This window comes from Streptomyces aculeolatus (assembly GCF_020400605.1).
In the GTDB taxonomy this organism is placed as follows: Bacteria; Actinomycetota; Actinomycetes; order Streptomycetales; family Streptomycetaceae; genus Streptomyces; species Streptomyces aculeolatus.
The window spans coordinates 337,861-393,435 of the sequence record NZ_JAINRD010000005.1; the positions used below are offsets into that span (position 1 = coordinate 337,861).

Sequence of the window (55,575 nt, forward strand, 5' to 3'; positions counted from 1 at the left end):
TGGATGAGCAGTCCCAGCAGGGACATCTCGACGCGCTGGTCATGCGCCGGTCGTATGTGGTCATCGGCACCGGCGACGAGGACGACATTCCGCTGATCACGGTGGAGTCCGCGTTGGACATGTTCGCCGAGCACGACCCGCGGACGCGTCGGCTGGCGGCGGCGGTGAAGCGGTGGCGCGAGGAGCAGCCGGATGGCTCTCCGGTGGACTTCGCGACGCTGTACCGGCCGGATGCCACGTCGTGGTGGGTGAAGGGCTCGGACGGGGTATGGGCCGAGTACGAGCGGGATGAGCACGATCTCGGCGAGGTCCCGGTGGTGGTGCTCGCGAACCGGACCCGGCTGAAGCGCCTGGGCGGCGTCAGCGAGTTCAAGGCGGTCATTCCGCTGTCCGATGCCGCATGCAAGATCGCCACGGACATGATGGTCAGCGCCGAGTATCACGCGACTCCGCGGCGGGTGGCGTTCGGGTTCGGCGAGGAAGACTTCGTCGACGAGCAGGGCCGCAAGGTCTCGGCGTTCAGCCGGATCATCGGCCGCATGTGGGCGACGGAGAAGAACCGCAAGGAAGACGGCGCGGACGTCGTCCAGTTCCCCGAGGCGTCGCTCAGCAACTTCCACGACACGATCAACCAACTCGCGAGGCTCGTCGCGTCGCTCGCCGGCCTGCCGCCGCACTTCCTCGGCTACGCCACGGAAAACCCCACGTCGGCGGACGCGATCCGCTCCTCCGAGGCCCGGCTCGTGAAGCGCGCCGAGCGTAAGCAGCGGGCATGGGGCGAGGCGTGGGAGCAGGTGATGAGGATCGCGATCCGCGTCCGCGATAGGGCGTGGAACCCGGAGGCGCGGGCGCTGGAGACGATCTGGCGCGACGCATCCACCCCGACGGTCGGCATGAAGGCCGATGCCGCGGTCAAGCTCCACACCGCGAAGATCGTGCCGCTGCGGCAGACCCGCGAGGACATGGGCTACACGCAGGTGCAGATCGCCCGTATGGAGGAGCAGGACGAGCAGGCCGCACAGGACGCTCTGACGCGCATCGCCGGTGGCGACGTGGCCGCCATGTTCGGGCCCAAGTCGGCCGACGATCCTGACGGCGACGCCGAGCGGGAGCCGGAGGCGGCCGGTGCCGCCGCGGGATGAAGCGGATGCCGTCGCGGTTGCCCGCTACCGGCAGATCCAGGCGGTGTCCAGGCAGGTTGTCACCGAGGTGCAGGGCATCTGGGCAGGCCTTCCGGCGCACCGCATCGAAGCGGAACTCGCCGGGGAGGCTGGCGCGCGGATCGTCGCCGCGGTGGTCGCAGGACAGTTGAGCGTGGCGCAGGGCGCGCAGGCGTTCCTGGCCGCGATCCTCGCCGCTCAGGGCGTGGCCGCAGCGCCGGTCGGCGCGGTGGCTGCCGCCGCGTTCGCGGGCGTCGCCTCCGACGGTCGCCCGCTGGAGACGCTGCTGTTCCTACCGGCGCTGGCGGTGACGCAGGCGCTGGCCGCGGGCCTGTCGCCAGCGGATGCGATGCTGCGGGGCCTCGCAACGTTGGCCCGCTACGCGGGTACGCAGATCGCCGACGCGGGCCGCGGCGCGGATCAGGTGGCGATGGTCGCCGAGCGCCGCGTGGTGATGTACACGCGCGTCGTGCAACTCCCGGCCTGCGCCCGCTGCATCATCCTCGCGGGCCAGACGTACAGCTACTCGAAGGGCTTCCGCCGGCATCCGATGTGCGACTGCACGATCAGGCCACTCACCGAGCGCGAGTACGACGCCGCCGCGTCGCCGCGGGAACTCTTCCAGCAGATGAGCGCGGCGGAGCAGCGCCGCCGCTTCGGCGAGGCGGGGGCCCGGGCGATCCGCGAGGGCGCCGACATGGGGCAGATCGTCAACGCCCGCCGCGGCATGAGCACCGCAGGTGCCACCACTTCGGAGGGCACCACTCGCCGCGGCTGGTACGCCCACACCGCCCGCCGCGCCGGCTCCGAGTTTGACCGGTCGCCCGGCACGCGCTTCGGGCAAGCCACCTCGACCCGCTACGGCCGCACGACGACACCGCGGCTGATGCCCGAGGAGATCTACCGCCAAGCCGGCGGCGACCGCGACGCCGCACTGCGGCTGCTGCGCCGCAACGGCTACCTCGACCAGTAACTCAACCCTGGCCGCGCGCAAGGCGTGGCCGGCCGACGTCCCGCAACGGGAGACACGATGCACCTGACCGCCTGCCGGACGACTGCCGCCCACGGCGCAGCCTGGTTCCGGCTCAACCGCCACGACGACCCCGAACCGGCTGACCCGCCCGAGGCCGACCCTGGGCCCGACGAGCCCGAGCCGGCCGACCCGGAGCCCGAATCCGACCCGGAGGGCGCCGACGCGCTCGGTGACGCCGGGAAGAAGGCCCTGGACCGGATGAAGGCCGAGCGGGCGGCAGCCCGGCGGGAGGCCGCTGCCGCGAAGAAGGCCGCCGCGGAGGCCCAGCGCAAAGTCGACGAGTACGAGAACCTCAACAAGACGGAGCTGGAGAAGGCCACCAGCCGCGCCGAGGCGGCCGAGAAGCGCGCCACGGCCGCGGTGCAGCAGGCAGTGAAGGCCGAAGTGAAGGCCCTCGCCGCCAGGGAGTTCGCGGACCCCACCGACGCCGACCTCCTGGGCGACCTGTCGCGCTACGTCGGCGACGACGGCAACGTCGACACCGAGCAGATCGCCGCGGACCTTGACGGCCTGCTGGAACGCAAGCCGCACCTGCGCAAGCAGGCACCCGCCCCGGAGAAGCCGAAGGCGCCCCGACCGGACCCGTCGCAGGGGGCCCGGCCCGAGACGCCGCCGACCGACTACAGCAACGCCCCCCGCGACGAGCTGGCGAAGAAGCTCGGCGAGTACGGCGTGCGCCTCCGCGCGTGATCCACGTCCGGGCCCGACTGGGCGCCGGGCGAACCTCAATCGAGGTGACCGGTCACGAGGAGCACACCGAGCAGGGGCGGGTCTGCGCCGCGGTGTCGGCCATCACCCAAACCGCGCTGCTGGGCCTGGAGCAGGTCGCGCAGCATCACCCGGACCTCGTGTCCATCGAGATCACTCAGGAGTAGAGATGACCGTACAGACGGCTGCCAAGCCGTGGTTCCGGCTCGACCGCCACGATGTGCGGTCCACCCTGCCGGCGTCGATCCGCGCCATCATGCAGAACGGGCTGCTCGACGGCATGTTCCGCCAGTCCCTCGCGCCGGAGCTGCTGTTCCCGCAGGTCGCCGACGTCGAGCCGTGGCAGGGCGCCAAGGGCGACACGAAGATCATGACCCGGAACGGGCTCATGACGCCCGACCCGACGCCGACCACCGGCTCCGACGCGAGCACCGGCACGTACTCCATCGAGCAGTGGACCGTGACGATGGACCAGTACGGCAAGTCCATTGACACCGACCTGCTGGTGTCCTCGATGACGCAGGCGTCGAAGTACCTCAACGACGTCAGCCGGCTGGCGATCCAGGCCGGGCAGACCCTCAACCTGCTCGCCCGCAACAAGCTGTACGCGGCCTACGCGGGCGGCCGGACGTGGGCTTCGTCCGCGGGCACCTCGGACACGTCGCTTGAGGTCGCCTCCGTGGACGGCTTCACGCACGTCCTGGTCAACGGCGTGCCGACGGCAGTGTCCGCGTCGACCCCGCTGAACGTCACCGTCGACGGCGTCGCCAACACGGTCACCGGCGTGAACACCTCCACGCGGGTGCTCACCCTGGGCACGGCGCGCGTCGATGTCGCCGGCGACGCCGTGGTCTCCAGCCAGGCGCCGTATGCGGTGCGGGCGGGCTCGTCGAACGACACGGCGTTCGACCTCGGCGCCGGCGACCTGATCAAGTTCTCCCACTTCCGGGCCGCGGTCGCCCGGCTGCGGCGCATGCACGTGCCGCCGGCGGAGGGCTCCAACTACATCGCCCACATCGACTCCGTCACCGAGAGCCAGCTCTTCGAGGACACCGAGTTCCAGAACCTCTACCGCGGGCGCGCGGAGTCGGAGACCTACCGCAACCTGGCGCTCGGCGTGTTCGGCGGCATCGTGTGGGTCCGCAATGAGGTCGTGCCGTACCTCACCTCGGCGGCCACCGGGTACGAGGATCTGACGGCGACGGTGCACCGGCCGCTGGTGATGGGCGCGGGCGCCCTGATCGCGGCGCCGTTCGAGAACCCGGCCGGCCTGCTGTCGGAGACCGGAGTGCAGGACGTCCCCGACATCTCAATGATCAACGTGGCGCCGGGTGTGGACGTCGCGCGGATCGTCCGCCCGCCGCAGGACCGCTACCAGCAGAACGTCGCCACGACCTGGTCGTGGGTCGGCGACTACGGCGTGCCGTCCGACTCGCTCGCGAACGGCGACCCGGCGCAGTTCAAGCGCGCCGTGGTGCTGGAGCACTCGGCGAACTGACCCGCACTCCAGCCCGGCCCGCTCATGGGCCGGGCTGGGCAGCGAGAAGGAGGACTCGTGCGCGTCGTCGCCAACGAGAAGATGAAGGTGTTCCACGATCACGTCGCAATCACCCTCGAAGCCGGACAGGAGGTGTCCGGCAGCCTTGCCGCGATGCTCCTGCAGCGTGCCCACGGGAAGGTCACCCGCCTCGACGGCGACCGCGACCGAAGGGGCGAGGACGGGGGACAGGAGGATGCCCCCACGTCCCTCGAAGCGGCCGAAACCGCCGCCGCGGTGCTCGCGTGGGTCGGCGATGACCCGGCTCGCGCCGCCGAGGCGCTGGATGCGGAGGAGGCGCGGGACAAGCCGCGCTCGACCCTGATCAAGCAGCTCTCCAAGCTCATCGAGGACTGAGGGGGCGGTCGCCGTGGCTCTACCCCTGCTGGCGACCGTGCCTGACCTTGAGGCCGCGATGCAGTCGCCGGCGCCGCTCAACGAGGCGTCGGCCACGCTGGCTCTGCGCCGCGCGTCGGCCCGGGTGCGCGCCTACACCGGACAGACGCTCTCCTTCGTGTCCGGAGAGACCGTGGAGCTGGGCGGCGGGGAGCGGGTGCTGGCCCTTCCGCAACGGCCCCTCGTGGTGGACGACGCCAACCCGCTGACGGTGGTCGAGCTCCAGGTGTTCGGAACTACCGAGGTGCCGTTGACTGAGGGCACCGACTTCAGCCGGCTCGGCAACGAGCTGACCCGCGGCCAGCCGTGGTACCAGCCGACCCGGTACATGGGCTGGCCGTGGCAGGCCCGGCTCGGAGTGTGGGCGCCTAAGGTGCGCGTCACCTACTCCCACGGCGACGAAGAGATCCCGGACGACGTCGTCGATGTGGTGCTTGACCTGGCGGCCACGAACCTGACGAACCCGCAGGGGTTGCGGTCTTTGACGGTGGGCGGCGAGTCGGCGACCTACGCGGTGGAGACCGTCGGGAACGCGAAGCTCACCCGGGAACACCGTGCGGACTTGAGGCGGTACCGGCGGCCCGCATTCACGGTGGTCCCGTCGTGAGCCTGTTCTTCGCCCAGACCGTGAGCCGGCTGCGGGCCCCGCTGGTCACGGACCGGTACAACAACCGGGTCCCCGACTGGCCGAACGCGGCCCGCACGGACGTCGCAGGCGTGAACCTGCAGCCCGCATCGTCGCCTTCGGATTCCGACGAGGACACCGTCGACCGGCAGGTCGCGGTCACCGGCTGGCGGCTGTACACGCCGCCGGGCATGGATCTGGACCTGCTGGCGACGGACCGGATCGAGTACGGCGGCCGGGTCCTCGAGGTGGTGGGCGAGGTGGGCCGCTGGGAGGTCGCCGGCCGGGTGCATCACGTGGAGGTCTACCTCCGGGAGGTGACCTGAGTGGCGACGTTCCGGTGGCAGCCGAACCCGAGCGTGTTCCGCGAGATCGCCCGCAGCTCTGAGATGCGGGACTTGCTGAAGGACCGCGCGGACACCGGCGCCAACGTGGCCCGCGCCACCGCCCCGACGTACACGGGCCCGACGTGGGACCCCGCGGTCCAGCGTCACGGTGAGTACAAGGCCAGCATCTACTCGGCGGCCACCCTGCGGCCGAACGGCTGGCGCGCGGAGTTCGGCGCCACTGCCGCGATCACGCTGCAGGTGGAGTTCGGTACCGGGCAGGGGCAGCCGCGTCCGCAGTACGGCGATTCCCCGAAGCACCGCGTCCTGGGCCGGTCCCTGGACGCTCTGAGAGCAGGGAGCACCTGATGGCGCACATCCGTCTGGCGTCCTTCTACGCCGGCCATTCTCCGGGCGATGTGATCGAGGTGGCGGACGACATGGTGCGCCCGCTCTGGCGGGACGGCCGCGTCGCTGCGGTCGTGGACGCACCGGCGTCGGAGCCGGCTCCTGAGCCCGAGCCCTCGCCGTCCGACGAGCCGGAGCCGGACGTGGCCATCACCTCGAAGCGCCGCCGGCGGGCCGAGGAGTGAGCCCGCTGCCGGTCGTCGCCTTCCCTGATGTGGAGGCGGCGCTCGCCGGCTATCTCGACGGCGTGCTGGACGCTGGCGTCGGGTCGGAGTGGCCGAGTCCGCTGGAGGCCGGCCTGCCGTTCGTGGCTGTGTCCCGCGGCGGCGGCGCGGTGGTGACGCGGTTCGTCCTTGAGGACGTGACGGTCGACTTCGACGTTCTGGCCGCCTCGAAAGCCGAGGCGCACGACCTGGCGCAGCTCGTCCGGGCGCATGTGTTCGCCGCGGAGGGCACGGCGCAGGGCGGCGCCCGTATCTACCGCGTGGACGACGTCAGCCTGATCTGGCTGCCGTATGCGCCCGCTGAGGGTGTGGCTCCGTTCGCCCGCTACGTGCTGGTGATGACCCTGCGCGTCCGCCCCGCCTGATCAAGACCTAACCCGCTGCTTCCTGTTCACTCTCGCCCGCTCGGCCGTGCCGACGCGGGTCCTCAGCATGCCTGGAGGCATCCCGTGGCGAACGACGCCGACAACGTAAGGGCAGGACTCGACGGCGGCATCTACGTGGCCCCCATCGGGTCGACCGTCCCGACCGACGTGACGACCGCGTGGGACGCGGCGTGGACCGAGCTGGGCTTCATGTCCGAGGACGGCGTGGAGCTGAACTACAGCACCGACGTCGAGGACATCAACGCGTGGCAGGCCCTGTCGCCCGTCCGCCGCATCCTCACCGGCGTCGACATGACGCTGGGCTTCACCGCGATCGAGCTGAAGGCCGACAGCATCTCGCTGTACTTCCCGGACTCGACGCTGACGACGACGTCCGGTGTCACCAAGCTCGACATCCCGTCCAGCCCAGCCCCGGCGGAGATGGCGTTCGGCCTGGAGTGGCGCGACGGCACCATCACCAACCGCCTCATCCTCCCCCGCGGCGAGGTGACGGAGCGCGGCGCGATCTCCCTGCAGCGCGGCGCGGCGGTGGGCCTGGAGATGACCGTCTCCGCTTACGCCTCGTCCGCGCCGGAGATCGCGACGTGGCTGACGAACGACCCGTCCTGGGTGACGTCCTGATACCCCCGGCGGGCGCGCTCAGCGGGTCGCGCCTGCCGGGTCCAACCCGCTGACCCGCAAGGAGAACCGCATGACCACGAGCAAGACCGCAGCGAAGAACGGCGGGCGCAAGGTCGTCTCCCTCGACTCGCTCGCGAAGCAGAAGCGCGACGCCCTGCCGGACCCGGTCACCTACGAACTGTCGGGTGTCGAGTTCACCCTGCCGCCGATGCGGGCGCTGCCGTTCGAACTCCAGGAGCGCGTCGGCGACCTGAACAACATCGTGGGCGTCCTCAAGGACGTCCTCGGCGACGACACGGTCAAGGCCATGTACGCCGCCGGGTACACCTTCAGCGACCTGGAGCTGATCGGCGAGGAGTGGCAGAAGAACTCCGGACTGGAGCCGGGGGAATCGGTGGCCTCCTCCAGCTCCTGAGGGAGCACGGGGAGGCCATCGAGTTCGACGTGGCCCGTTACTGGCCGGGCCGGTCCCTCCTGGAGTTGTACCGCGGGGAGATGTCGTGGCGGGAGCTGAGCGTCTTCATCCGCTACCTGCCGCCGGACTCGGCGACCGCGCGGGCGCTGCACCGCCGGTCGCCCGAGGAGGAGTTCTGGACGCCTGAGCGGCACCTCGCCGCGGCGACGGTGGACGGCGTGAACTTCGGCAACGCGCTCGCCGCGTACATCGCCTCAGATCCGAAGAAGCGCGGGCGGTTCAAGGCGCCGCCGCCGATCGAGCGTCCGGGCGTGAAGCGCAGCAAGGGCAAGTCGATCCGCTTCGGCGGGCGCCACGGATCCGGAGCCCGGGAGCTTTCGCAGGTCTTCGGAGGCGCAGCCGCACACCAGTGAGCCGGGGGGTGCGCGGTGGCCGGTCCCGGTGGTGTCCTCGTCGGACGCGGATACGTCAGCATCCGTCCGGAGTTTCAGGGCGACTGGTCGCGGCAGGCGTCCTCACGGGCATCGTCCGCCGGCCGCAACGCTGGCGCCGGGTTCACGAAGGCGTTCTCGGTCGGCCTGAAAGGGATCGGCGCGCTGGCCGGGGTGGCGGTTGGAGCCAACCTGTCCAGCGCCGCGGGCGCCGCCGCCGCCCTGGCCCCGGCGCTGGCGACCGCGGGCACCGCCGCGGGCGCCCTGAAGATTGGCCTCAGCGGGGTGGGCGAGGCGTTCAAGGCCGCGTTCGCCGACTCCTCCGCGGACGCGCAGGCCGCCGCGAGCGCGACCCGCGCGGTGGAGTCGGCGCAGCGGTCCCTCGCCGACGCTCAGCGCGGTGTCGCGGACGCGCGAGTGCAGGCCGCAGAGCGCATCAAGGACGCGCAGCGCGCCGTCGCCGACGCCGAGCGGAGCCTCACCCGCACCATCGAGGACGCCGCCCGGCGGCAGAAGGACGCGCAGCAGCAGGTACGGGACGCCGTCCGCGACCTCCGTGACGCCCAGACCGACGCCCGCGACGCACAGAAGGACCTGACAGAGGCGCGACGCGACGCCACCCGCGCGCTGCAGGACATGAACCAGCGGCTCGGCGAGTCGCGGCTCGACGAGCGCGAGGCCGTCCTCCGGCTGAAAGAGGCCGAGGAGGAACTGAAGAAGGCCCAGGCCAAGCCGGGCACCGACCCGGACGCCCTGGAGCGCCTTCAGATCGCCCACGAGCGGGCGAAGCTCAACCTCGCAGAGCAGCGCCGGGAGACGAACAGGCTGGAGAAGGACACGGCCCGCGCCAACAAGGCGGGGGTGTCCGGCTCGGAGCAGGTGGCCCGCGCGCAGGAGCGCATCTCCGACGCGCAGCGCGGTGTCGCGGACCGGGAGCGGGCGGTCGCCGAGGCGCGGGATGACGCCCGCCGTGCGGCCGTCGACGGTGCCCGGGACGTCGCCGACGCGCAGCGGTCTCTCGCGGACGCCGAGCGTGGTGTGGCGCAGGCCCGCGCGGACGGGCAGCGGCAGGTCGAGGACGCCCAGCGGGCGGTCGCCGACGCGGCCCGCGCGCTCGCGGACGCGCAGGCCGCTGCTGCGGCGCAGACGTCGGCGCTCGGCGAGGCGATGAGCAAGCTCGCGCCCAACGCGAAGGCGTTCGTGGGCGCCGTCGTCGGGCTGAAGCCCGCGTGGGACGGCCTGAGGCTGCCGGTGCAGAACCGCCTGTTCGCCGGGCTCGACACGACGGTCACGTCCCTGGCTCGCACCACCCTCCCGATCCTCGGGCAGCGGCTCACCGACACCGCGGGCATCTGGAACTCGATCGCGAAGTCCGCGGCCGACGCCATCACCGAGATGGCCAAGTCCGGGGCGCTGGACCGCGTACTCGCCGGCGCGAACCGCGGCTTCGCGCGGCTGGAGTCGGTCCCCGCCGACCTGATCAGTGCGTTCGCGACGCTGGCGCAGGCCGCGCAGCCCGCCTTCAACAAGCTGCTCGGGCAGTTCGCTGGCGCCGTGTCGTCGTTCACCGACGGGCTCGCGAAAGGCTTCGCGTCCGGTGGTCTACAGGACGCGATCAACGCCGCCTTCGCCGTCATCTCCCAGCTCGGCACGCTCGTCGCGAACGTCGCCGGGGCGTTCGGCCAGTTGTTCAAGGCCGCGGCAGATGCGGGCGGCGAGATCGTCGGCGTGCTCGGCAGCGTCTTCGGCGAGCTGAAGAAGATCCTGTCCGCGCCCGAAATCCAGGCGCAGCTACGGACCTTGTTCGGGGCGGTCGCGCAGATCGTCGGCGCGATCCTCCCCGTCGTCGGCGCCGTGGTCCGCGCGATCGTGCCGCTGCTCGCGGCCATCGCCCCGGCCATCGCGTCGATCGCGAAGGCCCTGGGTCCGGTGCTGTCGCAGCTCGCGACCGCCCTGGGCGCGGCTCTGCTGCCGATCGTCCGCGCGCTGATGCCGGTGGTCGAGCAGGTCGGCCTCGCCCTGGTGCAGGTCGTCGCTGCGATCACCCCGCTGTTGCAGCCGATCGCGCAGTTGATCACCGCGATCATCCGTGCCCTGGCGCCGGCTATCCGGCCGCTGCTCGACGTCATCGTCTCGATCGTCGGGGCGCTCGTCGGCCCGCTGACGACGGTCATCCGTGCGCTGATCCCCGCCGTCCGGCTCATCGGCCGCATCATCGCCCAGGTCTTCACCGCGCTGGAGCCTGTGCTGCGCCCGCTCGTGCGCCTCCTCGGCACGGTCGCCGGGCTGCTGGCGAACGCCTTCGCCGCCGGGGTGCGCGCGGTGCTGTCCGTGATCCGCCCGCTGATCCCCGTCGGGGTCGAGCTGGTGCGCACGGTCATCGCAGCGCTGGCGCCGATCCTGCCGCTCGTCGCCAACGCGATCACCACCATGGCGCGCGGCCTGGCCGGGCTGCTGCCGACGATCGTCGGGGTCGTTAAGGAGTTGGTCGGCGAGTTCGTGCCGATCCTCAACGACCTGATGCCGATCCTCGTGGACATCGCGAGGACGATCATCCGCGGCCTGGTCAAGGTGCTGCCCGCACTGGTCGACTCCTTCCTGCTGCTCGTGCGCCTCGCGCTGCGCCCGCTGCTGCCGCTGATCGGGCAGATCGCCCAGATCATGGTGAAGTTCAGCGGCGACCTGTGGCGCGCGCTGCTGCCCGCGCTCGGGGAACTGGTGAAGGCGGTCATCGACCTCCTGGTGGCCCTGCTGCCGATCCTGCCGCCGCTGATCAAGCTCATCGCCCTCGGGCTGCGGCTCGGGGTCGCCATCACGTCGAAGATCCTGCCGCCGCTCCTGAGGCTCGCGACGTTCATGATCACGTTCGCGGTGAAGGTCGTCGCGAAGGTCATCACGTGGCTGTCGCGGCTGACGGTGTGGCTGCGCAAGCATGTCGGCGGCGCCTTCAAGTGGCTGTACGAGAAGGTAGTGCGGCCGGTGTGGCGCGGCATCCGCAGCGCCATCAGTACCGCATGGGACGCGATCCGCAAGGTGTTCAGCGCCATGCAGGACCGCATCCGCGGTCCGTTCGCCGGCGCCTGGCGGTGGCTGCGCGACAAGGTCATCGGGCCGGTGTGGAACTGGATCAGTTCGAAGATCAGCCGCGTCTGGCGCGACGGCATCCGGCCCGCGTTCGACTCGATCAGGCGGGCCGTGGGCCGGGTTGGCGACGCCTTCCGCGACGCGAAGGACGCGATCGGCAAGGCCTGGGACAAGATCCGCGGGCTGACGAAGAAGCCCATCAACTGGGTCTTGAGGGTGGTCTGGAACGACGGCATCGTCAAAGTCTGGAAGAAGATCGCCGGGTGGATCCCGGGGGTGCCGGACCTGAAGAAGTTGCCGCTGCTCGCGAAGGGCGGGACGGTCCCGGCGGGGCCCGGCATCTTCAACAGACCCACGGCGATCGTCGGCGAGGGCAACCCGCGGCACCCGGAATTCGTCATTCCGACCGATCCGAAGTACCGGTCGCGGGCGCTGAATCTGTGGAACGCCGCGGGCGGTCAGCTCATGGAATCTGGCGGCATCATCGGCGACCTGGGCCGCCTCGTCGGCATCGGAACCAGCGGAACGTCGCGCGCCGCGAAGTTCATGTCGGACCCCGTCGGCAACTTGGGCAAGCTGCTCGACCCGCTCCTCAGGCCGCTCCGAAAGATGGACGACACGGCGTGGGGCGCGATGGTCGCGGGCCTTCCGCGGATGATCGTCGAAGGGCTGAAGGGCATAGTCGCCGGGGCCGGCGGCGGTGAGCGAGTCAGCGCGGCGCTGCGGTTCGCGCGGGCGCAGGTCGGCAAGCCGTACCTGTGGGGCGGCGTCGGCCCCAGCGGCTTCGACTGCACCGGCATCCTCTCGGCGATCCAGAACGTGATCCAGGGCCGCAACCCGTATCAGCGGGTCTTCTCGACGCACTCCTTCGCGGGCGGCAACGCCCCCGACGGGTGGGTTCGCGGCCTCCGGGCCCCGTACATGATCGGCATCACGCATGCCGGTGTCGGGCACGCGGGCGGCACGCTCAACGGCGTCAACGTCGAGTCCGCAGGCGGTGTGGGCGTGCGCATGGGCAAGAGCGCGCGCGGCGCGTTCAACCCGATGTTCTCCTCCTGGTACGGCTTCCGCCCGTCCATCGCTGCGAGCGCCACCGGGAAGTCCCCGGCTGCGGCGAAGGCTGCCGCGCGGGAGATGCTGGGCCGGTGGGGCTGGGGACAGAACCAATGGCCCTCCCTGGAACGGCTGTGGACCCGCGAATCCGGATGGCGCTGGAACGCCGACAACCCCACGTCCGACGCCTACGGCATCCCGCAGGCGCTCCCCGGCTCGAAGATGGCCAGCGCCGGCAAGGACTGGCGCACCAACCCCGTCACCCAGATCAGGTGGGGCCTCGGGTACATCAAGGGCCGCTACGGCAGCCCGGCCGGCGCCATGTCGTTCTGGAACCGGCACAACTGGTACGACAGCGGCGGTTACCTCGAGCCGGGTCTGACTATGGCGTACAACGGCACCGGCTCCCCGGAGGCGGTGCTTACCCCGCGGCAGACCGCCGCCCTGGAGGACGGCGTGCTCGCCGCGATGGGCGACCGGCCGAACGTCACCTACCAGATCAACGCCCGCACCGCGGACTTCAAGGTGCGGGACCTGGACCGGGTGACGCGGCAGAAGGAGACGGAGCTGCGCGTGGGGAGGGCAGGCTAGGTGCCGATCATCGTCGGCGGCGTTATCGAGCCGCCCCCCGCGGAGCCGCCGCCGCCAGTCGACCTGCCGGGCGTCGGGAAGGCGTCGGCGATCTACTACGACCCGACCGGGACGGCGTGGCCGCTCACGGACTACGACCGCGGGTGGCACACGCTGCCGCAGGTGGGCGGCCTCGGCGCGGTCGTGTACGAGCACACCATCGACCCGCAGCCCCGCGGCGGCGGCCGGCTGCGGCACTCCCAGCCGCAGGTGCGTGACGTGATCTGGCCGCTGCACGTCCGGGGTTCCGACCACATGGAGTTCGTCGACCGGTGGCGGGTACTCGCGCGGGCATTCACCCGCACACTCCGCGGCGAGGGCCCGGGGGTCCTGGAGATCGCGCGGCCGGACGGCACTCGCCGGCGGCTGCGGGTCACCTACCGGGAGGGCTGGGAAGGGCAAGCCGACCAGGGCTACGGCCGGCTCGCCGACAACGCCGTGCTGACGCTCATGGCAGAGGATCCGTACTGGTACGACCCCGAGCCGATCAGCGTCCACCGCGAGCACGCGACCGGCACCCCGTTCCTCAACCCGTTCCCCACGATCAGCTCGGGCCAGGTGCTCGGCGCGACGACGGTCACGAACCCGGGCGACGTAGTTGTCTGGCCGACCTGGGTCATCACCGGCCCGGCGTCGGGCGTGACGTTCACCAACACAGGGACGGGCGAGTCTTTCACCCTCGACCCCGACGCCGCCCCGATCAGCCACGGCAACCTCCTCGCGGGCGAGCAGGTGACGGTCAGGACCGACCCCATACAGGTCCGTTACCAGGACGGCACCAACTGGACGCCCACCCTGAACTGGCCGGACGCGCAGTTGTGGGGCCTGCAGCCCGGGGACAACCAGGTGACGTTCGCCCTCTCCGGCTCGGGCCCCGGCAGCGCCGTGGACTTGGTGTACAACCCGCGCTACGAGACCGCGTGAAGGGGGTGGCCCATGGCGGTCACCCTCCTCATTACCTCCAAGACGCTGCAGCCGCTGGGCGATCCGCTCGACGGCTGGAGCAACCTCGCCGCCGAGGTTCGGTTCAACGAGCCGGGCACCGGGACTGTGGACCTCCCGGCGTGGCCGGAGGTCGTGGAGCTGCTGCAGCCCGGCAACCGGCTGGTCGTCATCCGCGACGGTGCGATCTGGATGGCGGGGCCGCTGGAGGAGCCGCAGTCCGGCGAGTGGTCCGCGGACGGCGAGGCCGACCCGGGCGTGGTGAAGGCGGCGTTCTCCGACGACCTCGCCCGCGTCGCCGGGTACGTCACCTACCCCAACCCGGCAGCGACGTTCGAGTCCCAGACGACCGCTTCAGAGGCCACGCGGCAGATCACCGCAACGGGCGCGGGCAGCATCATCCGCACGTTGGTCGACGAGAACTGCGGGCCCGGCGCGCTGTCGGCCCGGCGCATCGAGCAGATGGTGTTGGACTCCGCGACGGGGATCGGCAGTAGTACGGCGATCACGACGAGGTTCGAGCCGCTGATCGACGCCTGCCGCACCGTGGCGTCCGGCGACGGGCTCGGCTTCCGTACCGTCCAGGTGGGCGATCAGATCCATTTCCAGGTGTACGAGCCCCAAGACCTGACGGCGACCGCCCGGTTCTCCCGCGACCTGGGGAACCTGCGGGCGTACAACTACACGCTCGCCGCCCCCACCGCCACGTCCCAGCTCGTCATCGGCGGCGACGAGGGATCCCGCGCGTTCGTGGAGGTCACCTCCGGCGCGCACGCGGACTGGTACCGCGTCGAGAAGGTCGTCGACCAGAGCGGCACGACGAACGCGAACGGCGAGCTGACGCAGGCTGGCGCGCTGGAGTTCGGCAACGACAACCCCACCGCGAGCCTGTCCACGGTCACCGTCGACACCGAAGACCTCCGTGCTGGTATCGACTTCGGCCTCGGCGACAAGGTCAGCGTCGTGCTGCCCACCGGCCTTGAGGTCGCCGACATCGTGCGCAGCATCCGCCTCGATGTCAGCCCCAACGAGGGCGAGCTGGTCACATCCGTCATCGGCACCGGTGACCAGACGACCGACACCCGCCTCGTCAAGCAGATCCGCACCCTCGCCCGTCGCCTCGGGCGCGTAGAGACCAGGAGGTGACGGGGTGGCGCAGACGTCCTTCCCCGAGAGCGACTACAACAGCGGCGCCCTGACGGAGGGCGAGTGGGAGCGCGTGGCATCCCGCTACACGGACGACGGTGTCGACGGCAACCCGTCGCAGAGCGCCGTCGTCACCGCGGGCGTCGGCCTGGCGGTGTCGATCGCCGCGGACCGACGCGGGCAGGTGCGCGGCTTCAACTGGGAGACCGACGGCACCGGCGACATCCTGGAGATCGCCGCGAACAGCTCCGGCTCCCCGCGGGTCGACTGGGTGTGCCTGCGGCTCGACCGCTCCACGTGGGAGGTGCGGGCGGTCGTCAAGCAGGGCACCCCGGGCTCCGGGTCGCCGTCACTTCTGCGGCAGGACTCGTCAGCCGGCGGCACGGTGTGGGAGGTGCCGCTCGCGCTCGTCTCGATCCCCAACGGGGCGTCCAGCGTCAGCGTCACCCGCTACGAGCAGTACATCGGGAGCCGGATCACGCCGTGCACCTCCAGCACCCGGCCGGTCCTGCCCCGCCGAGGCGACCAGATCCACGAGACGGACACCGGGCGATGGCTCGGCTGGGACGGCTCCGCCTGGCGGGTCCTCTACAACGACTCCGGGCCCGTCGTCGTCAACGGCAGCGCATCAGGCTGGTCGATCAACGTGGACACGGTGGTGGAGCACCGCAGCGGCAGCGCGCACCTGAGGCTCGGCGCGTTCACCCGCACCGGCGGCACGCTGTCGGGCGGCACCGACTCCCGCCTGCCCGTGTCCATCCCCAGCACCTACCGGCACCCCAACCGCGACATGCACGGGATCATCTACATCACAGGCAGCGGCGCGGGCGCCGGAAGGGTGACCGTGTACGCCAACAACAGCACCAACGGCCGGGCGGGCGAAATCTGGCTGACGAACCACCCAGGCGTACCACGCGACGAGAGCGTCACCGGCTCCACGATCTCCTGGGTGGTGAACTGACGTGGCACGACACCTGTTCGGCGGCGTCGCCGACTACGTCATCGCGCTCGGCACCGACGACGCCGCCACCCTCCAGCCCGGCGCATCGGTCACCTGCTGGAACGCCATCTCTGGGGGCAGCCAGCACACCGACCTGCTGACCGGGGTCGACTCCACGCCCATCGAGGGCGGAACGCTGACGGCCGACAGCAACGGCGCCGTGCCGGAGTTCTTCGGACCCGACGGCGTGACCGAGCTGTACTTCGACGCCAACGCCGGCGGCGGCCCGCGGCGGCGGGCAGTGGCGACGGACCTGGGCAGCGACATCAGCGGCGTGCGCGCCGACCTGGATGCGCACACGGCCGCACCGAATCCGCACGGCACCGAACTACTCGACCTCGATGACGTCTACGACCCGAGCATCGCGAACCTGATCGCCACCACGCCGTTCGCCATCGCCCACCGGGGCAGCGGCGGCGAGTTCCCCGAGCACACCCTCGCCGCCTACACTGCGGCGCTCGCCGCCGGCGCGAAGGCGATCGAGGTGTCCGTGCACCTGACCGCGGACGGCGTCCCGGTCTGCTTCCACGACACCACGCTCGACAGGGTCACCGATCACACGGGGCCGATCGCGGATTGGACGTATGCGGCGCTGCGCGAGCAGGTGCGCGTCACCCCGCAGGGCCTCCTCGGCGCCGGCTGGGCGGATCAGCCCATCCCGACCCTCGCCGAGGTGCTGGACGCCCTCTACGGCAGGTGCGTCATCTTCCTGGAGGCGAAGAGCAACCCGGCGATCGTGCCGCTGCGGGACTTCATGCTGGACCGCTACCCGGGCTGCACGCGCAGCGTCGTGTGGAAGGCGCACTACGGGCAGGGCGGCCTGGCGGACCGCGCGGGGGAGGGCTGGACGGTGTGGGCGTACATGGACGCCGGCACCCTGGACGCGGCGCTCGACGCGGTCGACGCCAGCGTCGACATGTGGGGCGTCCCCTACGGCATGACGGACACGCGCATCGGTGACGTCGTCGCTCGCGGCAAGCCGGTCATCTGCTGGGAAGTCCACCGCAACATGGAGATCACCCGGCTGACGGGCCTCGGCGTCGTTGGGCTGATGGAAGCCCAATGGGTGTACCTCAACAAGGGCCTCACGCTGGCGGCCGACCTGTTCGATGCTCAGGTCACGCAGCCTGGGACCCTCGGCATCGCCAACTACAGCGAGGACTACGCCCCGAAGTTCGACGGCGCCGGCGGCATGTATCTGAACAAGGTGCCCAACGACTCGATCCTGATGGGCGGGCACAAGGCACCCGCCGCCGACGGGTACGTGATCAGCTTCGCGATGAAGTGGGACACGGTGCCGGCCGCGTCGCAGCACTCCGGTGTCGCGTTCGGCAAGGCCAGCGACGACAAGTACCAGTTCTCGACCGCCAACGCCTCCGGCGGGTACCACGCGCTGATCCGCGGGAACGGCGACATCCAGCTCTACACGCACACCGCCGGGGTGACCACCGGCACGCAGCTCGGGACCCTCGCCACCGTCGCGCCCGTCGCAAGCACGCCCATGACGTTTGAGATCGAGGTGACCTCGACGCAGGTGATCCTGCGGCGCACGGACGTCGGCCCCTACGTGCTGACCGTCAACAACACGGCCTACCGCGGCCGGTACTGGCACGTCACGAACGGCTCGGTGACCACTCTCAGCAGCAAGCCGGTCTGGTCGAACATCTCCGTCGCCTGAGCGCCCCTGCACGTCCTTCGCCCCGCCACGTCGGGGCCATTCCCATGCCCAGGAGGCGCCATGGCGACCCCTCTGTCCGCCACCCAGATGAAGACGGTCCTGAAGCGCGAGGGCTGCGAAGTCATCGAGTACCGGTCGTGGGAGACCCACGAGCGGGACGCCGCGACCGGCCTGCACTTCGGCCCGGTGAACGGCGTGATGATCCACCACACGGTGACGTCGGGCACGGACGGGTCGGTGAGCCTCTGCTACAACGGCCGCTCCGACCTCCCGGGCCCGCTGTGCCACGCCGTCGCCGCGAAGGACGGCCGCATCTTCCTCGTCTCCAACGGCAGGTCGAACCACGCCGGCTCCGGTGACGACGACGTGCTGCGCGCGGTCATCGCCGAGTCCTACGGCTCCACGCCGCCGGCGCCCAACGAGCAGAACACGGACGGCAACGACCGCTTCTACGGCATCGAGTGCGTCAACCTCGGCAACGGGCGCGACCCGTGGCCGGAGGTACAGGTCGACGCGATGGCCCGCTGGGCGGCGGCGATCTGCCGGGCGCACGGCTGGTCGGAGAAGTCGGTGATCGGCCACAAGGAGTGGACGAACCAGAAGATCGACCCGCGGCCGTCGCCCGGCGGCGCGGACGTGTCGATGCCCGCGTTCCGTGCCCGTGTGAAGAAGCTGCTCGCCGCGAAGCCGGGAGACGACGTGCCGATCGTGACCAACCCCCAGGAGGACGACGTGCCGCAGACCGTAGGCCGCACCGACGACGGCCAGAAGACCCGCGCGCCGGGCGACTGGAAGGCGCTGTCGATCGACGGCGTCGACATCGTGAAGGGCGCGCAGGCGTACAGCGTGACCGTGCACCTGGCGCTGAAGGCGCCGGCCGGATCGACGCTGCAGGGCCGCTTCTACCACCACCGTCCGGACGGCTCGCGCTGGAAGGGCTCGATCATCGAGCGGCTCACGACCGCCGGCAGCAGCTTCGTCGACTTCCACCACGACGGCGACATCAAGAGCGCCGAGTCGCTGCGCTTCGAGCTGGCGTACTTCCCCGCGAAGTCCGGCGACACCGCCGAGGCGGTCATCACCCGCAGCCGCGTCCGCGGCCTGTACTGGAAGGCGTGACGTGGTCGCGATCGACTACGACCTGGAGTTCCTGGAGGACGGCCGCACCATCGACCTGATCTCGATCGGGATGGTCGCCGACGACGGGCGCGAGTACTACGCGGTGAGCAGCGATGCGCCGTGGGATGAGATCAAGAAGAGTGACTGGCTCGTCCGGAACGTCCTGCCGTCGCTGCCTCTCGTGAGTCGGTCGGCTCTGGACGGCTACCTCAAGATCCCGCAGAACAGCCACCCGAAGCCGTCCCTACAGTACGTCGCCGTCAACACCAGGGATACGCAGGTCAAGCCGCAGTGGGTGATCGCCAACGAGGTACGCGACTTCATCCAGGCGACCGACGACGCCGAGCTGTGGGCGAACTACGGCGCCTACGACCACGTGTGCCTCGCCCAGCTCTGGGGCCCGATGGTGGCGCTCCCCAGCGGGGTGCCGATGTTCACCAACGACATTCAGCAGGAGGCCCGCAGGCAGGGCCTGTCCTGGGATGACCTGCCGAAGCAGGAGTCCGGGGAGCACAACGCGCTCGCCGACGCCCTCCATAACCAGACCGTCCGGCGCTGGCTCGCCGAACGCGCACAGAAGTGAGACACCCATGAAGATCAGCGGCATCGTCAAGTCGCTCCTCGCCGGCGTCGCCGCCGGCTCTGCCGCGGCCATCACAGCCGTGCAGGACAACGCGCTCACCACCGGCGAGGGCGTGACCATCGCGCTCGCGGTCCTCGGCGCCTGGGGCATCGTCTACGCCGTGCCCAACAAGCAGTCCGCGCCCGGCGCCTGACCCTGGGGGTGAACGGTGGATGAGCCGACCAACGGCGAGCTGGGGCGGCTCATCCAAGCCCTCCGCAGCGATGTTCGCGACGACCTCGGGCAGATCAACGCCCGCCTCGACCGGGTCGTCCCGATGGACGTCTACACGGTCGAGAAGACGACGATCACCGACCGGGTCACCGCGCTGGAACAGGCCCGCGAGAAGGACGCCACCCGCATCACCGCGACGCGCCGGTGGGTCATCGGCACCGTCATCACCGTGGTGGCGGTCCTCCTGCCGTACCTGGGGACCGTCGTGAGGGGAGCCGGAGCGTGAAGCACAAGCAGCGCCGCCGCACCCTCGCCGGAGACGCCGCCGCCGTCGGGGCCGCGCTGCTCGCCGGCGCCGCGATCGTCACCGTGCAGCAGCTCGCCGACGACCTCCACGACGCCAACAAGGCGCGCGACGCCCTGGCGCAGCAGGTGGAACGCCTCGGCGGCGATCCGGTGGCCGGCCCGCCCGGATCCCGCGGCGAGCCGGGCGACTCTGTCACCGGTCCGCGGGGACCTCAAGGCGAACAGGGGGAGCCTGGCCGCGACGCCCCCACCCCGTCGCCGAGCCCAGGGCCCCGAGGAGCGAAGGGCGAGCCCGGCGAGGACTCCACCGTCCCCGGCCCCGCGGGCAGCCCCGGCGCTGACGGCGCGGCGGGTGCCGACAGCACGATGCCGGGGCCGCAGGGTCCCGCCGGGCCGCCTGGCGCCGCTGGCGCCGACGGGAAGGACGGCAAGGACGGTGCCGTTGGCGAGCGCGGGCCCGCCGGACCGCCACCCTCGTCGTGGACGTTCACGCACGGCGGCGTCACCTACACCTGCACGCCGACCGCGGACGGCTCCACCCAGTACACGTGCGCGGCCGACGGGCCGCCCCCCGACGACAACCCGGGCGGCGGGAACGGGCCGCTCGCCCTGGCGCTCGACCCGAACCGACGGCAGTACTCGTGACAGAAGCCCCGCCGCCCTTCCCGGGTGGCGGGGCTTCTTCGTGTGCGCGGTCAGTGGGCGCTGCAGAAGCAGAACGAACTCCCGCACGGGTAGCAGCGCGGCCTCCCGTTGCAGCGGTTGCAGCGTTTCGATGTCTCTGCGCAGTACACCGGCTCGGTGTGCTCCTTGACCGCTGCCTCGTCCGTCTCGTCGTACTCGGTGCGGCAGATGGTGCATGTCGTCATGGCGGGAGTGTGGCATGGGACCCGGCGGGCGTGTCGAGAAACGACCGTCTGGCGACGTTGGTCACCCCAACTGCGTTCCCCCAGCGCAGAAGTGACGAGAACCCGTGTCCTCAACTACGTCTCGCAAAGGGTTCGGAATCGCTACACTAGAGCCATGAGAATCGGATACGGGCGCGTCTCCACGCGCGACCAGAACCCCGACGCACAGGAGGACGCACTCACGGCAGCCGGCTGCGACCCCGTCTTCGTCGACAAGGCATCCGGCACACTCGCGTCACGCCCCGAACTCGACAAGGCGCTCATCGCTGCGCGTGATGGCGACGAGTTCGTCATCACGAAGCTGGACCGGCTCGGCCGCTCCCTGAAGAACCTCATCGAGCTGTCCGAGCAACTGGACAAGAAGGGCGCCGCCCTCGTCGTCCTCAGCCAGGGCATCGACACCAGCACCCCGGCCGGACGGATGTTCTTCCACATCCTCGGCGCCATCGCCGAGTTCGAGCGGTCCCTCATCGTCGAACGCACCCGCGACGGGCTCGAAGCCGCGCGTGCCCGCGGACGGAAGGGCGGACGGAAGGCGGCCCTCAAGCCCCGCCAAGTGCAGCTCGCCCAGGAGATGTACGACGAACTCGGCGACGACGGCAAGCGGAAGCACACCGTGCAGGACATCGCCACCGAACTCGGCGTCGCCCGCACCACCATCTACCGCTACCTGGAGCGCGGGTGACCGCACCCCTCCCGCCGTCGACGGCCCGACCTGGGGCCTACCAGCGTGGCGGGGCAGAGGCCCCCGGAGACGCGAACGCCCCCTCCCGGAGGAGGGGGCGTCGTGCTGTGCGGGGATCAGAGGGCCTTCTCGGCGGCCTGCCGCAGCCATGCGGCACGCGAGAGCCCAGCCTTGGCGGCGGCAGCATCGACCCTCTTGAGGAGGTCGGGCTGATAGGACACGCTGATCGCCGGGCCGATGGCGGGACGGCCGCCCTTAGGGCCCGACTCCTCCGGCAGGTCGGGCCACAGGCGCTGCAGGGCTTCCTCTGCGACCTCGGCGTTATCGTCGTGCCCCTCGGCGGACCTGACAAGCCACGCTTTCGCCTGGTCGTCGGTCAGCCACTCGTACCGGTCGGGTCCGTCGTACTCCGGCCTTTGGTCCTCGTGGAGGACCCAGCGCCCTCCCTCGGTGAGCATCAAGTAGGCCCGGTTGATCTGCATGCCCGAGCAGACTCCGATGCGGCTTCCCATGCCTTCTTCCCACCGGGTGGACTCGGGGATCTTCTCGCGGACGCTGTCGTCGTCGAACCAGTCCGTCTTCCCGTTGGCGCGTACAGTTCTGCGCGTCATGGGGTGCCTTCCTATCTGTGGTGGCGCGGGGTCAGAGGGCGGCGACCGCGGTGCGGACGCCGGTGAAAATGTGGTCGGCCAGGTCATCCAAGGCGGTGCGACGGAGGGTGCTGTAGCCCCACTGGATGTGCAGCTTGTTGTCGGCGGCGTCGAAGTACAGCTTGTCGACGGCGCCCATCAGGCGGCGGGCCTCGCTGTTGGAGATGTGCTCGCCGCCGAGGGAGGCGCTGGAGATGTTGCCGGTGTTGTAGCGGTGGATCTCCAGCCCGGCGAACTGCTGCCAGTCGAGGTAGACGCGGTGCTTGCCGTAGCGGGCCCACTCGTTGCCGCCGATGGCGGTCATGGTCTCGACGGAGTAGACGATGGGGCGGGGGGTGTCGAGGGAGAGGCGGTAGTCGAGGCTGGCTTCGTCGATGACCCACCGGCCGCTGACCTTGGCCGCCTCGACGACGCCGCGTCGGCACCAGGTGCGGATGGTGGCGGCGGTGCGGCGGGCCTTGGTGGCTGCGGCGGTGGTGTTCATGGACCCTCCCCGGGTTTCCGATATGGATAACCTACGCCGCGTGGCGGGGGTAGTCAATATGGAAAACCCAGTCTGGTCATGATTCTTCCGGGCTCAGCCGCACCGCCCCCTACTCAGCCACCCGCATCGCCCCCGGGTCCCACAGGTACGTGCGGCAGTGCGCCCCGAGCTGCCCGCCGAGGTCCGCGACGGGCAGCCGGATCGTCGTCTGCACGGTGATCATTCCGGAGGGCCAGTCGTGCCGCGCCATCACCTCGGCATCCCTCCATTCGCCGTCCACGCGCACCTGGAGGCGCGGCACCCCGCGGGCGGGGTAGACGGTCACCCGCGGCGGGCGGCCCATGTCGGCGCGCCACGGCGGGACTTCGACGGCGTCGTGCGGGGTCGGTTCGTCCGGGGTGGCAGGATCAGGGGAATCGGGCACGCGTTCGATTCTAGGGCTGGGGCGGGTCTTCGCCCCCAGGTCGTTCCGGGAGTTCGGCGCCGGGCCGACGCACGTACCACTCCCACAGGGCCCGGGTGATGGCGGACCGGTCGGAGCCTGCGGCGCGCGCTGCGGCGTCGAGGTCGTTCCACAGGTCGCTGTCGACGCCTCGAATGCCTCGGAGGGGGTGCTTGTGCGCGTTGGCCATGAGGGAATCTTCGCAAGGTGGTTGACCACCCGTCAAGGGCGTGCCATATTGGAGGTGGATAACCACCCTGGAACTGGGGAGAAGGCGTGAATCGTATAGTCATCGACCAGACGAAGATCCGGATCAGTGACGAGATCACCGTCAAGCCCGGATCTGAGTTCCCCCGCCCGCTGTGGTGGTGGCAGCGCTGGACCCCCGTCTGGCTTGACGTCTCGGAGAACGCCGACGGACACCTGGTGTTCGAGGCGAACGGAAAGCGCGCCGACGGGAAGGTCTTCGAGGTAACGCCCCAACTGCGACGTAACGCCCTACGGGGCGCTCGTAGGTGGATGGCCGACTTGAGGTATCTCGACTTCTCTGACGCGCTCGTCGCTGATCTCGACTGATCCAAGCCCCGCCCCGGGCGGGGGCCGTGTTGCGCAACACCGAGAGGGGACTGACCATCATGCGAAGCATGGACCGTATCCGCCGCGAGACGATCGAGCAGTACGGAGACGCGCCCGCCACGCCCACGGAGGCGCTGGCGCACGTTCTGGCGCTCTTCGCCGACGAGCCGAACAGCCGCCTCATGGTGGAGGCTACGAGCGGCATCTACGGCCAGGGTGTGCGCACCGGCCTCACCATGGGCGACCTCCGCGCGCTGCACGCCCAGCTTTCCGTCGACTGAAACCGCGCGCCTACCCCAGCCCCCGCTCTCCGCGGGGGCTGTGTCACGCCGCCTCGACGACCTCCGCGCGCTCCGCCGCGAGCCACTCCGCCCACAGCCCCGGCAGCACCTCACGCCGCGGATCCAGCCGCACCCGCAGCGCCTCCGGCAGCGTCAGCCACGCGTCGATGTCCCGCTGCACCAGGGCAGCGGGGCGCGGCGGGGCGGGTGACGGCGACATGTCAGACAGGTTACGACCCGGCAGTGTCAGCCGGCGGGGGCTCGATCACGTAGGTGCCCTTCGCCGCCAGCGTCGCCACCAGCCCGCGGTCCCGCAGCTCGCGCACCGCACGCCGGGCCGTGCCGATGCTCACCTAGTAGATGTCCGTCATCTCCCGCTCCCCGGGCAGCCGCGCGCCCACCGGCAGCCGCCCCGACCGGATGTCAGCCTCGATCCGGTCGGCGAGCTTCTCGTAGTCGTACCGCGGCAGACCGCTCATGATCACAGCCTGACGCTGGCCACCGCACCCGGCATCTGGGGAACGCGTCCCACCGCGGTGGGACGCAGTAGGACGCAGGGGGACGCAGTTGGCGGTACCGTGTCGGCAGGAAGAACCCCCGCGACCGCGGTAACGGTCCGGGGGCGTGGACTCTCTGAGTGGAGCAGGAGCCATGAACCAGGCTAACGGCGGCGCCCCAACCCCCGACAGCGACCGGCTGCCCGAACCCCGCCCCGCGCCGCGGAAACGCGGGACGCGATGCGCCTGCGGGGCGACACGGAACCTCCGGCCCCTCGGCCAGTGGGGCGTTATCTGCCCGCCGTGCCGCCGCGACCGCGGGACGCACACGCAGGGGGTGCGGCCGTGAGGTACTGCACGCACTGCGGCCGGCCCGGCACCAAGGAGCACCCGGTGGAGTCCGTCGGCGAGGCTGGCGAATCCGGCGGCGGATCCATGGTCTACGCGCACCCCGACTGTCTGCCCAAGCCCCGCCGAACAACGCCCTCGCCCGCCGCCCCGCGGCGCTGACCCGGACCCCCCGCGCCCGGACGGCGATTCCACTCGGGCGCGGGGACGCCCCCCTCGTCGGCGTACCCCCGGTGGCGAGCGGGGCACCAGACGGCCCCGCCTGCCGCGCCGCAGATCCACTGGCAGGCGGGGCCCCTCTACGTCAGCAGCTCCGTAAGCGGCGCGTCGACGGCGGCGGCGAAGAGCAGCAGGGGACCCAACGGCGGGTCGGCGGTGCCGGCTTCCCACGCCTGGATGGTGCGCCGGCTGACGCCGACGGCCTCAGCGACGGCCTCCTGGGTGAGGTTGGCGCGGAGGCGGGCGTCTTGGAGTTGGCGGCCGATGGCGACGCGTCGGGCGTGGACCCACTCCGGTTGATCGTTCTGGCGCACCCGGCGACGCTCGCCGGGCTACGATCATGTGTCAGTACGTGAGCGTGCGCATTTTTTGATCATGCTCAGTGGGTGGACAGTCGCGCCCGGTACCAGGCGGCTTGTGTCCAGAAGTCGCGAAAGGTTCACCCGTTCGAGTGAGTGACTGGCATGTGCATCGATCGTTGAATCGGATGAGCACAGCGAGCGCTTACTAAACACCCCATCGCGATCGCCCGCGGATTGCCCGTCGCGTCACGGGTCCGCGGGGCAGATGGCCGGCCCCTCGGCAGTGATCACCCCCAGGTGGTAGCCGGGGGGTCGGTCCGTTTGTGTGCTGGGTGTCGGATGGGAGACGATCTTGCCTGACACCCAGTGAACTAGATCGGACTAGCACTAACTAACGCTACAAGTTCGCAGGTCATTGACCCGTGAACTGCCAGAACTCCAGGTAGCCCAAACGCCCGTACAACAACTGGGAGTTCAGCAGGAACTTCGACGCCTACTGGCCGTAGGCCCGGCTCCCCTCCCCCGCTCCCCCGGCCTCGCACGCGCGCCGCGCCCGCCCCGCAGGAACTGCGGGGCGGGCGCGGTCGGGCCGCCCGGGCGCTCGGCCCGTGGGCGGCGGCCCGACGGTCCCGTGTGGGGCCGGGACCGGGCTCGGCCGGCTCCGGCTCAGCCGAAGTTGCGGTCCACGCGGGCGGCTTCGGTCGCGTTCGGGTAGGCGTTCATGCAGGACGTGCCGGGGCCGCCGCCGGACATCAGCTCGCTGCACGGGCCGCTGTAGTTGTCGGGCAGGCCGAGGATGTGGCCGGTCTCGTGGGCGACGACGCGCAGGGAGTAGTACTGCTGGGTCTGGCGGAGGTCCAGGAAGACGTAGCCGTGGCCGCGCCCGTCGGTCACGGCGTGGCTGCCGCGCGGGTCGTTGCCCTGGCGGTAGCTGAAGTCGCCGGTGCCGGAGGTCTCCGCGAGCGTGACGTTGTTGGTGGCGTTGTTCCAGATCTGGGTGCTCTGGGCTATGTCCCCCTGGTAGTTGGGCGCGCTGGCGTCGTTGTACGTGATGGTGATGGCCTGGTAGCCGGGTTCCGCCGCCTGCTTCTCGCGCGCCTTGTCCCGGATCATCTCGAAGAAGGCCCGGTTCTCGGCCTGCTGGGCCTTGTCGTGCCCGACGTACGCCGCGGAGGCGGTGGCCTGCGTCGTCTGCCGGTCGTGGTGGTCGGCCGCGGGTGCCGGGGAGGCGGCCAGGCCGGTCAGCGCCAGGCCGAGGCCCAAGGCGGTCGAGACCAGTCTTCCGGAGAGCTTCATGGGGGTTTTCTCCTCACGAACGATTGGTCGGTCGGTCGGTGAGGAGTCTGCGGGCGAACAGGTGGCCGGGGGCAGATCTCATCCGGTGATAGCGGCGTGCGATCCCGGCCCGCCGGTGACCGCGTCCGGGGCGGAACGGCGCATACGTGTAGTGCCCCTGACAAATAATTGCGGCTATGCTCCCCGCGTGGAGCTGGAGTTGAGGCATCTGCGCGCGCTGTGCGCGATCTCCGACGCCGGAAGTGTGCACGGGGCGGCCAGGTGGCTCGGAGTCTCCCAGCCCGCCCTCACGGCCCAGTTGAACCGCATCGAACGGGCCGTGGGCGGCCGGCTGTTCGTACGCGACCGCTCGGGCTGCCGCCCGACCCCGCTCGGCCGCTCCGTGACCGCCCGCGCCCGGCCGCTCATCGCCGAGATGTCCACCCTGGTCAGCGAGGCCCGCGAGGAGGCCCGCGCGCTGGAGAGCGGACCCCGGCTGCGGCTGGGCAGCACCGCGAACCGGGCGGTGGCCGGCTGGCTCTGCCGGCTGCACGGGCGGTTCCCGGACACGGACGTCTCCATCCGCGTCGACCCGTCGCCCAACTCGCTGCTGCGGATGGTCGCCGACGGCCAGCTCGACGTCGCGTTCGTGCACGAGGTCACCGGCTGCCCGCTGCGCGTACCCGACGGCGTCGGCCAGCGCACGCTGCTCTGGCGCGAGCCCCAGTTCGTCGCCCTGCCCTCGGCGCACCCCGCCGCGGAGGGCGAGGAGGTGGCGCTCGCCGACCTGTGCGGGCACCCGTGGGTCGTCGACCCGCACGTGGACGGCGAGTGGCACGGCATCCGCCGGATGTTCGCCAGCGCCGGTCTCGAGCTGCGGGTCATCCAGGGCGACTACCTGACGGGCGCCGACCTGGTACGGGCCGGGGTCGCCGTCACCCCGTGCCAGCCCACCTCGACCCCCCGCCCCGGGATGGCGATCCGGCCGCTGCGCGGGGACCCGCTGACCGTCCGCCTGCTGCTGGCCGCCCGGGCGGCCTCGACCACCGACGGCGAGTTCCACGCCGTCTACACCGCCCTGGAGGACGCCTACCGCGAGGCGGCCAGGTCCACCGAGACGTATCTGCGCTGGCTGCACCGCAACGACAACCCGCTGCTGCTCACCTGACGCCCGCGCGCACGCGGCCCCGGGCGCCGCCGCCCGCGCCTGGCCGCCGGGCCGCAAGCCGGTTTACTATCCCTTTACCCTGGTGTCGGAGACACTCGATACGAGACGGTCCCGACACCCACCCACCGACGATCACGAAGGAGCAGCGGTCCCGCAATGGGCGAACCTCCCAGTACCAGCCGTGCCACAGCCCGCCGGAAGACGAGTGACAGGGCGGGGGTGGCACGGTGACCGAGATCCTCCTGCTGCTCGCCGCCCTCGCGCTCACCCTGGCCTGCGCGATCTTCGTGGCGGCCGAGTTCTCCCTGACCACCGTCGAGCGGGGTGACCTGGAGCGGGCCGCCGCCGCGGGCGAGCGGGGCGCCGAAGGCGCCCTGAAGGCCGTCCGCAGGCTCACCTTCCAGCTCTCCGGTGCGCAGCTCGGCATCACCGTGACCTCGCTGGTCATCGGCATGCTCGCCGAGCCCTCGCTCGCCACGCTGCTGCGCGGCCCGCTGGAGGCCCTGGGCCTGGGCGGCACGGCCCCGCCGGTGGCGACCCTGCTGGGCGTGGCGCTGTCCACGGTGGTCCTGATGGTGATCGGCGAGCTGGTGCCGAAGAACTGGGCGATCGCCCGGCCGCTGGCCGTGGCGAAGGCCGTGGCCGGCCCGCAGCGCGGCTTCACCGCCGCCTTCGGCCCGTTCATCCGCCATCTGAACAGCACCGCGAACCGCGTCGTGCGCCGCGTCGGCCTGGAGCCCGCCGAGGAGCTGGCCTCGGCCCGTACGCCCGACGAGCTGGTCTCGCTGGCCCGGCACTCCGCCGCGGGCGGCGCGCTGGAGCCGGACTCCGCCGAGCTGTTCGTCCGCACCCTGCACCTGCACGAGCTGACCGCGGAGAACGTGATGACGCCCCGCGTCGACGTCAAGGCGCTGGAGTCCGGCGCCACCGCCGCCGACGCCGCGAACCTCGCCCACGCCACCGGCCTGTCCCGCTTCCCCGTCTACGCCCACAGCCTGGACGAGGTCGTCGGCACGGTGCACATCCGCGACGTGCTCGCGCTGGAGCCCCGCGCCCGGGCCGCGACGCCGGTCACCGAGCTGGCCGCGGAGCCGCTGCTGGTGCCCGAGACGCTGCCCGCCGACCGGCTGCTGGAGCAGCTGCGCGAGCGGCGCACGATGGCCGTGGTCATCGACGAGTACGGCGGCACCGCCGGCGTGGCCACGATGGAGGACATCGTCGAGGAGGTCGTCGGCGAGGTGCGCGACGAGCACGACCCGGTCGAGCTGCCCGACCTGCAGCCTGCGGGTGTCGGCGCGGACGGCCGGCCCACCTGGGACGCGGACGGCAGCGTCCGCCTGGACCAGCTCGCGGAGCTGGGCCTGGAGGCCCCGGAGGGCCCGTACGAGACGGTCGCCGGGCTGATCGCCACGCTGCTGGCCCGCATCCCCGCCAAGGGCGACGCGGTCCACCTCGCCGGCTGGCGCCTGGACGTCCTGGCCGTCGAGCACCACCGCGCCGACCGGGTCCGCATCGCCGCGCCCGCCGGCAGCGCGGGCGGCGCGGGAGCCGGCGCGGCGCCGCCGCGCCCGGCCGAAGCGCCCGACGAGCGCCGGAGCGCCCAGGAGGTGCGCCGGTGACCGCGCTGCAACTGTGGATCGGCGCCCTGACGCTGGTCACGAACGCCTTCTTCGTCGGCGCGGAGTTCGCGATGATCTCCGTACGGCGCAGCCAGATCGAGCCGCAGGCCAGGCGCGGGCACAAGCGCGCCCGCATCACGCTCTACGGCCTCGAACACCTCTCCGCGATGATGGCCACGGCCCAGCTCGGCATCACCGTCTCCTCGCTGGTGCTGGGCGCGGTCGCCGAGCCGGCCATCGCCCACCTGCTGGAGCCCGGGTTCGAGGCGGCCAACGTGCCGTCCGCGGCCGTGCACCCGATCGCGTTCGTGATCGCGCTGACGGTGGCGACGTACCTGCACATGCTCATCGGCGAGATGATCCCGAAGAACATCGCGCTGGCCGCGCCGGTGCCCACCGTGCTGCTGCTGGGCCCGCCGCTGGTCGCGGTGACCCGCGCGCTGCGCCCGGTGGTCTTCGGCATCAACGCCTTCGCGAACGCGCTGCTGAAGCTGCTGCGGGTGGAGCCGAAGGACGAGGTGGCCGCGGTCTTCACCGACGACCAGCTCGCCCGGATGGTCACCGACGCCAGCCAGGCCGGGCTGCTGGAGCCGGCCGACGGCGAGCGGCTGCGGGACGCGCTGGAGCTGGGCACCCGGCCGGTCGGCGAGATCCTGGTGCCCGCGGGCACCATGACCACCGTCGAGCACACCGTCACCCCGGCCCGGCTGGAGCGGCTGGCCGCCGAGGCGGGCTTCTCCCGCTTCCCGGTCACCGACCGGGGCGGGGCGCTGCTGGGCTACCTGCACATCAAGGACACCCTCGGGGTGACGGACCGGGAAGCGCCCTTCCCGCGTACGGCGCTGCACCCGATGACCCGGGTGGCCATCGACACCCCGCTGGACGACACGCTCACCGCGCTGCGCGCCGCCGGCAGCCACCTGGCCGCCGTCACCGGCGACCAGGGCCGGGTGCTGGGCTTCGTCACCATGGAGGACGTCCTGTCGGAGCTGGTGGGCCCCGCGCCGTCCGCGGCGTAACGCCCGCACGGGTCCCGCGCGCCGGTCCCGCTCCCGGGTCTTGCCGGGGCGCGGGCCGGCGGGCGGCGGCGCCGCGCGGAAAACCCCTCGTGCCCGGGGACCGGCCGCGGTACGGTCGCGCTCTCGGCAACGGCGGGAGGCGGCTCATGCACGGTCGGCCCTCCGGCGTGCCCGCGGGCCCGCCCGGCGGCGTACCCGTGCCCGGCGGCGGGCCGGCGCCCGGGGCGGAGCTGTTCTGCGACGAGTCGGGCTACGAGGGCGAGAACCTCGTCGGCGGCATCACCGACGTCTTCGCCCACGCCTCCGTGGCCGTCCCGGCCGCGGACGCGGCCGACTGCATTCGCGAGCTGCGGGACCGCATCCGCTCCCCCGCGACCGTGTACAAGGCGAACCACCTGCAGCGCGAGAAGCACCGCGGCACGATGCTGTGGTTCCTCGGCCCCGACGGGCCGCTCCCCGGCCGCGCCCGCGTGCACCTGACGGAGAAGGCGTTCTTCGCCGTCGCCAGGATCGTGGACCTGCTGGTGTCGGGGACCGACCCGGCGGACGCCCCGGCGATGCTGCGGGGCGCGCATGCGCGCGGCCCGGCGGGCGCGCTGTACCGCGAGGGCCCGGAGGTCTACGGCCGCCCGCGCTGGCAGGCGTTCCTCGCCTCGTTCAACGAGCTGATGTGGATCAACACCCGGCGCGGCGCGGAGACTTCCGCCGACGGCTTCTTCCGGCTTGCCGACGAGCTGCACCGCGCGGGCGCGCCCGGCGAGGCGGGGCGGGTGCTGGCGCTCGTACGGCAGGCGCGCCCGCGGGCCGACGCGCTGCGTACCGCGCTCCTGGAGGATCCGCGGACCGTGCCCGCGCTGGACTCGCTGCTGCCGGCGCTGGCCGCCGCGGTCGCGTACTGGGGCCGCGACGGGGCACCGGTGGCCGTCGTGCACGACCGGCAGACGGCGCTGACCGAGGAGCGGACGGCGCGGCTGCACGAGGTGTGCCGGCCGCCCCGGGCGCACCTGCTCGGGCTGCGCTTCGTCGACGCGGAGAGCGATCCGCGGGTGCAGCTGGCCGACTTCCTCGCGGGGCTCGCGCGCAAGCGGGCCTCCGACGCGCTGGCCGGCCTCGCCGACCCCGAACTCGACGAGCTGCTGCGCCCGTACGTCGCCGCGGACTCGGCGTGGGGCGACGCGCGGAGCTGGGCGCTGCTGGACCCCGGGCCCGCGCGGCGGGCGGGGCTCACCACGGCGTGACGCCGGGGCCGTACCACCGTGTGAGGGCCGGGCGGGGCCGCCCGCGGGTCCGGGCGGCCCGGGACCCGCGGGAGCGCGCTCAGCGGGGTGTCGCCGCCAGCCGTACGGCCAGGCCCGCGAAGACGGTGCCGCTGAAGATGTTGAGCCCGCGCGCCAGCCGGCGGCTGCGGCGCAGCGCCCGCGACAGCCGGCCGGAGAGCAGGCCCACCGAGCCGTCGACGCAGAAGCCGACGACGACGCCGGTGATGCCGAGGACGAGCAGCTGCAGCGGGAGATGGCCGCGGCCCGGGTCCACGAACTGCGGCAGGAACGCGATGTTGAACATGATGACCTTGGGGTTCAGCAGGTTGGTGATCATTCCCTGCCAGAACGCGCGCCGCGGCCGCGGCCCGCTGCGTTTGCCGTCCGCGCCGGCCGCACCGTCCGCGCCGGCCTCCCCGCCGGGCACGGAGCGGTCCCGGAAGGCGCGGACCGCAAGGTAGAGGAGGTAGGCGGCGCCGAGCCAGCGGAGCACGTGGTAGAGCACCGGCAGCGCGCCGAAGAGCGCGGAGAGCCCGAGGGCGGCGGCGCAGGCGTGCACGAGCATGCCGCAGGCCACGCCCGCCGCGGCCATGACGCCCATACCGGAGCCGCCGCGCCCGCCCATGGCCACGATGAACATCATGTCGGGGCCCGGGGTGATGGAGAGCACGAAGATCGCCACGACGAAGGCGGCGAGGAGGGACATGTCGACCATGGCGGCGATACTCGCACCGCGCCGGTGTGCCGGGCGACCGAATTCCGGATGCCGGGACGGGCCGCCAGCCGGACCGTCGCCCGGCCCTCGCGCGCGGCGGGTCCGCGGCACCCCTATGGCCCCGGCATATGCCATCCCCGGTCCCGTACGACCGCGGAACGCTCGCTGAACGCCCGCGTCCGCGGGGCAGCTTCGCCCCCCGTGCGGCAGCCGTCTAATGTGGTCTGCCACGACCACCCCGGACCCCGGTGGGCCGTCGCCGGAGCACGAGCGAGCCGCCCATCGCTGGGAGCAAGTCCCGCTGCGCGCCCATGCCCGACCGGGAACCTTCCCGAGTCCGGCTCCCGAGTTCAGCCACCGTGCCCGGATGCGGGCAGCGGGTCGCGCGTGATCTCCGGCGGCACGCCCGGCCGCACATCCGGCCGGCACTGCAGCCGTGAAACGAGGTGACGACCCCATGCCCGAGGAGTCGCGAGAGGAAGGTCTGGCCGCCGCGTTCGTGGACCTGGCCGACACCCTCGTCAGCGATTTCGACGTCGAGCAGCACGCGCGCAGGCTAGCGCTGCACTGCGCCGAGCTGGTCGACGTCAGCGCCGCGGGCGTCGTCCTCGCCGCCGACGGCGGTGCCGTGCTGACGGCGTCGGCCTCCGACGAGCGCGTGCACGCCCTGGAGTCGGCGGAGGTGGAGTGGGGCGAGGGCCCCGCCGTCGACTGCTGCCGCACCGCGAGACCGACGCCCGCCACCCCGCTCACCCACGCGCGGGCGCGCGCCGACTGGCCCCGCTTCACCGACCGGGCGCTGGAGCTGGGCTTCGCCCTCGTGGCCTGCGCACCGATGCACGTGCGGGGCACGACGGTCGGCGCGCTCACCCTCTTCCGCGACCGGCCCGGCACCCTGCACGAGGCGCAACTGCGCCTCGGCCAGGCGCTCGCCGACGTCGCCGCGATCGGCATCCTGCAGCAGCGCGCGCTCGCCGGGCAGACGGCCGTCGCGGCGCAGTTGCAGAACGCCCTCGACTCCCGCATCGTCATCGAGCAGGCCAAGGGTGCCCTCGCCCAGCGCCGGAGCATCGCCGTCGACGAGGCGTTCCGCCTGCTGCGCGGGTACGCCCGCAACACCCGCAGGCCGCTGACGGAGGTGGCCCGCGAGGTGGTCGAGGAGGGGCTCGACCCGGCGGCTCAGGACGGCTGAGGCCGCAGCCGGCCGGCGGGGCCCGTCAGGACAGGGCGAACGTCGGCGGCACGCTGGGCAGTTCCATCGCGGCGTCCAGGAACCGGTCCTCGCGCGGCGGCAGGAACTGAAGCGTGCTCGCGTGGGCCGGGCCGTCCGCCGTCATCGCCCACATGCACAGCATCGCCGCGGGCCGCCCCGCGGGGCCGGGCGACGCCTCCAGCGTGGCGTACCGCACGGGCGCCCCGAGCGGCGCCGTCACCAGCACGAAGTGCGCCTCGGGCGGCGCCACCGCGGGCGGCGGCGTGACGAGGACGGAGTCGTGCCCCACGAGCCGGCCGGCCGGCCACTCGGCCGACTGCTCCCCGGGCGGCAGGCCCGCTCCGGCCTGCCGCCACAGCGCCCGCAGCCCGGCGTCGAGCGAGCCGTCGAGCGCGGCGGCGAGGAGGCGCTCCGGTGCGGTCAGGGCGAGGTCGCGGAGCACGGCGTGGGCGAAGGCGTAGTGCTGTCGTCGGGCATCCGTAGTATTCATACATCAGTTCTATCCGAGCCCACTGACAACGCCGGTGGGCCCGGCGGCCGTTCGCGGGCCGCCGGGCCCACCGTCCGCCGTCCGGCTCAGGGGATGGTGAGCCCGTACGCCGCGAGCACGGGCACCACCGGCTGGTAGAACGCCGTCCCGCCGGAGCTGCACGGGCTACCGGACACGAGCAGGCCGAGCGCCGTCCCGCCGGAGTACGCGGACGCGCTGTCGCCCGGCTCGACGCAGAGGGTGGCGCGGAACAGGCCGTAGACCGTGCCCTCGGGGTAGCTGATGGTCTCGTTGACCGAGACGACCGTGCCGCAGTGCACGCCCGTGGTCCGGCCGGCGCGGCACACCTGCTGCCCGACCGAGGGCTGGGCGGCGCCGGTGATCTCGATCGCCCCGCCGGGCACGCCGGAGGCCAGCTCGCTGGGGTAGGTGAAGTCGGGGTTGTTGTAGCGGATCAGGGCGTAGTCGCTGACCGGGAAGCTCACGCCCCCGGTCCGGCCGATCTCCACCGTCCTGGCGGCGTCCGCGTACCAGACGGCGCCGGAGTCGCCGACGCAGTGCCCCTGCATGAGGGCGTAACGCTCCCCGCCGCGGCCCGCGTTGAAGCCGACCGGGCAGGACCGTCCGGTGCTGCTGTAGATGACGTCGCCGCCGCGGACGACCTGTTCCTGGGCCGCGGCGGCCGGCGGGGCGAGGGCGGTGAGCACGGCGAGGAGCAGTGCGGCCAGGACGGCCGCCAGCGGGGCGGGTTTCACGGGCGCGCCGTGCGGCGCGTGGTACGGGGTGAGCGGAGCGCGACGTAAGTTCACGGATCCTCCCGTCGTGGGGTCGGCAGCCGCATTGTCCCGCAGGGCCGAGTGCCCCGTACAGCAGGTCCGTTCGGCCCTATTCCGGCGCGGAAGGTCCCGGGCATGCTGGGTTCGCCTCGGAGAGCCGTGGCGTGGGGGGTGAGAGCCGGTGCGGCGTGGACGGCCGCGCCGCGCCGGCTCGCCTTCGTCCTCCGCCCGGACGAGGCCGGCCGCGCGCCCGCTCCGCTACCGCTCGGACGGCCCCGCGCTCCCCTGCCGCCAGTGCGGCTCCACCCGCGCCCAGCCGCGCTCCCACTCCTCCTCGCGCCTGCGGTCCAGCCGTACGCGCACCACGGTCCTGCCCCCGAACGCCAGGCACCCCACCAGCCCGGCCGCCCCGCCGGCCGCCACGGCGCTCTGCATGCCGGTCTCCCCCGGGGCCGGCGGCGGGTCCACCGCGTGCCGGCCCGCGGCGTCCGTCCAGATCTCCGCCTGCGCGCCCTTGGACAGCCCGGCGGGCACCCGGGCCCGGCCGGTGTGCGCCAGCCCGTCATCGTCCCGCCAGCGCACCTTGGCGCCCACCTTGCCGCCGGACCACGCGTCGCCCTGCAGCATCGTCAGCGGCGGCGCGTCGCGCACCAGTACGGCCGTCGTGCGCTGCCGCTCGGTGCTGCGGCTGCTCAACTCCTCGTGCACGGCGGCCCCCGCGCCCCAGGCGGCGGCGGTGCCGCCGAGGGCGAACAGGGCGACGGCGCCGACCGTCGCCCAGCCCTCCAGTACGTCCGTACGCCGCCGGAAGGGGTTGCGCCGGCTCCACACTCTGCGTACCGGGCGGTACCTCTCGTGTCCCGCGCCCGCTTCCGCGGCCATCGGCACCCCCAATCCGCTTTCCCTACCGGCCGGGTGAAGGCCCTCTCCCACCGACTGTCGCACTTCCGGCCGGTTCCGGCGAGAACCGGGCGGGCGGGGCCGCCCGGGTCGTAGCATCCGGGTGCCCCGGACGTGCCGGTCATGGGCCCGTTCGGCCCTACCCCGCGGTACGGCGGCCGAGGACGATCGAGCCAGCCGAGCAGGAGCTGAAAGGTGCCCGACGTGACAGTGGAAAGGCAATTCTCGGCCGCCCGCCCCATCAGGGTCTTCCTCGTCGACGACCACGAGGTGGTCCGGCGCGGCCTGCGCGACCTGCTGGAGTCCGAACCCGGCATCGAAGTGGCGGGCGAGGCGGGCACGTTCGCCCAGGCGCTCGCCCGCGGGCCCGCGCTGCGGCCCGACGTCGCCGTGCTGGACGTGCGGCTGCCGGACGGCGACGGGATCGGCGTCTGCCGCGAGCTGCGCTCGCGGATGCCGGACCTGGCGTGCCTGATGCTGACGTCGTTCGACGACGACGACGCCCTGCTGGACGCCATCATGGCGGGCGCCTCCGGCTACGTGCTCAAGCAGATCAAGGGCGGCGACCTGGTCTCGGCGGTACGGACCGTGGCCTCCGGGCAGTCCATGCTCGACCCCGCCACCACCGCCCGGCTGATGACGAACCTCCGCCGCGAGGACACCGCTTCCGCGCCGGGGAGCGAGGTGCTCGCCGGGCTGTCGCCGCGCGAACTCGACGTGCTGGAGCTGATCGGCGAGGGCCTGACGAACCGGCAGATCGGCCAGCGGCTCTACCTGTCGGAGAAGACGGTGAAGAACCACATCTCCCGGCTGCTGGCCAAGCTGGGCGTGGAGCGCCGGATACAGGCGGCGGTGCTGGCCAGCAAGGCCCACCGCCCGCCGGGCGCGTGACGCCCGCCGTACGCCCCCTGCATGCGCCGCGGGCCGCGCCGGTCAGCCCCGGCCGGGGCCCGCGGCGCTCCCGTCCTCACCGTCCGCGCCGCCCTCCGGCCCGTCCTCCTGCTCCGCCCGGCCGCCCGGGTCCAGCGCCGCCCGCCGATCCAGCGGCACCCGCCACACCAGGCGCGTACCGCCGCCGGCCGGCGGGTCGAGCGTCAGCTCGCCGCCGAGCTGTCCGGCCCGCTCCGCGATGTTCGCCAGCCCGCTGCGCCGCCCGCCGGCCGGCAGGCCGCGCCCGTTGTCCGTCACCGTGAGGGCGACCAGGCCCTGCCCGGCGATCACCGTGATCTCGACGGACGACGCGCCCGCGTGCCGGGCGGCGTTGGACAGCGCCTCGCCGAGCACCGCCACGAGGTGGTCGGCCACCGGCGCGGGCACGTCGGTGTCGAGGAGCCCCTCGGTGCGCAGCACCGGCGTGAACCCCAGCGTGGCGACGGAGTCCTTGGCCTGGCTCAGCACACGCAGCCGCAGCCCCTGAGCGGTCGGCCCGTGCTCGTGGCGGCGCAGGCCGAAAATCGTGGTACGGATGATCTTGATCGTCTCGTCCAGGTCGTCCACGGCGCGCAGCAGCCGCTCCGTACCCTCCTCGTGCGTCACGAAGCGCACCGCGCTCTGCAGCGTCATGCCGGTGGCGAACAGCCGCTGGATGGCCAGGTCGTGCAGGTCCCGTGCGATGCGGTCGCGGTCCTCGAAGAGCGCGAGCTGCTCGGCGTCGCGGCGCCGCTGGGCCAGCTCCATGGCCACCGCCGCCTGTCCGGCGAAGCCCACGAGGGCGTCGGTCTCCTCCGGGCCGAAGCGCTCGCCGCCCGCCTCCCGGCCGACGAGGAGCACGCCGCGCAGGCCGTCGCTGGTGCCCAGCGGCACGGCGACCGCCGGGCCGAGGCCGTTGACCGGCAGCTCGCTGTCGCGTACCCGCGGGTCCTCGGTCACGTCCTCGCTGATCGCCAGCTCCACCCTGGTGAAGGCGGCGCCGGACAGCGTGCCCTTCATGGGCATCGTGCACCCCTGGAGCAGGTCCGCGGCGGTGCCCTGGGCGAGCGCGATACGCAGCTCGTCCGCGCCCTCCGCGGGCAGCGCCACGGTGCCGAGGTCGGCCCTGAGGATGCTGCGGGCCCGGTCGAGCATCAGGCCCAGCACCTCTTCCTCCTGGGCGCCGGAGAGCAGGGTGTTGGTCACCTCGCCGCTGGCCTCGATCCAGCGCTGCCGGCGGCGGGCCTCCTCGTACAGCCGGGCGTTCTCGATCGCCACGCCCGCGGCCACGGCGAGCGTCGACAGGACCGCCTCGTCCTCTCCGTCGAACTCCTTGGCGCCGCGCTTCTCCGTCAGGTAGAGGTTGCCGAAGACCTCGTCGCGGACCCGGATGGGCACGCCGAGGAAGGAGTGCATCGGCGGGTGGTTGGCCGGGAAGCCGTACGAGGACGGGTGGTCCTGCAGCTCCTGGATCCGCAGTGCCTCCGGGTGCCGGATCAGCTCGCCGAGCACGCCGTGCCCCCGCGGCAGGGGGCCGATCTCCTCGTACTCCCCGACCGAGATCCCCACGGGGATGAACTGCGCCAGCCGCTCGCCTTGTTCGATCACGCCGAGCGCGCCGTACTCCGCGTCGACGAGCACCACCGCTGCCTCCACGATCCGCCGCAGGACCTGGCGCAGATCCAGCTCCCTGCCGACCGTCAGCACCGCCTCCAGCAGGCTGTGCACGCGGTCGCGGGTGCCGCGCACCTCGTCGATGCGCAGTTGCAGCTCGTCGAGCAGCTGATCGAGCTGGAGCCGGGGCAACTGCCCGCCTCCGTGTCCGCTTGTCGCCATCGCATCCCCCCACAGGAGCCGGGCAGAACAGCACCTCCCTGCACCACGGTAGCCAGCTCGTCACGCTCCGGGAGCGGTTCCCGGTCACCCGAATGCACGAGGTGCCGAGAACCTCGCGGAAAGCCTCACGCAGCGTGGACGCCGTGAAGCCGGGAACGGGGGCGGGAGCCGCTCGGCGGGCGGGCTGTCGGTGCCCGGCCTTACCGTGGGCACATGGCAGAGAACGAGACCCTCGCCCTGCACGCCGCCGCGCTCGACCTGTTCGCCGGGCACGTGCACCGGGTCGGACCCGACCAGTGGGCCGCGGCCACGCCGTGCACGGACTGGAGCGTGCGGGATCTCGTCAACCACATGACGGTCGAGCAGTTGTGGGTGCCGCCGCTGCTCGCCGGGGACACCCCCGCGGGGGTGGGCGACGAGTACGACGGCGATCAGCTCGGCGACGATCCGGTGGCCGCCTGGGACGCGGCCGCCGCCGACGCCCGCACGGCCTTCGCGGAGCCGGTCGCCCTGGCCCGTACGGTTCACCTGAGCTACGGGGACCGCCCCGCCGAGTCGTACTGCACGGAGATGGCCGTCGACGCCGTGGTGCACTCCTGGGACCTGGCCCGCGGCATCGGCGCGGACGACGTCCTGCCGCCGGAGCTGGCGGAGTTCGCGCTGGAGCAGGTCGAGCCGCAGACCGCGATGCTGGCGGCCAGCGGGCTCTTCGCCGACCCGGTGCCGGTGCCGCCGGGCGCGGACGCCCAGACGCGGCTGCTGGGGCTGACCGGGCGCCGGGGCTGAACCGCTGGGGCGCTTCGGGGCTACGCGTCCGTGCGCGGCGGGGCCGTGAGGATCGTGCCCTGGGCCACCGCGCACAGCTCGGCGCCGCCCTCGCCCTCCGCGGCGTCTGCCGTATCCGCCGTGTCCGCTGCGCTTCCCGTGTGCTTCCCGACCACGTAGATGTCGCAGCGGCAGACCGCCTGGCGCCGCCCCGCGTGCACCACGTACGCCTCGGCCCGCAGCGTGCCGTCCCGCGCCGGCCGCAGGTACTGGACGGAGAAGCCGCCGGTGAGGACGGCCGGGCCCAGGACCGTGCCGGCGGCGAACGTCAGCGCGTTGTCGGCGGCGTAGGCGAGCAGCCCTCCGTGCGCGTAGCCGAACTGCTGGCGCAGGTCGTCGCGGATGTCCACCTCCAGCGTCGCGGCGCCGTCCGCGAACGCGGTGATCCGGGCGCCGAGCAGCCTGCTGAACGGCTGCTCGTCGAGCACCTTCTGCGCGAAGTCGATCCCGAGGTCCGTCATGTGACCCCACGGTAACGGCTGTTGAACTGCGCTCCTACCCTCGCTCCGGCACCTTCAGCTCGACCCAGGTGCACTTGCCGCGCGGCAGCAGGTCCACGCCCCAGCGGTCCGCGACCTGGTCGATCAGGAACAGCCCGCGCCCGCTGGTGTCCATGTCGCGTACGGGCATCAGGCACGGCAGCGCGCGCGAGGGGTCGCGCACCTCGATCCGGATCCGGCCGCGCCGCCGCGACATGCGCAGCCCGAACGTGCGCGCCCCGGTGTGCCGTACGGCGTTGCCGACCAGCTCGGAGACCAGCAGGACGGCGTGCTCCGCGAACCGCGGCGACATCCCCCAGTGGCCCACGACGACCGCCTCGGCGAGCCGGCGGGCACTCCCGGCGGACTCGGGCCGCGAGGGCAGCCGCACCTCGCCGACGGCCGGGTTGCCCCACACCTCGATGGGGCCGGCCTCCCGTTCACCCTCGTCTCCCTGGGCGGTGGGGAAGCGCCGGTAGGCGGGCGACGGCAGCGGCCGCAGCAGGGACCTGCGCGGCCGCCGTACGGCGAGGGGCTCCGGATGCGCCGGCTGTTCCCGGTGGAGTTGCTGGATGTCCTCAAGGCCCGCCATGGCCTCATGATGGCGCGGGCGGACGGCTTTGGGAGCATTTCCGCGCCAACAAGTCCCACGGAAGCCTACATTCCGTGAGCGCGCAGAGGCATATGCCAGAGCCATGAAGGGCCGACCGAACCCCTCTGAGCTGCACAAATTCCCTGGCGAACGGCGTCGGCGCGACCCCAAAACGCCCGAATCACCGAAGTCTTGCAACCGGCGCCCACTACCCCCGGGCGGGGGTAGTGGTCACGGAGCGTCGCCGCCGACGGGGCCCGCCGGGCGGGCTCAGCGGAACTCCGCCTTCCCCGGGCCCTTCTCCACGAAGCTGCGCATCCCGGTCTCCCGGTCCTCGGTGGCGAACAGCCCCGCGAACCAGCTCCGCTCCAGCGCGAGCCCCGTCTCCAGGTCCGCCTCGAGGCCGTGGTCGACCGACTCCTTCGCCGCCCGCAGCGCCATCGCGGGCCCCTTGGCCAGCCGGGCGGCCCAGGCGTGCGCCTGCTCGTAGACCTCCGCGTCGGGCACCACGCGGTCGACGAGCCCGATCGTCAACGCTTCGGCGGCCTTGACCATCCGGCCCGTGAAGATCAGGTCCTTGGCCCGGGAGGGCCCGACCAGCCGGGCGAGCCGCTGCGTGCCGCCCGCCCCCGGGATCAGCCCGAGCAGGATCTCCGGCTGCCCCAGCTTCGCCCCCTCGCCGGCGATCCGGATGTCGGCGCAGAGCGCCAGCTCGCAGCCGCCGCCCAGGGCGTACCCGTTGACCGCGGCGACGACGGGCTTCGGCACCCTCGCCAGCGCGGTGAAGGACTCCTGCAGCCCGCGGCCACGCTCGACCATGGCCGCGTGGTCCATCGCCTGCATCTCCTTGATGTCGGCGCCGGCCGCGAAGACCTTCTCGCCGCCCCACACCACCAGGGCGCGTACGTCGTCGCGGCCGGCCGCCTCGGCGGCGAGTTCGCGGATCCGGTCCTGGACGGCGATGTCCAGGGCGTTCATGGGCGGGCGGTCCAGGCGCAGCGTACCGACGCCCTCGGCGACCTCCAGGTATGCAGTCATGGCACCACACGTTAGCGCTCATTAACGCCGCGGGGCCCGGTGCGGTTGCTCACACACCGGGCCCCGCGGGGCGCACGTCCGGACCGGCCGGACGGCTGCCGCCGTCTTCGGTTACTGCTCCGCCGTCCACTCCTCCCAGGACATGTTCCAGCCGTTGAGGCCGTTGTCCGGGGCGATGACCTCGTCCTTGGCGTTCTTGACCTCGACCACGTCGCCGATCAGGGAGTTGCGGAAGAACCAGGAGCCGGGCGTCGACTTGTCGCCGCCGCCGCGGGCGTCGTACAGGCCGATGCAGCCGTGGCTGGCGTTGGCCGAGCCGAACGTGGCCTGCCCGGACCAGTAGTTGCCGTGGATGAACGTGCCGGAGGTGGACAGGCGCTGCGCGTGCGGTACGTCCTTGATGTCGTACTCGCCGCCGAAGCCGACCGTGTCGCCGTCCATCCTGGTGACCTCCAGCTGCTCGGTGATCACCATCTTGCCGTTCCAGGTCGGCGTGGACGGCGCGCCCGTGGTCACCGGGATGGTCTTGACGACCTCGCCGTTGCGCTCGACCTTCATCTTCTTGCTGTCCGCGTCGACGGTGCTGACCTGGCGCCGGCCGATCTCGAAGCCGACGTCCTTGTGCTGCTCGCCGTAGACGCCGTCCGCGCCCTCGACGCCGTCGAGGCGCAGGCTGAGCGTCACTTCGGTGCCGGGCTCCCAGTACTGCTCGGGGCGGAAGTCCAGCCGCTGGTTGCCGAACCAGTGGCCCTCGATCTCCACGTCGGGCTCGGCGGTGACCTCGATGGCCTCCTCGACCTCGGCCATGTTCGCGATCGGCTGGTTGAAGTTGAGCGACACCGGCATGCCGACGCCGACGGTGCTGCCGTCCTCGGGCGTGAAGTGGCCGATAAAGGTGTTCTCCGGCACGACGGTGGTGAACGTGGTGTCCTTGGCGGCCTCGAGCCCGTCGGAGTCCTGGGCGACGGCGTGCACCTTGTACTTGGTCTGCGTACGCAGGTGGCCGGCCGGCTTCCACGCGGCCCCGCCCTCGGAGATCTCGCCCTCGACCTCGGCACCCTTCTCGTCCGTCACCTTCACGGAGACGAGCTTGCCCTTGGCCGCGGTCACCTTCAGCTCGCCGTCGGTGCCGACCGCGTCGGCGCCGTCCTTCGGCGAGATCTCGACGACCGCCTGCGAGACCTTCTGCTCGTCACCGCCCGAGCCGCCCGAACCCCCCGAGCCGCCCTTGTCCCCGTCGCCGCCCCCGCCGCCGGACCCCCCGCACGCCGCCACCAGGACGAGCACGGCGCCGCTCAGCAGCGCCGCCAGGCTGTGCCGGGTACGTCCCCTTCGTATCCGCTCCACCTTCAACGCCGCAATCTCCCCTCGGCCACACCGAGCCAGACTTCCCCCGCGCATGGTCACACCGCGCCTTTGCGTTCAAGGTATCCCCAGCCACACGGAAACTGACTCCGCGCGATTGTCACCGTTCGGTCCCAACTGGTACGGGCTCCGCAGGCGCTTGCGGCGCGTAAATCCAGTGGCGTCGCGCGGGCCGCCGGGTGACACTGCAACCCGATGACCTCCTCTTCCGCGCCCTCGTCCCCCTGCCCACCGACCCCGGCGCGGCGCTCGCCCCCGCCGGGCGCCCCCGGCACCCCGCACGGCGGCCCGCCGGTGCTGCCGGAGCCGCCCCGCCGCCCTTTGCGCAGCCGCGAGTTCGGCCTCTTCTTCGTCGCCCGCGGCATCGCGAGGCTCGGCGACATGATGGCGCCCGTCGCGCTCGCCGCCGGGCTGATCATGCACGGGTACGGCGCCGGTGCAGTCGGTCTGGCGATGGCGTCGATGACGGCGTGCTTCGCCGGGTTCGTCATCTTCGGCGGGGTGTTCGCGGACCGGTTCAACCCCCGCGCCGTGATGATCGGCGCGGACCTCGCCCGGGTCGGCACGCAGCTCGCGATGGCGGGGCTCTTCCTCTCCGGGCACGTCGTGCTCTGGCAGGTGTGCGTGCTCGGCGCGCTGAACGGCACCGCCGCGGCGATGTTCCAGCCGGGCGTCGCCGGGGTGATCCCGCGGATCGCGGACGACGTGCAGGGCGCCAACGCCTCGATCCGCACCGCCGAGTCGGCGATGACGCTCGCGGGACCCGCGGCGGCGGGCGCGCTGGTCGGCCTCACCTCGGCGGGCGGCGTGTACGTCGCGCACGCCGGGACGTACGCCGTGAGCGCGCTGTGCCTGGCGCTGCTGCGGCTGCCGCCGCGCCCGGCGGACGACGCGCCGCCCGAGCGGGTCGCGGAGGGCGGGCGCGGGCGGGCGTTCCGGGCCGATCTGGCGGAGGGCTGGCGCGAGTTCTCCTCCCGCACCTGGATGTGGGCGGTCATCGCGATCTGGATGGTCTTCATGATCGGCTCCTGGGGCCCGACGGTGCCCCTGGTCGCGGCGCGGGTGGTGGAGGACTACGGGGCCGGGGCGTACGGCGCCGTGAACTCCGCCATGGGCGCGGGGATGGTCGTCGGTGGCCTGGTCGCGCTGCGGCTGCGCCCGGTCCGCCCGCTGCGCGCCGGGGCGGTCGCGGCGCTCGGCTTCGGCGCCCAGCCGGCGGCGGTGGGGCTGCAGTTGCCGGTGCCGGCGATCGCCGGGGGGATGGCGGTGGCCGGGGCGGCGCTGGCGTTCTGGGGCGTGATGTGGGCGACGAGCGTCCAGACGCAGGTGCCGCCCGCGGCGCTGAGCCGCGTGAACGCGTACGAGATCGCCGGCTCGGTCGCCATGCTGCCCGTCGGCAACGCGCTCGCCGGGCCGGCGTCGGCGGCGTTCGGCGCGCACGAGGTGCTGGTGTTCAACGGCGTGCTGGCGGTGCTGACGGCGCTCGCGCTGCTGTCCGTACCGGCGATACGCAATCTGCGCAGGGCGGACGGCATCCGCGGGGAACGGCTCAAAGGGGACGCGCCGCGGACGGATGCACGTATGACCGGCAGGTCAGGAGACGGGAAAACCGGGTGAGGGGCAAGCCTGCCCTTACGTAGGCTCGGTGACGATGCCTGCCGCCGCCGTACACACCGAAGAGCCCGATCCCGCCGACTCCCCGCCCGCCGCCGGTACCGGCCCCGACCTCGGAGGACCGCCGCCGGGCGGCGAGGAGGACCGCTCGGCGGTCCGCTCGCTGCTGCGGCTGTGGCCATATGTCCGCCCGGTGCGGGTGCGGCTGTTCTCGGCGGCCGGCGTGGCGATCGTCGCGTCGTGCATCGGTCTGGTGATCCCGCTGGTGCTCAAGTGGCTCGTGGACGGCCCGGTGGCCGACCGCGACCCGGCGGGCGTCTGGCTCGGCGGGCTGCTGATCCTCGCGCTCGGCGTCGCGGAGGCGGCGCTGTTCGGCTTCCGCCGCTGGCTGGTGGCGCGCCCCCTGGCCGGGGTGGAGGCGGCGATGCGGTCGAGCCTGTACCGGCATCTCCAGCGGCTGCCGGTGTCCTTCCACGACCGCTGGGCCTCCGGCCAGCTGCTCTCCCGCGGCACGACGGACCTCCAGCTGATCCGGATGTTCCTGGCCTTCCCGCTGACGTTCCTCGTCGTCAACGGCACCACCATCGCCGTCGGCTGCGCGGTCCTGCTGGCCCAGGAGTGGACGCTCGGGCTGGTGCTGCTGGCGCCGGTGATCCCGCTGGTGGCGCTCTGCTCGGCCTTCGAGCGGCGCTTCTTCGGGGCCGCGCGCCGGGCGCAGGACCAGGTCGGCGACCTGACGACGGTGGTCGAGGAGGCGGTGCTCGGCATCCGCATCGTCAAGGGCTTCGGCCGGCACCGCAGCCAGGCGCAGGCGTTCCGCCGGCTGACGCACGAACTGCGCGGCACCGAGCTGCACAAGGCGCGGCTGCTGGCCGGCATCTGGGCGCTGATAATGACGCTGCCGGAGCTGGCGATCGGCGCGGCGCTGGTGCTGGGTACGGTGCAGGTCGCGGACGGCGACCTGTCGGCGGGGACGCTGGTGGCGTTCCTGTCCACGGCGATGGCGCTGCGCTGGCCGGTGGAGTCGATCGGGTTCCTGCTGGCGATGTGCAACGAGGCGGCGACCGCGGCGGACCGCTACTTCGAGGTGATGGACGAGCCGCCGGCCGACGCGGCGGACCGCAGGACCGCCGGCGCCGCCGATACGGCCGGGACCGCCGACGCCGCCAAGGCCGCCAAGGCCGCCGAGACCCCCGGGACTCCAAGGACCGCCGCGCCCGGGCCGCCCGCCGCCGTCCCGGCCCAGCGCGGCGGGTCCGCGCCGGGACCGGACCCGTCGCCACCGGCCGCCGACGGCATCCGCTTCACCGGCGTCGTCTTCCGCCACCCCGACACCGGGCCGGACGCCGAGCCCGTACTCACCGGCGTCGACCTGCACGTGCGCTCCGGCGAGACCCTCGCCCTCGTCGGCGCCACCGGCAGCGGCAAGACGACGCTCACCGCGCTCGTCCCGCGGCTGTACGAACCGACCGCCGGCCGCATCAGCCTCGACGGCCGCGACATCACCGACCTGCCCCGCGACGAGCTGCGCGAGCTGGTCGCCGTGGCGTTCGAGGAGCCGACCCTCTTCTCCGCCACCGCCGGCGAGAACGTGCTCATGGGCTCGTACGAGGCCGAAGAGCACGACCTGCTGCGGGCGTTGGACATCGCGCAGGCCGACTTCGTGCACCAGCTGCCCGACGGCCACCGCACCGAGGTCGGCGAGCAGGGGCTCAGCCTCTCCGGCGGCCAGCGTCAGCGCCTCGCGCTGGCCCGGGCGATCGTGGGCCGGCCGCGCTTCCTCGTGCTCGACGACCCGCTGTCGGCGCTCGATGTGCACACCGAGGCGCTGGTCGAGGCCGCGCTGCGGCGCGTGCTGGCGACGACCACGGCGCTGGTGGTCGCGCACCGCCCGTCGACCGTGCTGCTCGCGGACCGGGTGGCGCTGCTGTCCGGCGGCCGGGTCGCGGCGGTGGGCACGCACGACGAACTGCTGCACGGCAGTGCGGAGTACCGCGCGCTGATGGCGGGCGTGACGGAGGAGCGGACGCAGGACGCGGCCGGGGCCGCGCACGGCGAGGAGGGGGAGCAGCGATGACGGCGACGGTCACCGAGAGACCCGGCGGCGAGGAGCCGGACGACGACCGCCCGCGCCCGCGGACCGACCCGTTCGACCAGGACCTGCTGCCCGCGCCCGAAGGCGCGTCCCGCTCGCTGCTGGGCTCCCTGCTCCGCCCGCACCGCCGCCGGGTCGCCGCCGCGACCGCGCTGATCCTGCTGCAGCAGGCCGCGGTGCAGGCGGGTCCGCTGCTCGTCGCGTACGCCATCGACCACGCGGTGCCCGCGCTGCGGCGCGACGACCACGGCCCGCTGATCGCCGTCGGCATCGCGTACGCGATCTGCGCGCTGGCCTCCGGGCTGCTCCAGTACACCTTCGTGCGCGCCGCCGCGCGCATCAACCAGGACGTGCTGCTCGACCTGCGCGGCCGCATCTTCCGCCACGCGCAGGTCCTCGACGTCGACTTCCACGACCGCTACACCTCCGGCCGGCTCATCTCCCGCTCCACCAGCGACGTGGAGTCGCTGCGCGAGCTGCTGAGCGAGGGGCTGCAGGAGCTGATCGTCGTCGTGCTCCAGGTCGTGTACATCGCGGCGCTGCTGCTCTGGCTGGACCTCGGGCTGGGCGGGGCGGCGCTGCTGTCGTTCGTGCCGCTGTACGCGCTGATCCGCAACTTCCAGCGGCGTTCGATCAAGATCTACACGAAGCGGTCGACGGCGATCGCCCAGGTGATCGTGAAGTTCGTCGAGACGATGAACGGCATCCGGCCCGTGCAGGCGTTCCGCCGGGAGCGCGCGAACGACGGGGACTTCGACCGGCTCAACGGGCACCACGAGCGGGTCAACGGCGACTCCATCCTGGAGATGGCCCGCTACGTGGTCTGCTCCCGGCTGACGGCGAACTTCTTCGTGGCGGCGATCGTGCTGTGGGGTGCGTACCGGGTGGCGGAGGACGACCTCGCGCTGGGCGTGCTGGCCGCGGCGGTGCTGTACCTGCGACGGCTGTACGACCCGATCGACCGGCTCGGGATGTTCCTCAACTCCTACCAGTCGGCGGCGGCGTCGCTGCAGAAGATCGCCGGGCTGCTGGCGCAGCGGCCGGGCGTCGCGGAACCGGCGGACCCGCGGCCGCTGCCGGCTCCCGCGCAGGCGCTGCCGGGCCGCGAGGTGCGCTTCGAGGGGGTCGGCTTCTCGTACCGTACGGGCGGCGAGGTGCTGCCCCGCTTCGACCTGACCGTGCCGGCCGGGCAGACGGTCGCGGTCGTCGGCTCGACGGGCGCGGGGAAGTCGACCCTCGCCAAGCTGCTCGCGCGGTTCTACGACCCGAGCGCGGGGCGGGTGCTGCTGGACGGGGTGGACCTGCGGGAGATCGCGAACGCGGAGCTGCGGCGCGCGGTGGTGATGGTCACCCAGGAGGCTTTCCTCTTCTCGGGCACGGTGGCGGAGAACATCGCGATCGGCCGCCCGGACGCGTCCCGCGAGGAGATCGAGGCGGCGGCGAAGGCGCTGGGCGCCCACGCGTTCATCACCGCGCTCCCGGACGGCTACGACACCGACGTGCGCAAGCGCGGCGGCCGCATCTCGGCGGGCCAGCGCCAGTTGGTCGCGTTCGCCCGCGCGCTGCTGGCGGACCCGGCGGTGGTGATCCTCGACGAGGCGACCTCCTCGCTGGACATCCCGGGGGAACAGGCGGTCCAGGAGGCGATGCACACGGTGCTGCGCGGGCGCACCGCGGTCGTCATCGCCCACCGCCTGTCGACGGTGGAGATCGCGGACCGGGTCCTGGTGATGTCCCAGGGCCGCGTCGTGGAGGACGGCCCCCCGGCCACCCTGATCGCCGACCGCGGCCGCTTCGCGGCGCTGCACCAGGCGTGGCAGGACAGCACGATCTGACCCGGGGCCTGCCCTTTGGAGCTTCGCCGGGCTCGCGGCGGGACCCGAACGGCAGACCCCAAGGCCGGGCCGCGGGGCGGTGCGCGGCAGCCGCTACCCGGCGCGCAGCCAGGCGTCGAGAGCGGCGAAGTCCGCGTCGGTGAGGCCCCGGCCGGGATCGACGCGGTGCAGCAGCGCGCGTGCCGGGTGGTGCGCGGCGACCCAGGCGCGGTCGGCTGCGGTGATCTCGTCGTCGACCCACGCGAACGGCCGCCCGGCCGCCCAGTCGACCAGCAGCGGGGTCTTCCAGTGCAACCCGCCGGGGCCGTCCGCCCCGTCCGGCTCCGGGATGTCGACCACCGGCAGCTCCGGCAGGCCGAGGAGCGGGGCGACGGCCTCGTTGGCGTCGGCCTGCCAGGTCGTGGCCCACACCAGGTCGCACGGCAGCGCCGCGAGCCGGGGCCCGTCGGCCGGTTCGACCCGGGCCAGCAGCGGGTTCCCGGTGCCGGGCGCCGGCCGCGCCGCGCGGCCGGGGCGGCGGCCGGTCCAGGTGGGGCCGAACGGGATGAGGGGGCCGTCGACGTCGAGGAAGAGCAGCGGGCGTAAGGAGTCGGTCACAGCCGCACGTTAGGGCAAGGCCGCCCGGTGGTCACCTCATGTGGTCGGCGGTTGCATGGGCTCCCCACTCCGGCCGCTTTCGACCGCTACCGACCGATTCGGTGCCGAGTTCGGACATCGACAAGACCCAGGGCACTCAGCGTGTCCGCTCTAGCACGTTAAGTGACCGGAATGCTATCCTTCGTTTCGGCTTTCACACCATGAAAGTTGACGATTTCCTCTCCGGTAACCGCAGCTCAGCGCACGCGTCACTGGACTGGACCATAAAGGGTGGCGGTCCCCCCTTCTCAGGCAGGCCTTCCTGTGCGTCACTTTTGTCGTGTACGCATCAGATTATCGGTCTGTCCGTACACGCAGCACCAGCACCGCCTCTCCCCACCCCCACAGAGCACACGAGTGCCAGGAGGCCGCGATGCACTTGAACACATCACTCACCCACCGCCTCTTCTCCCGCCGGGCCGGCCGCACCCGCGCCGGCGCCGCCGTCGTACTCGGCGCATCCCTCGCCCTGGTCGCGGGGCTCACCGCGCCGTCGGCCGCATCCTCGCCGGCGGCGGGCAGCGACGCAAAGAAGAAGAACCCCGTACCGCTGGGCCACGCCTACATGGGCATGGGAGTCGACGCCGAGCAGTCGTCCCCCGACATCAGCCCGATGGACCACACCAGCGGCGTGCAGGGGATCGACATCTCGCACTGGCAGGGCAGCATCAACTGGTCGTCGGTGCGCAGCGCCGGCATCCAGTTCGCCTGGATGAAGGCGACGGAGGGCACGAGCTACAAGGACCCGTCGTTCAACACCAACTACCCGGCCGCGTACCGCGCCGGGGTCATCCGCGGCGCGTACCACTTCGCCCGGCCGAACTCCTCCAGCGGCGCGACCCAGGCCAACTTCTTCGCCTCCAACGGCGGCGCCTGGTCCCGCGACAACCTGACGCTGCCCGGCGTGCTGGACATCGAGTCCAACCCGTCCGGCGCGACGTGCTACGGGCTCTCCCAGACCGCGATGCGCAACTGGATCCTCGACTTCTACAACACGTACAAGTCGAGGACCAGCCGTGACGTCGTCATCTACACCAGCCCGAGCTGGTGGAACACCTGCACCGGCAACTGGAGCGGCATGTCGTCGCGCAGCCCGCTGTGGGTCGCGCACTGGACCTCCGCGCACAGCCCGTCGCTCCCGAACGGCTTCCCCTTCTACACGGTGTGGCAGTACACCAGCACCGGCCGGGTGAGCGGCATCTCCGGCAACGTCGACCGCGACAAGTTCAACGGCAGCCGCGACCGGCTGCTGGCGCTGGCGAACAACACCCCGTAGTACGGGGACCGCATGCGACGAAGGGGCCGGCCGGGCGACGGCCGGCCCCTTCCGCACGGGCCCCGCGCCGAGGGGTCACAAAAGATGAAAGTTGCTCTACTCTTCCGCCATGTCGTGGACGCGTAAGCTCCGAACGGCCCTCCTCCCGCTCCTCGCGCTGGGCGCGCTGCTGCTCACCGCCGCCCCAGCCGCCGCGCACGAGGAGCGCCCCGTCGAGTTCCCCGACGGCACCGGCAGCGTGCCGACGTACCGCGACGAGGAGCCCGACCTGCTGGTCTGCAAGCCCGGCCGGGCGGACTTCGAGGCGCGCGTCGCCGACTTCCCCGCCGCGCTGCGCGAGCGCAACCTCCGGCTGTACGAGCGCTGCCGCGACCGCGGCTACGAGCACCTGCAGGAGGCCGTCGACGCCGTCGACGCACCCGGCATGACCATCGCCGTGCTGCCCGGCGTCTACCTGGAGGAACCCAGCCGGCCCAAGCCCACGGGCGCGTGCGCGCGGCTGAAGGCGCCGCGGTCCGACTTCGGCTACCAGATCCTGTCGTACGCGCAGCAGGAGCGCTGCCCGCACAACCAGAACCTCGTCGCGATCATGGGCAAGCGGGACCTGCAGATCGAGGGCACCGGCGCCGACCGCGGCGACGTCGTCATCGACGGCCAGTACCGCAAGCTCAACGTGATCCGCGCGGACGCCGCCGACGGCGTCTACTTCCGCAACTTCACCGCCCAGCGCTCCACCTTCAACTCGCTGTACGTGCTGGCCGCGGACGGCTTCGTCATCGACGACGTGCTCACCCGGTGGAACGACGAGTACGGCTTCCTGACCTTCGCCTCCGACCACGGCCTGTACCGCGACTGCGAGTCGTACGGCAACGGCGACTCCGGCATCTACCCGGGCAGCGCCTCCGACATCAACGACGGCCGCGGCTACGACGTCGACCGCTACGCCATCGAGATCACCGGCTGCCGCAGCCACCACAACATGGTCGGCTACTCCGGCACCGCGGGCGACTCCGTCTGGGTGCACGACAACGAGTTCGACCACAACATGGGCGGCGCCTCGATGGACAGCGCCTTCCCCGGGCACCCCGGACTGCCGCAGAACCACGCGAAGTTCGAGCGGAACCTCATCCACGACAACAACCAGAACTACTACCCGTACGTCGCCGACGGCACCTGCGCCAAGGAGCCCGCGGAACGCGGCTACGAGCAGGGCGTGGTCTGCCCGCAGATATCCATGCCGCCCGGGACCGGCATCATCACCGCGGGCGGCAACTGGAACGTCTACCAGGACAACTGGATCTACGGGCACCAGCGCGCGGGGGTCTACCTCAACGCCGTCCCCGCGTTCATCCGCGGCGAGGGCGCGCTCGGCAAGCAGCTCGACACCTCGCACCACAACCGCTACGCCGGCAACCACCTCGGCGTCGACCGGGCGGGCAACGAGCGGCCCAACAAGACGGACGTGTGGTGGGACGGGCAGGGCGAGGGCAACTGCTGGCAGCAGGACGCGGGGGCGAGCAACCCGCGCACGCTGCCGGAGTGCGGCTCGCGGCCGGGCGACGTCTCCGGCGGCTCGGACCGGATCGTCGGCGAGCCGGTGAAGCTGGCGCAGCTGCTGGTGTGCGCGGAGTACGACGTGCAGGCGCGGAAGCTGCCCGCGGGGTGCGACTGGTACGGGGCGCGGGGCATCGAGCGGATCGAGGTGCAGATCGCGCTGGCCGTGGCGGTGGTGCTGGGGCTGGTCGGCGGGGTGCTGTGGTGGCGGCTGCTGCGGCGCGACGCGGTGGCCGCGGGCGCGGCCGTGGCGGGGGCGGCGGGGCTGGTGCTCGACGTGGTCGGGTCCGCGAGTTCGTACGCGCACACGTGGGTGCCGGTCGTCGCACTGGTGCTGACGGGCGCGTGGTGGACGGCGACCGGACTGCGGCTGCGGGCCCGACCGGCGCCGGGGCGGCCGGGGTTCACGTGGGTCACGGTGGCGATGGGCGTGCTGACCCTGCTGGACGCCTTCGACAAGTCGGTGCTGCTGATCCCGTGGATTCCGCTGAGCCCGGCGTGGCTGCGGACCCTGCTGGGGCTGGTGTGGGTGATCTGGGCGGTGATCGCGGTGGCCAGGCGCGCGCCCGCGGCGGACCCGGTGGCGGGCTCGGCGGCGGGTCCGGCGGAGGAGACGGAGACGGAGCACGCAACGGAGCCCGGACCGGATACGGAGACGCACCCGGTGCCGGACCCGAAGCCAGGTCCGAAGCCAGGTCCGAAGACGCCCCCGGAGCCGGGCCGCCCCGGCGCCGGTCCCGGGCCCCGGCCGGGGCCCGGGGGTCCCGCCCCGGAGGCCGGCCTCGCATGAGCCGCCGCTCCCTCTCTCCCGCCACCCGTCCGGCCGCCGTCGCGCTCCTGCTGGCCGGCGTCCTCGTCGCCGCCGGCTGCTCCCGCGGCGACACCCACCACGAACCCGGCACCGGCCACGAGGTCGCCACCGGTTCCGTCCCGCCCGCCACCGACGTGCCCGACCGCGGCGCCAACGGCTCGGACGCCGGCACCACCGTCGAGATCGCCGTACGGGACGGCAGGGTCACCCCCGCGCCCGGACGCGTCGAGGTGGGGCTCGGCGGGCGCGTGGTACTCCTCGTCACCAGCGACACCGCCGACGAACTCCACGTCCACGGCTACGACGAGTCCGCGCACCTGCCCGCGGGCGAGCCCGTCGAGCTGGCGTTCACCGCGGACCGCGCCGGGGTGTTCGACGTCGAGACGCACGGCTCGGGGCTCGTCGTCACCCAGCTCATGGTGCGCTGATGCCCCTCGCCCACGGCGTCGGCGGCACCCAGGACCTGCCGATACCCGCCTTCTACGCCTACGCCGGCGGCTTCGCCGCCCTGCTCGTCTCCTTCCTCGCCCTCGGCCTGCTGTGGCCCGAACCCCGCTACGCCGGCGCCACCGCCGGCCGCCCCCTGCCCCGCGCCGTGCAGCGCCTCGCCGCCTCGCCCGCCCTGCGCCGCAGCGCCGCGGCCGCGGGACTCGCCGCCGCCGCGTTCGTCGCCGGCCATCTGCTCCTCGGCCCCGACGACCCCGCCCGCAACCCCGCGCCCGGCGCGGTCTACGTGCTCCTGTGGGTCGGCCTCGTCCCCGCCTCCCTCCTCCTCGGCCCCGTATGGCGCCTGCTCAACCCGCTCCGTACGCTCCACGCCCTCGCCTGCCGCGCCCTGGGCCGCGACCCTTCCGCCGGCCGGCCGCTGCCCCCGTGGCTCGGCCACCGGCCCGCCGCCGCCGGGCTGCTGGCGTTCACCTGGCTGGAGCTGGCCGCGCCGGAACCGGCCGCCACCACCGCCCTGTCGGCCTTCCTCGCCGCCCACGCCGCCGTCCAGCTCACCGGCGCGGCGCTCCACGGCGAGCGCTGGTTCGCGCAGTGCGACCCCTTCGAGGCGTACAGCGCGCTGCTCGCGCGGCTGTCCCCCGTCGGCCGCCGCCCCGCCGACGGCGTGCTCGTCCTGCGCTCCCCCCTCGCCGGCCTCGACGCCACCCCCGCCCTCCCGGGGCTGACCGCCGTCCTGTGCGTACTCCTCGGCTCGACCGCCTACGACGGCTTCTCCGCCGCCCCCTCCTGGATCGACACCCTGCAGACCTCGTCCCTCGGCCGCACCGCCACCGCCACGCTCGGCCTGCTCGCCGCCGTCGCCCTCGTCGCCGCCCTGTACGCCGCCTGCGCGGCGGCCGTCCGCCTGGTCTCCGGGCGCCTCGCCCACCCGCTGTCCGCCTTCGCCCACTCCCTCCTGCCGATCGCGCTCGGCTACCTCGTCGCCCACTACTTCACGCTCTTCGTCACCGAGGGCCCGCGTACCGTCACGATCGCATCCGGCACCGACAACCCGCCCCCGGCCGACCCGCTCCTGTCCCCCGGCGGCCTCGCCGCGCTCCAGGTCCTCGCCGTCGTCACCGGCCACGTCCTCGGCGTCGTCGCCGCCCACGACCGCGCCGTCCGGCTCTTCCCGGCCGCCCGCGCGGTCGCCGGCCAACTGCCGCTGCTCGCGCTGATGGTCTGCTACACGGTCGGCGGCCTGACCCTCCTGCTGGCCGCGTAGCGCGGGCGGTGCGGCACCATGGACGACGTGAGCTCCCCCTCCCTCCGCCGCACCCCCGTCCAGCAGCGCAGCGCCGAGCGGCTGGCCCGGATCCTCGACGCGTGCGCCGAACTCCTCGACGAGACCGGCTACGAGGAGCTGACGACCAGCGCCGTCGCCGACCGCGCCGGCGTCCCCATCGGCTCCGTGTACCGCTTCTTCCCCAACAAGCGCGCGCTCGCCGACGCCCTCGCCGCCCGCAACCTCGACGACTTCACCGGCCGCGTCACCCGCCGGCTGGCCGCCGAGCCCGCGCAGGCCGGCTGGCGGCGCATCCTGGACTCGATGCTGGCGGAGTACGTCGCGATGATGCGTACGGTGCCGGGCTTCGCGCAGGTCGACTTCGAGGCCAACGACCCGGTCGCCGCCCGGCTCTGCGACATCCTCGCGGAGCGGCTGTCCCTGCCGGTGACGGCCTCGCTCCAGCGCTCCTGCCTGGTGGCGGTGGAGGCGGCCGACGCGCTGCTCCAACTGGCCTTCCGCGCCGACCCGGAGGGCGACGCGGCCCTCCTGGCGGAGACCCGCACGCTGCTGCACGCGTACCTGTCGCGCTCACTGGATCCGCCGTCGGCCCCCGGGTGAACCCCGGGCGGGGGCTCAGCCGGCCAGGGCCGCCGTCACGTCCTCCCGGCGCCGGGGTGCGTCGTGGCTCTCCACGTACCACTCGAACTCGCCGCTCACCAGCCCGCGCGCCAGCGCCAGGTCCGGTTCCGGCTCCACCCCCGCCGCCCGCAGGTGGTACGGCGGCGGGTAGTAGCAGTCGCCCACGAACAGGACGCCCTCCGACGGCACCGCCACCACGGTCGAGTCCGCCGCGTGGCCGCCGCCGACGTGCCGCAGCTCCGCCGTCACTCCCCCGAGCCGGATCAGGTGCCGGTCGGTGAACGTCTCGTCGGGCGGCACGATGCGCAGGGCGTCCCAGCCGTCCTCCGCCATCGCGCGCAGGCGTGCCGTGTAGCTCGGGACGAGCCGCGGGTCGCGCGCCATCCCGGCCCGTACGTACGCCTGCGACCACGGCTTCGCCGCCTCCGCGCGCAGCGCCTTCGCCGTCAGCTCGTGCGCGGTCACCGGCACGCCCCACTCCTGCGCGCCCCAGACGTGGTCCCAGTG

The 55,575-nt window shown here is 72.7% G+C and carries 63 protein-coding genes (2 of these 63 cut by a window edge); 42 read left to right on the forward strand and 21 right to left on the reverse strand.

What is annotated here, in order from left to right:
* From LG396_RS12365 to LG396_RS12480, 24 genes are all read left to right on the forward strand, one after another.
* Positions 1–1,142 carry the 3' portion of a phage portal protein gene (locus LG396_RS12365; protein WP_225794783.1) on the forward strand. Its footprint begins 286 nt before the window's first position, so only the last 1,142 of its 1,428 coding nucleotides appear in the window; its start codon lies beyond the left edge, outside the window; its stop codon occupies positions 1,140–1,142.
* Complete coding sequence (locus tag LG396_RS12370) at positions 1,126–2,133, forward strand: VG15 protein (protein ID WP_443729179.1); 1,008 nt, start codon at positions 1,126–1,128, stop codon at positions 2,131–2,133. Before LG396_RS12365 ends, LG396_RS12370 begins: the two co-directional genes overlap by 17 nt.
* 57 nt (positions 2,134–2,190) lie before the next feature.
* Positions 2,191–2,883, forward strand: a complete 693-nt coding sequence (locus LG396_RS12375; protein ID WP_225794785.1) for a hypothetical protein — start codon at positions 2,191–2,193, stop codon at positions 2,881–2,883.
* On the forward strand, positions 2,880–3,068 hold the full coding sequence (locus LG396_RS12380; RefSeq protein WP_308190093.1) for a ribosomal-processing cysteine protease Prp: 189 nt from the start codon (positions 2,880–2,882) through the stop codon (positions 3,066–3,068). Before LG396_RS12375 ends, LG396_RS12380 begins: the two co-directional genes overlap by 4 nt.
* 2 nt (positions 3,069–3,070) lie before the next feature.
* Entirely contained in the window at positions 3,071–4,399 is a 1,329-nt protein-coding gene (locus LG396_RS12385; protein ID WP_225794787.1) for a major capsid protein, read from the forward strand.
* 57 nt (positions 4,400–4,456) lie between these two features.
* Entirely contained in the window at positions 4,457–4,795 is a 339-nt protein-coding gene (locus LG396_RS12390; RefSeq protein WP_225794788.1) for a hypothetical protein, read from the forward strand.
* Between the two features lie 13 nt (positions 4,796–4,808).
* Positions 4,809–5,441, forward strand: coding sequence for a hypothetical protein (locus LG396_RS12395; protein WP_225794789.1), 633 nt, complete (start codon positions 4,809–4,811; stop codon positions 5,439–5,441).
* Positions 5,438–5,785 carry a hypothetical protein gene (locus LG396_RS12400; RefSeq protein WP_225794790.1) on the forward strand — a complete coding sequence of 116 codons (348 nt, stop codon included), beginning with the start codon at positions 5,438–5,440 and terminating at the stop codon, positions 5,783–5,785. The genes LG396_RS12395 and LG396_RS12400 overlap by 4 nt, the downstream gene beginning before the upstream one ends.
* A complete protein-coding gene (locus LG396_RS12405) occupies positions 5,786–6,154 on the forward strand; it encodes a hypothetical protein (RefSeq protein WP_225794791.1) in 369 nt (122 codons plus the stop codon).
* Positions 6,154–6,378: a hypothetical protein gene (locus LG396_RS12410; protein WP_225794792.1), complete on the forward strand. Its 225-nt coding sequence runs from the start codon at positions 6,154–6,156 to the stop codon at positions 6,376–6,378. Before LG396_RS12405 ends, LG396_RS12410 begins: the two co-directional genes overlap by 1 nt.
* Complete coding sequence (locus LG396_RS12415) at positions 6,375–6,782, forward strand: hypothetical protein (RefSeq protein ID WP_225794793.1); 408 nt, start codon at positions 6,375–6,377, stop codon at positions 6,780–6,782. Before LG396_RS12410 ends, LG396_RS12415 begins: the two co-directional genes overlap by 4 nt.
* An 84-nt stretch (positions 6,783–6,866) precedes the next feature.
* Positions 6,867–7,424, forward strand: a complete 558-nt coding sequence (locus LG396_RS12420; RefSeq protein ID WP_225794794.1) for a phage tail tube protein — start codon at positions 6,867–6,869, stop codon at positions 7,422–7,424.
* A gap of 70 nt (positions 7,425–7,494) precedes the next feature.
* Positions 7,495–7,839, forward strand: a complete 345-nt coding sequence (locus tag LG396_RS12425) for a hypothetical protein (protein ID WP_225794795.1) — start codon at positions 7,495–7,497, stop codon at positions 7,837–7,839.
* 29 nt (positions 7,840–7,868) lie between these two features.
* A complete protein-coding gene (locus tag LG396_RS12430; RefSeq protein WP_225794796.1) occupies positions 7,869–8,252 on the forward strand; it encodes a hypothetical protein in 384 nt (127 codons plus the stop codon).
* Between the two features lie 192 nt (positions 8,253–8,444).
* The gene (locus LG396_RS12435; RefSeq protein WP_225794797.1) at positions 8,445–12,998 is read left to right on the forward strand and encodes an aggregation-promoting factor C-terminal-like domain-containing protein; all 4,554 of its coding nucleotides are present in this window, start codon (positions 8,445–8,447) and stop codon (positions 12,996–12,998) included.
* A complete protein-coding gene (locus LG396_RS12440; RefSeq protein ID WP_225794798.1) occupies positions 12,999–13,961 on the forward strand; it encodes a phage tail family protein in 963 nt (320 codons plus the stop codon).
* 12 nt (positions 13,962–13,973) lie between these two features.
* Positions 13,974–15,125 (forward strand): siphovirus ReqiPepy6 Gp37-like family protein, encoded by a 1,152-nt coding sequence (locus tag LG396_RS12445; RefSeq protein ID WP_225794799.1) that lies wholly within the window; start codon positions 13,974–13,976, stop codon positions 15,123–15,125.
* A 4-nt stretch (positions 15,126–15,129) separates the two neighbouring features.
* Positions 15,130–16,086: a hypothetical protein gene (locus tag LG396_RS12450; protein WP_225794800.1), complete on the forward strand. Its 957-nt coding sequence runs from the start codon at positions 15,130–15,132 to the stop codon at positions 16,084–16,086.
* 1 nt (position 16,087) lies between these two features.
* Entirely contained in the window at positions 16,088–17,803 is a 1,716-nt protein-coding gene (locus LG396_RS12455; RefSeq protein WP_225794801.1) for a glycerophosphodiester phosphodiesterase, read from the forward strand.
* A 60-nt stretch (positions 17,804–17,863) separates the two neighbouring features.
* Entirely contained in the window at positions 17,864–18,922 is a 1,059-nt protein-coding gene (locus LG396_RS12460; protein ID WP_225794802.1) for a peptidoglycan recognition protein family protein, read from the forward strand.
* A gap of 1 nt (position 18,923) precedes the next feature.
* Positions 18,924–19,505 carry a 3'-5' exoribonuclease domain-containing protein gene (locus LG396_RS12465; protein ID WP_225794803.1) on the forward strand — a complete coding sequence of 194 codons (582 nt, stop codon included), beginning with the start codon at positions 18,924–18,926 and terminating at the stop codon, positions 19,503–19,505.
* Between the two features lie 7 nt (positions 19,506–19,512).
* Positions 19,513–19,698: a hypothetical protein gene (locus LG396_RS12470; protein ID WP_225794804.1), complete on the forward strand. Its 186-nt coding sequence runs from the start codon at positions 19,513–19,515 to the stop codon at positions 19,696–19,698.
* 15 nt (positions 19,699–19,713) lie between these two features.
* A complete protein-coding gene (locus LG396_RS12475) occupies positions 19,714–20,004 on the forward strand; it encodes a hypothetical protein (RefSeq protein WP_225794805.1) in 291 nt (96 codons plus the stop codon).
* On the forward strand, positions 20,001–20,669 hold the full coding sequence (locus LG396_RS12480; RefSeq protein ID WP_225794806.1) for a collagen-like domain-containing protein: 669 nt from the start codon (positions 20,001–20,003) through the stop codon (positions 20,667–20,669). Before LG396_RS12475 ends, LG396_RS12480 begins: the two co-directional genes overlap by 4 nt.
* Positions 20,670–20,719: 50 nt before the next feature.
* Here the strand turns inward: LG396_RS12480 and LG396_RS12485 are convergent, their stop codons facing one another.
* Positions 20,720–20,893, reverse strand: a complete 174-nt coding sequence (locus LG396_RS12485; protein WP_225794807.1) for a hypothetical protein — start codon at positions 20,891–20,893, stop codon at positions 20,720–20,722.
* 154 nt (positions 20,894–21,047) lie between these two features.
* On the opposite strand from LG396_RS12485, the gene LG396_RS12490 reads away from it, so the two are divergent.
* A complete protein-coding gene (locus tag LG396_RS12490; RefSeq protein ID WP_225794808.1) occupies positions 21,048–21,617 on the forward strand; it encodes a recombinase family protein in 570 nt (189 codons plus the stop codon).
* Between the two features lie 116 nt (positions 21,618–21,733).
* Here the strand turns inward: LG396_RS12490 and LG396_RS12495 are convergent, their stop codons facing one another.
* The 4 genes from LG396_RS12495 to LG396_RS12510 form a co-directional block, all read right to left on the reverse strand.
* On the reverse strand, positions 21,734–22,228 hold the full coding sequence (locus LG396_RS12495; RefSeq protein ID WP_225794809.1) for a ribbon-helix-helix domain-containing protein: 495 nt from the start codon (positions 22,226–22,228) through the stop codon (positions 21,734–21,736).
* A 31-nt stretch (positions 22,229–22,259) separates the two neighbouring features.
* Positions 22,260–22,751, reverse strand: coding sequence for a hypothetical protein (locus LG396_RS12500; RefSeq protein WP_225794810.1), 492 nt, complete (start codon positions 22,749–22,751; stop codon positions 22,260–22,262).
* 109 nt (positions 22,752–22,860) lie between these two features.
* Entirely contained in the window at positions 22,861–23,175 is a 315-nt protein-coding gene (locus tag LG396_RS12505) for a hypothetical protein (protein ID WP_225794811.1), read from the reverse strand.
* A gap of 10 nt (positions 23,176–23,185) precedes the next feature.
* A complete protein-coding gene (locus LG396_RS12510; protein WP_225794812.1) occupies positions 23,186–23,383 on the reverse strand; it encodes a hypothetical protein in 198 nt (65 codons plus the stop codon).
* Between the two features lie 86 nt (positions 23,384–23,469).
* Between LG396_RS12510 and LG396_RS12515 the strand changes: the two genes are divergently transcribed.
* Complete coding sequence (locus tag LG396_RS12515; protein WP_225794813.1) at positions 23,470–23,769, forward strand: hypothetical protein; 300 nt, start codon at positions 23,470–23,472, stop codon at positions 23,767–23,769.
* A 68-nt stretch (positions 23,770–23,837) separates the two neighbouring features.
* Entirely contained in the window at positions 23,838–24,050 is a 213-nt protein-coding gene (locus tag LG396_RS12520) for a hypothetical protein (RefSeq protein ID WP_225794814.1), read from the forward strand.
* Between the two features lie 43 nt (positions 24,051–24,093).
* Here the strand turns inward: LG396_RS12520 and LG396_RS12525 are convergent, their stop codons facing one another.
* The 5 genes from LG396_RS12525 to LG396_RS12540 form a co-directional block, all read right to left on the reverse strand.
* Positions 24,094–24,270: a hypothetical protein gene (locus tag LG396_RS12525; protein WP_225794815.1), complete on the reverse strand. Its 177-nt coding sequence runs from the start codon at positions 24,268–24,270 to the stop codon at positions 24,094–24,096.
* A gap of 10 nt (positions 24,271–24,280) precedes the next feature.
* A complete protein-coding gene (locus tag LG396_RS39670; protein WP_308190094.1) occupies positions 24,281–24,403 on the reverse strand; it encodes a hypothetical protein in 123 nt (40 codons plus the stop codon).
* Positions 24,404–24,529 (reverse strand): GntR family transcriptional regulator, encoded by a 126-nt coding sequence (locus tag LG396_RS39675; RefSeq protein ID WP_308190095.1) that lies wholly within the window; start codon positions 24,527–24,529, stop codon positions 24,404–24,406.
* 665 nt (positions 24,530–25,194) lie between these two features.
* Positions 25,195–25,428, reverse strand: coding sequence for a helix-turn-helix transcriptional regulator (locus tag LG396_RS12535; protein ID WP_225794816.1), 234 nt, complete (start codon positions 25,426–25,428; stop codon positions 25,195–25,197).
* 654 nt (positions 25,429–26,082) lie between these two features.
* Positions 26,083–26,712: a snapalysin family zinc-dependent metalloprotease gene (locus LG396_RS12540; RefSeq protein WP_037743175.1), complete on the reverse strand. Its 630-nt coding sequence runs from the start codon at positions 26,710–26,712 to the stop codon at positions 26,083–26,085.
* Between the two features lie 199 nt (positions 26,713–26,911).
* On the opposite strand from LG396_RS12540, the gene LG396_RS12545 reads away from it, so the two are divergent.
* From LG396_RS12545 to LG396_RS12560, 4 genes are all read left to right on the forward strand, one after another.
* Positions 26,912–27,859, forward strand: a complete 948-nt coding sequence (locus LG396_RS12545) for a LysR family transcriptional regulator (protein ID WP_018838881.1) — start codon at positions 26,912–26,914, stop codon at positions 27,857–27,859.
* A gap of 227 nt (positions 27,860–28,086) precedes the next feature.
* Positions 28,087–29,478 carry a hemolysin family protein gene (locus LG396_RS12550; RefSeq protein WP_037743168.1) on the forward strand — a complete coding sequence of 464 codons (1,392 nt, stop codon included), beginning with the start codon at positions 28,087–28,089 and terminating at the stop codon, positions 29,476–29,478.
* Complete coding sequence (locus tag LG396_RS12555; RefSeq protein WP_018838879.1) at positions 29,475–30,497, forward strand: hemolysin family protein; 1,023 nt, start codon at positions 29,475–29,477, stop codon at positions 30,495–30,497. Before LG396_RS12550 ends, LG396_RS12555 begins: the two co-directional genes overlap by 4 nt.
* A 146-nt stretch (positions 30,498–30,643) precedes the next feature.
* A complete protein-coding gene (locus LG396_RS12560) occupies positions 30,644–31,735 on the forward strand; it encodes a hypothetical protein (protein ID WP_037743166.1) in 1,092 nt (363 codons plus the stop codon).
* A 79-nt stretch (positions 31,736–31,814) separates the two neighbouring features.
* On the opposite strand, the gene LG396_RS12565 is transcribed toward LG396_RS12560, so the two are convergent.
* The gene (locus LG396_RS12565; protein ID WP_225794817.1) at positions 31,815–32,471 is read right to left on the reverse strand and encodes a LysE family translocator; all 657 of its coding nucleotides are present in this window, start codon (positions 32,469–32,471) and stop codon (positions 31,815–31,817) included.
* A 457-nt stretch (positions 32,472–32,928) separates the two neighbouring features.
* On the opposite strand from LG396_RS12565, the gene LG396_RS12570 reads away from it, so the two are divergent.
* The gene (locus LG396_RS12570) at positions 32,929–33,663 is read left to right on the forward strand and encodes a GAF and ANTAR domain-containing protein (protein WP_225794818.1); all 735 of its coding nucleotides are present in this window, start codon (positions 32,929–32,931) and stop codon (positions 33,661–33,663) included.
* Between the two features lie 25 nt (positions 33,664–33,688).
* Here the strand turns inward: LG396_RS12570 and LG396_RS12575 are convergent, their stop codons facing one another.
* From LG396_RS12575 to LG396_RS12585, 3 genes are all read right to left on the reverse strand, one after another.
* Complete coding sequence (locus LG396_RS12575) at positions 33,689–34,174, reverse strand: hypothetical protein (RefSeq protein ID WP_225794819.1); 486 nt, start codon at positions 34,172–34,174, stop codon at positions 33,689–33,691.
* An 86-nt stretch (positions 34,175–34,260) separates the two neighbouring features.
* Positions 34,261–34,983, reverse strand: coding sequence for a S1 family peptidase (locus LG396_RS12580; RefSeq protein WP_225794820.1), 723 nt, complete (start codon positions 34,981–34,983; stop codon positions 34,261–34,263).
* A 225-nt stretch (positions 34,984–35,208) separates the two neighbouring features.
* On the reverse strand, positions 35,209–35,832 hold the full coding sequence (locus LG396_RS12585) for an Rv1733c family protein (RefSeq protein ID WP_225794821.1): 624 nt from the start codon (positions 35,830–35,832) through the stop codon (positions 35,209–35,211).
* Between the two features lie 213 nt (positions 35,833–36,045).
* Here LG396_RS12585 and LG396_RS12590 point away from each other — a divergent pair, with 213 nt between their 5' ends.
* Positions 36,046–36,741: a response regulator gene (locus LG396_RS12590; protein WP_018838872.1), complete on the forward strand. Its 696-nt coding sequence runs from the start codon at positions 36,046–36,048 to the stop codon at positions 36,739–36,741.
* A 42-nt stretch (positions 36,742–36,783) separates the two neighbouring features.
* On the opposite strand, the gene LG396_RS12595 is transcribed toward LG396_RS12590, so the two are convergent.
* Positions 36,784–38,595, reverse strand: a complete 1,812-nt coding sequence (locus LG396_RS12595; RefSeq protein ID WP_225794822.1) for a sensor histidine kinase — start codon at positions 38,593–38,595, stop codon at positions 36,784–36,786.
* A gap of 213 nt (positions 38,596–38,808) precedes the next feature.
* Between LG396_RS12595 and LG396_RS12600 the strand changes: the two genes are divergently transcribed.
* Complete coding sequence (locus LG396_RS12600; RefSeq protein WP_225794823.1) at positions 38,809–39,381, forward strand: TIGR03086 family metal-binding protein; 573 nt, start codon at positions 38,809–38,811, stop codon at positions 39,379–39,381.
* A 20-nt stretch (positions 39,382–39,401) separates the two neighbouring features.
* Here LG396_RS12600 and LG396_RS12605 read toward each other — a convergent pair whose 3' ends face one another.
* The 4 genes from LG396_RS12605 to LG396_RS12620 all read right to left on the reverse strand — a co-directional run bounded on the left by LG396_RS12605 (position 39,402) and on the right by LG396_RS12620 (position 42,882).
* Positions 39,402–39,881: a PaaI family thioesterase gene (locus LG396_RS12605; protein WP_037743141.1), complete on the reverse strand. Its 480-nt coding sequence runs from the start codon at positions 39,879–39,881 to the stop codon at positions 39,402–39,404.
* A gap of 34 nt (positions 39,882–39,915) precedes the next feature.
* Positions 39,916–40,491 (reverse strand): ATP-binding protein, encoded by a 576-nt coding sequence (locus tag LG396_RS12610; protein WP_037743138.1) that lies wholly within the window; start codon positions 40,489–40,491, stop codon positions 39,916–39,918.
* A 270-nt stretch (positions 40,492–40,761) separates the two neighbouring features.
* Positions 40,762–41,529, reverse strand: coding sequence for an enoyl-CoA hydratase/isomerase family protein (locus LG396_RS12615; RefSeq protein ID WP_100298746.1), 768 nt, complete (start codon positions 41,527–41,529; stop codon positions 40,762–40,764).
* Positions 41,530–41,640: 111 nt separating this feature from the next.
* Positions 41,641–42,882: a L,D-transpeptidase gene (locus LG396_RS12620; protein ID WP_225794824.1), complete on the reverse strand. Its 1,242-nt coding sequence runs from the start codon at positions 42,880–42,882 to the stop codon at positions 41,641–41,643.
* Between the two features lie 333 nt (positions 42,883–43,215).
* Between LG396_RS12620 and LG396_RS12625 the strand changes: the two genes are divergently transcribed.
* Genes LG396_RS12625 through LG396_RS12635 form a run of 3 tightly spaced genes read left to right on the forward strand, consistent with a single transcriptional unit; the run spans position 43,216 to position 48,438 of the window.
* The gene (locus tag LG396_RS12625) at positions 43,216–44,511 is read left to right on the forward strand and encodes an MFS transporter (RefSeq protein WP_037743129.1); all 1,296 of its coding nucleotides are present in this window, start codon (positions 43,216–43,218) and stop codon (positions 44,509–44,511) included.
* 34 nt (positions 44,512–44,545) lie between these two features.
* Positions 44,546–46,585 (forward strand): ABC transporter ATP-binding protein, encoded by a 2,040-nt coding sequence (locus tag LG396_RS12630; protein WP_225794826.1) that lies wholly within the window; start codon positions 44,546–44,548, stop codon positions 46,583–46,585.
* Complete coding sequence (locus LG396_RS12635) at positions 46,582–48,438, forward strand: ABC transporter ATP-binding protein (protein ID WP_145899718.1); 1,857 nt, start codon at positions 46,582–46,584, stop codon at positions 48,436–48,438. Before LG396_RS12630 ends, LG396_RS12635 begins: the two co-directional genes overlap by 4 nt.
* A gap of 93 nt (positions 48,439–48,531) precedes the next feature.
* On the opposite strand, the gene LG396_RS12640 is transcribed toward LG396_RS12635, so the two are convergent.
* Positions 48,532–49,035 carry an HAD domain-containing protein gene (locus LG396_RS12640; RefSeq protein WP_225794827.1) on the reverse strand — a complete coding sequence of 168 codons (504 nt, stop codon included), beginning with the start codon at positions 49,033–49,035 and terminating at the stop codon, positions 48,532–48,534.
* Between the two features lie 412 nt (positions 49,036–49,447).
* Between LG396_RS12640 and LG396_RS12645 the strand changes: the two genes are divergently transcribed.
* From LG396_RS12645 to LG396_RS12665, 5 genes are all read left to right on the forward strand, one after another.
* Positions 49,448–50,350 carry a lysozyme gene (locus LG396_RS12645; RefSeq protein ID WP_100298751.1) on the forward strand — a complete coding sequence of 301 codons (903 nt, stop codon included), beginning with the start codon at positions 49,448–49,450 and terminating at the stop codon, positions 50,348–50,350.
* Positions 50,351–50,459: 109 nt separating this feature from the next.
* Positions 50,460–52,694 (forward strand): right-handed parallel beta-helix repeat-containing protein, encoded by a 2,235-nt coding sequence (locus tag LG396_RS12650; RefSeq protein ID WP_225794828.1) that lies wholly within the window; start codon positions 50,460–50,462, stop codon positions 52,692–52,694.
* Positions 52,691–53,143: a cupredoxin domain-containing protein gene (locus LG396_RS12655; RefSeq protein WP_225794829.1), complete on the forward strand. Its 453-nt coding sequence runs from the start codon at positions 52,691–52,693 to the stop codon at positions 53,141–53,143. The genes LG396_RS12650 and LG396_RS12655 overlap by 4 nt, the downstream gene beginning before the upstream one ends.
* Positions 53,143–54,426, forward strand: coding sequence for a hypothetical protein (locus LG396_RS12660; RefSeq protein WP_225794830.1), 1,284 nt, complete (start codon positions 53,143–53,145; stop codon positions 54,424–54,426). The genes LG396_RS12655 and LG396_RS12660 overlap by 1 nt, the downstream gene beginning before the upstream one ends.
* Positions 54,427–54,444: 18 nt before the next feature.
* The gene (locus tag LG396_RS12665; protein ID WP_037743109.1) at positions 54,445–55,047 is read left to right on the forward strand and encodes a TetR/AcrR family transcriptional regulator; all 603 of its coding nucleotides are present in this window, start codon (positions 54,445–54,447) and stop codon (positions 55,045–55,047) included.
* A 15-nt stretch (positions 55,048–55,062) separates the two neighbouring features.
* On the opposite strand, the gene LG396_RS12670 is transcribed toward LG396_RS12665, so the two are convergent.
* Positions 55,063–55,575: the 3' portion of an MBL fold metallo-hydrolase gene (locus LG396_RS12670; protein WP_225794831.1), read on the reverse strand. Its footprint extends 225 nt past the window's final position; only the last 513 of its 738 coding nucleotides appear in the window; its start codon lies beyond the right edge, outside the window — the gene reads right to left on this strand; it ends in the stop codon at positions 55,063–55,065.

Bases quoted from the DNA above. Each gene is read 5' to 3' on its own strand.
- LG396_RS12375 (WP_225794785.1), top strand. From the start codon at position 2,191: ATGCACCTGACCGCCTGCCGGACGACTGCCGCCCACGGCGCAGCCTGG.
- LG396_RS12385 (WP_225794787.1), top strand. From the start codon at position 3,071: ATGACCGTACAGACGGCTGCCAAGCCGTGGTTCCGGCTCGACCGCCAC.
- LG396_RS12410 (WP_225794792.1), top strand. From the start codon at position 6,154: ATGGCGCACATCCGTCTGGCGTCCTTCTACGCCGGCCATTCTCCGGGC.
- LG396_RS12425 (WP_225794795.1), top strand. From the start codon at position 7,495: ATGACCACGAGCAAGACCGCAGCGAAGAACGGCGGGCGCAAGGTCGTC.
- LG396_RS12445 (WP_225794799.1), top strand. From the start codon at position 13,974: ATGGCGGTCACCCTCCTCATTACCTCCAAGACGCTGCAGCCGCTGGGC.
- LG396_RS12460 (WP_225794802.1), top strand. From the start codon at position 17,864: ATGGCGACCCCTCTGTCCGCCACCCAGATGAAGACGGTCCTGAAGCGC.
- LG396_RS12470 (WP_225794804.1), top strand. From the start codon at position 19,513: ATGAAGATCAGCGGCATCGTCAAGTCGCTCCTCGCCGGCGTCGCCGCC.
- LG396_RS12485 (WP_225794807.1), bottom strand. From the start codon at position 20,893: ATGACGACATGCACCATCTGCCGCACCGAGTACGACGAGACGGACGAG.
- LG396_RS12490 (WP_225794808.1), top strand. From the start codon at position 21,048: ATGAGAATCGGATACGGGCGCGTCTCCACGCGCGACCAGAACCCCGAC.
- LG396_RS12495 (WP_225794809.1), bottom strand. From the start codon at position 22,228: ATGACGCGCAGAACTGTACGCGCCAACGGGAAGACGGACTGGTTCGAC.
- LG396_RS12500 (WP_225794810.1), bottom strand. From the start codon at position 22,751: ATGAACACCACCGCCGCAGCCACCAAGGCCCGCCGCACCGCCGCCACC.
- LG396_RS12510 (WP_225794812.1), bottom strand. From the start codon at position 23,383: ATGGCCAACGCGCACAAGCACCCCCTCCGAGGCATTCGAGGCGTCGAC.
- LG396_RS12520 (WP_225794814.1), top strand. From the start codon at position 23,838: ATGGACCGTATCCGCCGCGAGACGATCGAGCAGTACGGAGACGCGCCC.
- LG396_RS12525 (WP_225794815.1), bottom strand. From the start codon at position 24,270: ATGTCGCCGTCACCCGCCCCGCCGCGCCCCGCTGCCCTGGTGCAGCGG.
- LG396_RS39675 (WP_308190095.1), bottom strand. From the start codon at position 24,529: ATGAGCGGTCTGCCGCGGTACGACTACGAGAAGCTCGCCGACCGGATC.
- LG396_RS12540 (WP_037743175.1), bottom strand. From the start codon at position 26,712: ATGAAGCTCTCCGGAAGACTGGTCTCGACCGCCTTGGGCCTCGGCCTG.
- LG396_RS12560 (WP_037743166.1), top strand. From the start codon at position 30,644: ATGCACGGTCGGCCCTCCGGCGTGCCCGCGGGCCCGCCCGGCGGCGTA.
- LG396_RS12565 (WP_225794817.1), bottom strand. From the start codon at position 32,471: ATGGTCGACATGTCCCTCCTCGCCGCCTTCGTCGTGGCGATCTTCGTG.
- LG396_RS12570 (WP_225794818.1), top strand. From the start codon at position 32,929: ATGCCCGAGGAGTCGCGAGAGGAAGGTCTGGCCGCCGCGTTCGTGGAC.
- LG396_RS12575 (WP_225794819.1), bottom strand. From the start codon at position 34,174: ATGAATACTACGGATGCCCGACGACAGCACTACGCCTTCGCCCACGCC.
- LG396_RS12585 (WP_225794821.1), bottom strand. From the start codon at position 35,832: ATGGCCGCGGAAGCGGGCGCGGGACACGAGAGGTACCGCCCGGTACGC.
- LG396_RS12595 (WP_225794822.1), bottom strand. From the start codon at position 38,595: ATGGCGACAAGCGGACACGGAGGCGGGCAGTTGCCCCGGCTCCAGCTC.
- LG396_RS12600 (WP_225794823.1), top strand. From the start codon at position 38,809: ATGGCAGAGAACGAGACCCTCGCCCTGCACGCCGCCGCGCTCGACCTG.
- LG396_RS12605 (WP_037743141.1), bottom strand. From the start codon at position 39,881: ATGACGGACCTCGGGATCGACTTCGCGCAGAAGGTGCTCGACGAGCAG.
- LG396_RS12610 (WP_037743138.1), bottom strand. From the start codon at position 40,491: ATGGCGGGCCTTGAGGACATCCAGCAACTCCACCGGGAACAGCCGGCG.
- LG396_RS12615 (WP_100298746.1), bottom strand. From the start codon at position 41,529: ATGACTGCATACCTGGAGGTCGCCGAGGGCGTCGGTACGCTGCGCCTG.
- LG396_RS12630 (WP_225794826.1), top strand. From the start codon at position 44,546: ATGCCTGCCGCCGCCGTACACACCGAAGAGCCCGATCCCGCCGACTCC.
- LG396_RS12635 (WP_145899718.1), top strand. From the start codon at position 46,582: ATGACGGCGACGGTCACCGAGAGACCCGGCGGCGAGGAGCCGGACGAC.
- LG396_RS12645 (WP_100298751.1), top strand. From the start codon at position 49,448: ATGCACTTGAACACATCACTCACCCACCGCCTCTTCTCCCGCCGGGCC.
- LG396_RS12650 (WP_225794828.1), top strand. From the start codon at position 50,460: ATGTCGTGGACGCGTAAGCTCCGAACGGCCCTCCTCCCGCTCCTCGCG.
- LG396_RS12655 (WP_225794829.1), top strand. From the start codon at position 52,691: ATGAGCCGCCGCTCCCTCTCTCCCGCCACCCGTCCGGCCGCCGTCGCG.
- LG396_RS12660 (WP_225794830.1), top strand. From the start codon at position 53,143: ATGCCCCTCGCCCACGGCGTCGGCGGCACCCAGGACCTGCCGATACCC.
- LG396_RS12665 (WP_037743109.1), top strand. From the start codon at position 54,445: ATGGACGACGTGAGCTCCCCCTCCCTCCGCCGCACCCCCGTCCAGCAG.